We start from the raw sequence: 56,715 nt of genomic DNA on the forward strand, positions 1-56,715 counted from the left end.
AGGTTGAACGCCGCGCCGCGGGTCAGCTCCAGGCCGTCGCCGTTGTCCACCAGCTGGTTGCGCAGCACCTTGTTGTTCACCGTGGTGGTGGCGGTCGAATTGCCCTGGCCGTCGTCGCCGGTCAGCATGATGCCGGCGCCACCCTTGTTGGCGGTGATGCGGTTGTCCTGGATGACGTTGTGGCTGGCGCGGTTGACCAGGATGCCGATGCAGAAATTACGCACATCCAGGCCGGAAATCTCCACGCCCTGGGTATCGCGTATCACCAGCCCCGGGCCGGTGGTGGTGCGCACATTGGTGCCGAACTGTCCGGGCACGGCGCCAGGGCATGCGCGCGTGCCGTTGCCGACGATATAGGCCGAACCGTCGATGGCGATGTACTCGCCGTTGCGCTTCCAGGCCGCACCTTCGAGGCTTACCGGGCCGAGAATCGGCGGCAGGGCCGAAGCGGGCTTGATCACGTAGGGCGGCTGGCCGACCGGGCGGATCTCGATCCGGTAGGTGCCGGGCGCCTGGTTGTTGCGCTCGATGGCCCAGCGCAGGCTGCCGGGCTGCTCGTCGTCGGCATAGCGATCGACCACCAGGGTGGTCAGGGCGGCGGGCTGTACGTCAGGTGCTGCGTGCAGGGCATGGGCAGGTACGGCCAGCAGCAGGGCTGCCAGCAAGGGGGAGATACGCATGGGTAGTGATCGCTGTGTCTGTTGTTTTTATCGCGCCCGGGCTGCAGGGCGCTGGTGCCCGATTCTAGGCAAAGCCGACAGCCCCTGGCGCAGGCCAGGCACGATTGGGTGCGATATTCGCCCGCTGTTTATCCATTGTGGGAATCCACACCGCCCAAAAATATTTGAAACTCTCGCAGAAGCGGGCGGGTCCACTGACTGTCGACACTGACAGCTATCTGTTCCCCTTCAGGAGAAATGCCATGAGCAGCACTTCGGACAAAGCAAAAGGCTTGGCCAACGAAGCGGTAGGCAACATCAAGCAAGGCGTGGGCAAGGTGACCGATAACGATAAACTGCGCGCCGAGGGCAAGGCCCAGGAAGTCAAGGGCGAAACCCAGCAGGCAGTGGGCAAGGCCAAGGATGCGGTCAAGGATGCTGTGAAAAAGCCCTGACCGGCTGCGCGTGTAGCCGATAACGGCCATCTTCGGGTGGCCGTTCTGCTGTCTGTGGCAATCAATCGTAACCTCACAGACGTGGTCTACTAGACTACCGTCAGGTAAAACACCCCCCAACGCTTGGATTACTGCCTATGACAGTGGAGCGGCGAAAGGAGACGCTATGATTTTCCCCAACTTGCACGGCCTGCCGTTGCATCGTGTTCTGGTGCGCACGGTAAGCGAGTTTCTCGATGACGAGATGTCCACCTATGCGTCGGCCCTGGCCTACCAGATGCTGTTTTCGCTGTTCCCCTTCCTGCTGTTCCTGATCGCCCTGATCGGGTTTCTGCATTTGCCCGACTTCTTCACCTGGCTGCGCCTGCAGTCGGAACTGGTGTTGCCGCCCCAGGCGCTGGAGCAGGTCAACCCGGTGATCGACCAGTTGCAGCAATCCAAGGGCGGGCTGCTCTCGGTAGGTATCGTGATCGCCCTGTGGACCGCGTCGGCGGGCGTGCGCCTGATGATGAGCGCGATGAACGCCGCCTATGACGTGGTGGAAGGGCGCCCGGTGTGGAAGCGCATCCCGCTCTCGGTGCTGTATACCGTCGGAATCGCCGGCATGCTGCTGGCCGCCGCCGCCTTGATGGTGCTGGGCCCGCAGGTGATGGAATGGATCGCCTCGCAGGTAGGCATGCAGGAGTTCATCGTCACGCTGTGGACCATCCTGCGCTGGCCGGCCATCATCATCCTGATGATGGTGGCGGTGGCATTGATCTATTACGTGATGCCCGATGTGGAGCAGGAATTTCGCTTCATCACCCCCGGCTCGGTACTGGCGGTGGTGGTGTGGATCATCGCGTCGCTGGGGTTTGGCTACTACGTCAAGACGTTTGCCGACTACAACGCGATGTACGGCAGCATCGGTGCGATCATCGTGCTGTTGCTGTACTTCTATATTTCTGCCGCAGTATTGCTGCTGGGGGCGGAGATGAATGCGGTGATCGAGCACATGTCGGCCGAAGGCAAGGACCCTGGCGAGAAGGAAATGCCCGACGACGATGCGCCGGAACATGATAAAAAGCATGTTTCCGGGTTGGGGCGCGATCACTCCATCCCGTCCGATTCCGCGCCTGAACCCGTGAGCCGAGCCCCGCATGATTCGTGACATCCTGAAGATGGGCGACGAGCGCCTGTTGCGCGTTGCACCGCCCGTACCGGCCCGCCTGTTCGGCACTGCCGAGCTGGAGCAGCTGATTGCCGACATGTTCGACACCATGCAGCACGTGGGCGGCGTGGGGCTGGCGGCGCCGCAGATCGGGGTCGACCTGCAACTGGTGATCTTCGGCTTCGAGCGTAGCGAGCGCTACCCGGATGCCGAGCCCGTGCCGCAGACCATTCTGCTCAACCCGGTGATCACCCCGGTGGGCACCGAGGTCGAGGATGGCTGGGAGGGCTGCCTGTCGGTGCCCGGCCTGCGCGGCGTGGTCAGCCGCTACCGGCACATTCGCTACAGCGGGGTCGACCCGCAGGGCCAGCCCATCGAGCGCTCGGCAGAGGGTTTTCATGCGCGGGTGGTGCAGCACGAATGCGATCACCTGATCGGTCGCCTGTACCCCTCGCGCATTCATGACTTCAGCAAGTTCGGTTATACCGAGGTGCTGTTCCCGGGGCTGGACCCGGCCAGCGACGACTGATCCCGCGCCAACGCGATCAACGATTTGCTGCGCTGATAGCGCGCCAGGCGCTCATTGAGCTGCAGCGGCAGTGCGCCGGCAGGGCTGAACCCCAGTGGCTGGTAGAAGGCCAGCAGGTCCGGGTGGCAGAACAGCCACACCGTGCCCGGCTTGCCGGCGCAGGCATGCTCGATCAGTTGTCGTGCAATGTGCCGGCCGCGCCAGGCGGGTGCCACCAGCAAGCCGGTCAGCCAGAACCCGTCGGGTACCGCGCTCATGTTCACTGCGGCGACAAGCTCACCCGCACGCGCCACCCAGGCCTCGCCCTTGGCACTGGCACGCATGGCCGTACCTTCGGCGCGATAGAATTTGTTCAGCAAAGGGCGCTCGGCAGCGCTTAGCAGGCTGTAGCGTATTTCACTCACGGCGGTTTCCAGCAAGGGCTCTGGCACGGGCTTTTACACGGGCTTGGGTAGGCTGTCGAGGGCTTGCCGTGCGGTTATTGTTACCGAGGCGGTAACAGTGAATGTCCGGCTTCGGGCTTCAACCACCTTCGCAACCTTATAAACTTGACCCATCCCAGCAACTAGAAGCGTAACGGGATCGGTACTTCGTGTTATGTCCATTCGTTGATATGACAACTTCTCCGCGCCAACTTGGCTGATGAAGTCAAACACTTCGTTTGATTGCTTTGCAGGCCTAATACCATGAAAACCTTACTTGCACTTGTATTGGTGGGTGTCTCTTCGTTCGCCCTGGCGGACGAGGTCAAGACCGCTGCTGCGCAGCCGGTGGTCGAGCAATATGACTATTCGACCAACCTGGACATCGCCCGGGTGATCAGCCTCTCGACCCTGCCCAATGTCTGCGAAGTGGTGCCGGCCACCATGACCTATGAAGACCATCAGGGCCAGCGCCACACCATCGAATACCGCGCCATGGGCGACGGCTGCAGCCAGGGCTGATCATCACAGGTCACTGGGCTGTTGTTCTCGGGCCAGGAGCGCCTGCTTGCGCTCCACGCCCCAGCGGTAGCCGGACAGGTTGCCATCACTGCGTACCACCCGATGACAGGGCACTGCCACCGCCAGGCTGTTGGCGGCGCACGCCTGGGCCACCGCCCTGACTGCCCTGGGCGCGCCAATGCGCTGGGCGATCTCGGCGTAGCTGGCGGTGCTGCCTGCCGGGATGCTGCGCAACGCCTGCCACACCCGCTCCTGGAAGGCCGTGCCGCGCAGGTCCAGCGGCAGGTCCAGGCCCAGGGCGGGCGCTTCTATGAACCCCACCACCTTGGCCACCCACTGCTCGAATTCGGCGTCGGCGCCAATCAGTTCGGCTTTGGGAAACTTGTCCTGCAGGTCGTGCAGCAACGCCTCGGGGTCGTCGCCGAGCAGGATGGCGCACACCCCGCGCTCGCTTTGGGCCACCAACAGCGCGCCGAGTGAGCACTGGGCAATGGCAAAGCGGATCGAGGCATTGGCGCCGCCCGCGCGATAGGCGGCCGGGGTCATGCCCAGCCGGGCGTTGCTGTCTTCGTAGAAACGGCTGTTGGAGTTGTAGCCAGCCTTGTACAGGGCGTCGGTGATCGAGCCCGGCTGCTCAAGCTGCCGGCGTACCTTGTGCGCGCGTCTGGCATTGGCGTAGGCCTTGGGGGTGAGGCCGGTCGCGGCCTTGAACACCCGGTGGAAGTGATACGGGCTCATGCCGACATGGGCGGCCACTTGCTTGAGGCTGGGCTCGACCTCGGCCGTTTCGATCAGCTGGCAGGCCCGGGTGACCTGGGTGGCATGCTGCTCGGCCAGTTGGCGCGGGTCGGCGGCGTAGTGCCGGCTGGGGCGATAGCCGGCGGCCTCGGCCTGGGCGGCAGTGTCGAAGAACTCGACGTTCTCCGGGCGCGGCAACCGTGACGGGCTGGAGGCGCGGCAGTAGACCCCGGTGGTGCGAACCCCATAGACGAAAGCATCATCCGCGGCGGCGTCGCGGGCCAGCACGGCTTGCCAGCGTGGGTCGTTGACATCGATCGAAGGTGTGCGGGGCATGGCGTGTGGCTCTTGGCTGAGGGCGATGTGGTGAGGGTAGGTGGTGCCGTGCGGGGCGGCACTCCGGGTCTTGCGGTGGAATTCGCCCGGGTTTCATCCGGTGGCGGCTACGCGCCACAGGTACCAGGCGGCCACGGTACGATACGGGCTCCACGGGGCGCCCAGTTCCAGCATCTGCTTGCGCGTGGGCTGGGCGGGCAGGGCGAACAGGCGACGGTAGCCTTCGCGCACGCCAAAGTCATCGGCGGGCAGGGTATCCATGTGTTCAAGGGTGTAGATCAGCAGCATCTCCACGGTCCAGCGTCCAACCCCACGCAGTTGCGTCAGGCGCTCGATCAGGCTGGTTTCGTCGAGACGGCGGGCCAGCTCATGGTCGGGTACCAGGCCGTCGAGGCGAGCCTGGGCGATGCCCTGGATAGTGGCCAGCTTGCTCGCGGAAAACCCGCAGGCACGCAGTTGCTCGGGCGCGGTGGCCAGCAGTTGCTCGGGGCTGGGGAAGGCCTGCCCGGGGTACAGCGCCAGGAACCGCCGCAGGATCGCTTCGGCGGCCCTGGCGTGCAATTGCTGGTAGGCAATCGACCTGACCAGCGCCTGATACGGGTCGCGGGTGGGCAGCGGTTGGTGCAGGCATGGGCCGATGCGCTCGATATGCGCGGCCCAGATCGGGTCGAGGCTGGCCAGGTGGGCGCAGGCCTGGGTATAGAACAGCGGGTTCATGCCGGTTTCCGTGGGTAAGGGAGCAGGTTCAGTGTAGAAAAGGTGACTGGGGTTTCACTCCGGATGTTGCGATTGAATTGGAGGGCCTCTTCGCCGGCACCGGTACCGCGTTCTCTGCAGGAGCCGGCCTTGTCGGCGAAGGGGCGGCCCGCTCACCCTGAAACCACTTCCGCCACCCTTTCCAGCGCCTGCTTCAACTGCGCCCGGCTCTGCGCCGCCGACAGGCTGATGCGCACCGCTGCCCGGTCGCCCTGGCGCACCGCGAACACCTCGGCTGGCACCACTGCCACGCCGGCATCACGGCACGCTGCAGCGTGCACACCGTTGACCCAGACATGCGGCGAAGGCACATCCCCCACCAATGCCTTGCCCAGTATCCGCCTGGCCATCCGCCAGCGCTGACCCACTTCTTCACGCTGCCAGGCCACGCGTCGCGCCGCGGTGCCGTCATCGATCCAGCGGCAGGCGATCTCCAGGTCCAGCGGCGACACCGGCCAGTGTGTTGCCTGGGCATGCGGGTCGATGCGCGCCAGCAACTCGGCGCTGCCGACGATCCAGCCCAGGCGCAAACCGGCCGCGACGCTCTTCGACAGGCTGGTGACCAGCACGCCGCGCCCGCCCACCTGTGCCAGCAGCGCCGGGGTATCGGCCAGGGCACCGTAGACATCATCCTCGATCAGGGTCAGGGCATGGCGCTCGATCACTGCGGCAATGGCGGCCTGGCGCGCAGCGCCCATGCAGGCGCCGGTGGGGTTCTGCAGGGTCGGCGTCAGCACCACGACCCGCGCGCCGGTGGCACGTGCGACACGGTCCAGGTCGTCGGGCAGGATGCCCTGGCCGTCCAGCGCAACCTCGTGCAACGGCAGGCGCAACTGTCGACAGGCCGCCTTGATGCCGGGTGCGGTCAAGGCCTCGACCATCACGGCGTCTCCTGGCTGGCACAGCGAAAGCAGCACGTTGAACAACCCCAGCTGGGCACCGCCGCACAGCAGCACCTGGCGCTCGTCCAGTTGCAGGCCGCGCCGGCGCAGCCAGGCGGCGCCCTGAAGGCGCCCGCGCAGCAACTGTTCGGCACCCAGGTAATGCTCGAGCTGGCCGGCAGGGCCTTGTTCCAGCAGATGGCGCAAGGCATGCGCCAGGTCGGGGTTGCTGTCGTCGGCCACCGGCACATTGGTCGACAGGTCGATCTGCGTCGCTTGCTGGCCGGGTTGCTTGAGGCGGAACAGCGTGGCTTCCTTGCTGCCCGCCAGCACGTAGGTGCCGCGCCCTACCTCCCCGGACACCAGGTGCCGGGCCGCTGCCTCGCGGTACGCCTGCTGGGTGGTGCTGGGGTTAAGGCCCAGGTTCCAGGCCAGGCGCCGCTGCGGCGGCAGGCGCTCGCCCACTTTCAGCTCGCCGCTTTCGATCGCCCGCGCAATCGCCTCGACCAGTTCGAGGTAGCGGGGCAGGGAGGTGTCGCCTAGGGTGGGGGTCCACATTTATTGTTGGCCATGCAATATAAGGGTTCACCCATACAATGCGGCGCGACTAGGATCAGGTCAATTCCCCTGGCCATCGAGGTGCCTCATGTTCGACCTGTCCGCCCTGCGCGACGCTGCCCGCCTGGTACACACCCGCGTTCCTGCCACGCCCCAGTACGCCTGGCCGCGCCTGGCCGAACGCGTGGGCTGCCAGGTGTGGGTCAAGCACGAGAATCACGCGCCCACCGGTGCCTTCAAGGTTCGCGGCGGGCTGCTGTACGTGCAGGCGCTGCTGGCGCGCTCACCCACGGTGCGCGGGCTGGTCACCGCCACCCGTGGCAACCACGGGCAGAGCCTGGCGCTGGCGGCGCGCAGTGCCGGGTTGCCGATCATCATCGTGGTGCCCGAGGGCAACTCGCGGGAAAAGAATGCCGCCATGCGCGCGCTGGGTGCGCAACTGGTGGAGCATGGCGCCGATTTCGACCTGGCGCGGGCCGAGGCGGCGCGACTGGCGCAGGTGCACGGCTATGAAAGCGTGCCGCCGTTCCACCCGGACCTGATCCGCGGCGTGGCCACCTACGCGCTGGAGCTGTTCGAGGCCGTACCGGCGCTGGACTGCGTGTACGTGCCGATCGGCATGGGCTCGGGCATCTGCGGGCTGATTCGTACCCGTGACCTGCTGGGGCTGCACACCGAGATCGTCGGGGTGGTGTCCACCGAGGCCGATGCCTTTGCCTCGAGTTTCGAGCAGAACCGCATCGTCACCACCGAAACCGCCAACACCTTCGCCGACGGCATGGCATGCCGCATGCCCTTGCCCGAGGCGTTCGAGATCATCCGCCAGGGCGCGGCGCGGGTGGTGCGCGTCAGCGACCCTGAAATCGCCAACGCCATGCGCATCTTCCACGAAGACACACACAACACCGCCGAAGGTGCCGGTGCGGCGGGGCTGGCGGCGTTGTTGCAGGAGCGCGAGCGCCAGCAGGGGCGCAAGGTGGCAGTGGTGCTCAGTGGCGCCAATATCGACCGGGAGCGGTATGCGCAGGTGCTGGCGGGTCAATGAAAGATCCTGAATGACTCCTTTGGAAAAAATGCTATCTTATTTTGATAGCATTTTCCGATGAACAATCGATATCGAAAGACCCTCGATGCCATTTTTTGGATACCGACCCTTTCTTCTGTGGTCTTCTCCGATATTGAAGCGCTGGTTCTCCATCTTGGGGGGCGGGTCATCGAGCGTGAGGGCTCAAGGCTCAAGCTGGTGCTGGGCGATCAGCAGTGGCGCTGCCACCGCCCGCACCCAGGCAAAGAGGCCAAGCGATATCAGGTTGAAGAAGCCCGTGAATTTCTCTCGCGGGCAGGAGTTCAGGTATGAGCAGCATGACTTACAAGGGCTATTCGGCCCGTGTCGAATACGACGCACGCGACGATATCTTCGTCGGGCGGGTACTCGGGGTTCGAGACATCATCAGTTTTCACGCAAGCTCCGTGAGTGCGTTGCATGAAGCGTTTAGCCTGGCGCTTGAAGACTACCTGGCCGATTGTGCTGAACAGGGCATCGCTCCCGAGAAACCGGCTTCTGGCAAGGTGATGCTGCGTATCCGGCCAGAGGTGCACGCCGCTGCCAGCATCGCGGCGCAGGCTGCAGGCAAGAGTCTCAATCAATGGGCCGATGAGGTCTTCGAGCGGGCCGCGCGGGCCTGAGCACGGCAATTTCTTCCAATACACCACCCTCCCTCACTGAGTCTAATGGCGCCTGCCCTTCATCGTCGGTAGTCGAGCGTTCATGCCATTTTCCAACGGATTTCTTCTCAGCCTGTCGTTGTGCCTGGATATCGGCGTGGCCAATATCGCCATGATCACCCTGGCCATGCAGCGCGGCTTTCTGCAGGGCTTCTGGCTGGGGCTGGGCACCTGTGTGGGGGATCTGATCTATGCCGTGGCGGCATTGCTCGGCATGACCGTGCTGCTGCAGTTCACCAGCGTGCGCTGGGTGTTGTGGGTGGGCGGTTCGCTTTTGCTGGTGTGGTTTGCACTGAAGATGCTGCTGGCCGCCTGGCGCGGCAATGCGCATATGGACACCAGCCAGCAGGTGGTGCGCGAATCGCCCTGGCGCGAGTTTCTGCGCGGCATCTTTCTGGCCATGTCTTCGCCCAGCGCGATCCTGTGGTTTGCCGCGGTCGGCGGGGTGCTGATCTCGCGCTCCGGCGCAGGCGGCATGCTCGAGGCCGGGTTGTTTCTCAGCGGGTTCTTCATTGCCGGGCTGCTGTGGTGCGCGTCGCTGTGCACCTTGGCCAGCCACGGCGGGCGCCTGCTGGGCGACCGTCTGCTGACCTGGTCGTACCTGGCCTCGGCGGGCATCTTCTGCTATTTCGCGGTGTACGTGATCGTATCGGGCTACCGCGAATTCATCCTCGCCGCGCCGGTCGCCGGGGCGGGTCTATAATCAGTCGGTCACCGGCAAGCAGGTGTCGCGCTCAGCGGAGGGCCTGTCATGAAAGGTCTGGATGCGAAAAAATCGGTCAAGAAGAAACCCGCCAAAACCGCCAAGGAAAAACGCACGGCAAAACGTTCCAAGGACGGGACGGCAGGCTTTTTGCCGCATTGACCGGTCAGGGCTGCGCCAGCAGCTCTTTTGCTTTATGAAGGCTTGAACGCCTGCCAGTAATGATGGGGCGTGGCGCCCATTACCCGGCGAAAACTGTTGATGAAATGGCTCTGGTCGTAGAAGCCCAGAAGCTGGGCCACATCCAGCGGGTGCAGGCCGGCGCGCAGGCAACGGCGTGCCTCGATCAGGCGCAGTTGCATGTGGTACTGCAGCGGTGCCAGCCCTGTGGCCTTCTTGAAGCTGCGCACGAAGTGGTACTTGCTCAACCCGGCCACCTGCGCAAGCTCGTCCAGCTCAAGCTTGTGCCCCAGGTGCTGGCGCATGAACTGCAGTGCCTGGGCCAATGCGTGGCTGTATTCGCCGGGCCTGCCGGGCGACTGCTCCAGCCATTGCGCCAGCAGGGCCAACAAGGCTTCCTCCTGATGGCCGGAGTGTGCCGGCGCACGGGCGAAGGCCACGATAGCCTGGCACAGCGAAGGCTGGTCGAACACGCCTTGCTCGAACAGCGGGCTGTTCAGGTTGTTCTGGCTGACCAACCGGGCAATCGCCTCGGGTGCCAGGTGCAGGCTGATGTACTCCACGCCTGCCGGGTCGAAGGTGGAGGCCTGCACCGCCAGCGGGTTGTACAGGGTCACCTGACCCGGCGCCGCCTGCAGCTCACGTCCGTCCAGCCAGATCTGCTCGCAACCGCTCAGGTTAACGCCCAGCACATACTCGTCATGGGCATGACGCGGAAAGCTGGCGGCGCTGGCCCTGACCCAGTAGGCCTCGACCAGGCCGCCCGCCTGCAGGTGCTCGGTCACCAGCGCCATGGGCCGCTATCAGCCGATGGTGATCGGCGGCGGGCTCACCAGGTCGACGCTCTGCTGCTTGCGCGGGGCGAGGATCTCGGCTTCGCCGTCCACCACCAGTTCGTCGTGCTGGTTGAACACGCGGGTGGCAATGCGCACGCGGAACTTGGGCAGCTTCTCGAGGATTTCCAGGCGCACGGTCAGGGTGTCGCCGATCTTCACCGGCTTCTGGAAGCTCATCTGCTGGCCCAGGTAGATGGTGCCGGGGCCGGGCAGTTCGCAGGCCACTGCGGCACTGATCAGCGCGCCGCTGAACATGCCGTGGGCAATGCGTTCCTTGAACATGCTCCTGGCCGCGAATTCGGCATCCAGGTGCACCGGGTTGTGGTCACCGGACATCGCGGCGAACAGCTGGATGTCGCGTTCTTCGACCGTCTTGCTGAAGCTGGCGGTCTGGCCCACTTCGAGGGCTTCGTAAGGCGTGTTGGTGACCTGGGTCATGCAGGCTGTTTCCTTCAAGGTTCGGACAAGGTGCGTACTGTATCACTCGCTGCGGGCCGGGCGACCCTGGGTCAGCGCCTGCTCGAGCCAGGCGATGAGCGCCGCCGTCACCTCGTCACGGTTGGTTTCGTTGAGCAGTTCATGGCGTGCCTGCGGGTAGAGCTGCAATTGCACGCGCTGATTGCCGGCAAGGCGCAGGGCGCCGACCAGATCCTTCAGACGCTTGCCGGCGCTCACCGGATCACATTCGCCGCCCATCACCAGGATCGGCAGGTTGGGATCGATCTGTGCCAGGTGCCGCGGCTGGCTGATGTGTTCCAGGCCCATCAGCAGGTCGACCCACAGGCGGTTGGTGCAGCGAAACCCGCACAGCGGGTCGGCCACGTAGGCGTCGACCTCGGCGCTGTCGCGGCTGAGCCAGTCGAAGGCCGTGCGGTTGGGCTTGAACGCCTTGTTGAACGAACCGAACGACAGCCAGTCGATCAGGGCGCTGCGTCCCAGCGGGCCCTGGCGCCAGGCTTCGAGGCGGGCGATCACGCAGGCCGCGCGGTACAGCGCCGGTGGCTGGAAGTTGGAGCCGCTGAGCACCGCCCCCTGCAGGCTGGCGCTGTGGTGCAGCAGGTAGGCCTGGACGATGTAGCTGCCCATGCTGTGGCCGAACAGGAACAGCGGGGCGCCCGGGTGCTGCTGGCCGATGTGCTGGGCCAGGCTGGCCAGGTCGTTGACCACGCTGTCCCAGCCCTGGTGGCTTGCGAACAGCCCCAGGGTGCCGTGTTCGGCGGTGCGCCCGTGGCCGCGCTGGTCGTGGGCATACAGCGCGAAGCCGGCAGCGCTCAGGGCCTGCCCGAGGCGCTGGTAGCGCCCGGCATGCTCGGCCATGCCATGGGCCAGCAGCACCACGGCCCGGATCGGCGCGGCGGGCAGCCATTGATACACATGCAGGCTGCAATGGTTGCTGGCCGGCAGCCAGAACACGTCGTGGTTCATGGCGGTTCCCTTGCGCAAGTGGCTGATCCTGCAAGTGTATAGCCCATTTGTGTAATTGAACGGATGATGGCAACAAGATTCAGAATGTTAATGACAGGTCTTGGCATGTTTGCCCCCTGCGGCTTAACTGCTAACGTCGGCACACGATGCGATTTTCTGCATGCAGGCAGCCCACAGGCTCAGGAATGAGGACAAGAATAAATGCAAGCTGACTTCTGGAATGACAAGCGCCCCGCGGGCGTGCCCTCACATATCGACCTGACTGTCTACAAGTCGGTGCTGGAGGTGTTCGAGCGCTCCTGCAAGCGCTTCGCCGACCGCCCGGCGTTCACCAACCTGGGCGTCACCCTGACCTACGCCGATCTGGATCGCCAGTCCGCAGCCTTTGCCGGCTACCTGCAACAGCACACCGACCTGGTCCCGGGTGATCGCATCGCGGTGCAGATGCCCAACGTGCTGCAGTACCCGATTGCCGTGTTCGGCGCGATGCGCGCCGGGCTGATCGTGGTCAACACCAACCCGCTGTACACCGCGCGCGAGATGCGCCACCAGTTCAAGGACTCCGGCGCCCGTGCCCTGGTGTACCTGAACATGTTCGGCAAGCTGGTGCAGGAGGTGCTGCCCGATACCGGCATCGAGGTGCTGATCGAGGCGAAGATGGGCGACCTGCTGCCGCTGGCCAAGGGCTGGCTGGTGAACACCGTTGTGGCACGGGTCAAGAAGATGGTGCCGGCGTATCACCTGCCCCAGGCGGTGCCGTTCCGGCAGGTGATGCGCCAGGGCCGTGGCCATGCGCTCAAGCCGGTGCAGGTGACGCTCGATGACGTGGCGGTGCTGCAGTACACCGGCGGCACCACCGGCCTGCCCAAGGGCGCGATGCTCACCCACGGCAACCTGGTGGCCAACATGCTGCAGGTGCTGGCGTGCTTTTCGCAGCTGGGGCCGGACGGGCAGAGAATGATCAAGGAAGGCCAGGAGGTGATGATCGCGCCGCTGCCGCTGTATCACATCTATGCCTTCACCGCGAACTGCATGTGCATGATGGTCACCGGCAATCACAACGTGCTGATCACCAACCCGCGCGACATACCGGGCTTTGTCAAAGAGCTGAAAAAGTGGCGCTTCTCGGCATTGCTGGGCCTGAACACGCTGTTCGTGGCACTGATGGAAAATCCGGATTTCAAGCACCTGGATTTCTCCTCGCTGAAGGTCACCAACTCCGGCGGCACGGCGCTGGTCAAGGCCACTGCCGAGCGCTGGGAGAGCATCACGGGGTGTCGCATCGTCGAAGGCTATGGCCTGACCGAAACCTCGCCGGTGGCCAGCACCAACCCCTACGGCCAGCAGGCGCGCCTGGGTACGGTCGGCATACCGCTGCCCGATACCGCGTACAAGGTGATCGATGATGACGGCAACGAGCTGGCCCTGGGCGAGCGCGGCGAGCTGTGCATCAAGGGGCCGCAGGTGATGAAGGGCTACTGGCAGCGTCCGGACGCCACCGCCGAGGTGCTCGATGCGCAGGGCTGGCTCAAGACCGGCGATATTGCAGTGATCGACCCGGACGGCTTCACGCGCATCGTGGACCGCAAGAAGGACATGATCATCGTGTCGGGCTTCAACGTGTACCCCAACGAGATCGAGGACGTGGTGATGGCGCACCCCAAGGTGGCCAACTGCGCGGCCATCGGAGTGCCGGACGAGCGTTCCGGCGAGGCGGTGAAACTGTTCGTGGTGCCACGCGATGGCGGCGTGAGCGTCGAGGAGCTCAAGGCCTACTGCAAGGCCAACTTCACCGGCTACAAGGTGCCCAAGCAGATCGTGCTGCGCGATTCGCTGCCGATGACCCCGGTGGGCAAGATCCTGCGCCGGGAATTGCGCGATATCGCCTGAAAGCCATTCGCCGGCCAGGCTGGCTCCTACTTTGCCGTGTAGGAGCCGGCCTGGCCGGCGAAGCTTTTGCTGAATAGACCCTTTACTCTAAAAATGACTACTGGGTATTCGTTAGTCATTTATGTGACTTTGCGGCCCACTTTGGCTCTAGGCGCCCTCTGGCAAAGCTGCTACTCTCGGCGCGCTTCTGATGCTTCGGTTTGTAGCAATCCGTCATCACATATCAATAATAATCGCGTCGACTGCGGAGAAGATTTCGCTGTTGCTGGAGGAGTGGGCTTCCATGATCGAACACTTTTGGAAGGATAAGTACCCAGCCGGGGTTGCCTCGCAAATCAATCCTGATGAGTATCCGAACATTCAAGCGGTATTGAAGCAGTCCTGCCAGCGTTTCGCCGACAAGCCGGCGTTCAGCAACCTGGGCAAGACCCTCACCTATGGCGAGCTGTATGAGCTGTCGGGGGCGTTTGCCGCCTACCTGCAGCAGCATACCGACCTGCAGCCCGGTGACCGCATCGCGGTACAACTGCCAAACGTATTGCAATACCCCGTGGCCGTCTTCGGTGCGATGCGCGCCGGGCTCATCGTGGTCAACACCAACCCGCTGTACACCGCGCGGGAGCTGGAACACCAGTTCAACGATTCCGGTGCCAAGGCGTTGGTGTGTCTGGCCAACATGGCCCACCTGGCCGAAAAGGTCGTTCCCAAGACCCAGGTCAAGCACATCATTGTCACCGAAGTGGCCGACCTGCTGCCACCGCTCAAGCGTCTGCTGATCAATAGTGTGATCAAGTACGTGAAAAAGATGGTGCCGGCCTATCACCTGCCCAAGGCCGTCAAGTTCAACGATGCGCTGGCCAAGGGGCAGGGCAAGGCGGTCAACGAAGTCAGCCCCGACAGCGGCGATGTCGCCGTGCTGCAGTACACCGGTGGCACCACGGGTGTGGCCAAGGGTGCGATGCTGACCCACCGCAACCTGGTGGCCAACATGCTGCAATGCCGTGCGCTGATGGGCTCGAACCTGGGCGAGGGCTGCGAGGTCCTGATCACGCCGCTGCCGCTGTACCACATCTATGCCTTCACCTTCCATTGCATGGCGATGATGCTGATCGGCAGCCACAACATCCTGATCAGCAACCCGCGCGACCTGCCGGCGATGGTCAAGGAACTGTCCAAGTGGAAGTTCACCGGCTTCGTCGGCCTGAATACCCTGTTCGTGGCCCTGTGCAACAACGAGACCTTCCGCAAGATGGACTTCTCGGGGCTCAAGCTCACCCTGTCGGGCGGCATGGCCCTGCAGGTGGCGGTGGCCGAACGCTGGAAGAGCGTCACCGGTTGCTCCATCTGCGAAGGCTACGGCATGACCGAGACCAGCCCGGTGGCGGCGGTCAACCCGGCCGAGCACAACCAGATCGGTACCATCGGCATTCCGCTGCCGTCGACCCTGTGCAAGGTGATCGACGACAATGGCAAGGAGCTGGCGCTGGGCGAGATCGGCGAGCTGTGCATCAAGGGCCCGCAGGTGATGAAGGGCTACTGGCAGCGCGAAGAGGCGACCACCGAGATCCTGGATGCCGACGGCTGGCTCAAGACCGGTGATATCGCGGTGATCCAGACCGATGGCTACATGCGCATCGTCGACCGCAAGAAGGACATGATTCTGGTGTCTGGCTTCAACGTTTACCCGAACGAACTCGAAGACGTGCTGGCGACCCTGCCGGGCGTATTGCAGTGCGCCGCCATTGGCGTGCCGGACGAGAAATCGGGCGAACTGATCAAGATCTTCATCGTGGCGCGGCCGGGTGTGACCCTGACCAAGGACCAGGTGATGGAGCACATGCGCGCCAATGTCACGGCGTACAAGGTGCCGCGCCTGATCGAGTTCCGCGATGCCTTGCCGACCACCAACGTGGGCAAGATCCTGCGGCGCGAGTTGCGCGATGAAGAGTTGAAGAAGCTGGGCCTCAAGAAGATCGCCTGAGGTTTAACCTTCGGGCCTCATCGCGGGTCAAGCCCGCTCCCACAAGGACAGTAGTGATCCCTGTGGGAGCGGGCTTGACCCGCGATGTTTTCAACGCAGTTTCTCAAGCATCTGGTAGTACCACATCCCCGCCGCCAGCAATGGGTTGCCCAGCACATCGCCCATCGGCACCTTGATGTGGCTGCAGCCGGCAAAGGTATCGAATCGGCTCAATGTGCCGGTGATCGCTTCGGCCATGATCTCGCCCATGATGTGGCTGGTGGCAATGCCATGCCCCGAATACCCCTGGCAGTACCACACGTTGTCCGACAGCTTGCCCAACTGCGGAATGCGGTTGACCACGATGCCCATCGCGCAGCTCCACTGGAACTCGATCGGCACGCCCTTGAGCGCCGGAAAGGTCGCCTCGATGCACGGGCGCAGCTCCCCCGCGATATCCCGCGAATCACGTCCCGAATAATTGGCCCCGCCACCGAACAGCAGGCGCCCGTCTGCGGTCATGCGGTAATAGTCGAGCACGAAGCGGCAGTCGTACACCGCCAGGTCCTGCGGGTTTAGCTTGCGGGCCAGCTCGCCCAGTGGCGTGGTGGTCACGATGCCGCCCATGGCCGGGAAGATCTTGCCCTTGAGCTGGGGCTTTTCCAGCTTGTGGTACACGTCGCCGGCCAGCATCACCTGGCGTGCGTTGACCCGGCCCTTGGCGGTGACCACCGCAGGTTTGTCGCCATGCACGATCTCCAGCACTTCGGAGTTCTCGAAGATCAGCGCCCCCAGCTGGTGCGCTGCCCGCGCCTCGCCCAGGCACAGGTTGAGCGGGTGCAGGTGCAGGTTGCGCAGGTTCTTCAGCGCGCCCAGGTACAACGGGCTGTCCAGGTGCTGGCGCACCGCCTCGCGGTCGAGCATCTGCACCTGCTCGCCCATGCCGCGCCGCTGGGCTTCGTCGGCGAAGGCCTGCAGTTCGGTCATGTGCGCAGGCTTCATGGCCGCGTGCAGGTGGCCGTGCTTGAGGTCGCAGTCGATGGCGTAGCGTTCGACCCGTTGCTGGATGATGTCGTGGCCGCGAAAGCGCAGTTGCCAGATGAAATCGTCCACGTCATCGCCCAGGCGCTTGCGCATCTGTTTGCGCATGGCCTCGTCACCCGACAGGCTGCCGGTGACCTGGCCGCCGTTGCGCCCGCTGGCGCCCCAGCCGATACGGTTGGTTTCGACGATGGCCACCTTCAGGCCGCGCTCGGCCAGTTCCACCGCGCTGGCCACGCCGGTGAAGCCGCCACCGATGATCACCACGTCGACCTCGACCGTGCCCTGCAGGGTCGAGTACTGGGTGGTGTCGTTCAGGCTGGCGGTGTAGTAGGAGGCGCTGCGCTGGGCGGTGCCGTGGTTGAGGGCTGCATTCATGGGTGTGTTCCTTGAAGAATAGGGGGCTCAGGCCTGGGTCAGGTACCAGCGCCAGTCCTGCTCGCCGACCTCGGCCATGAACTGGCGGTACTCGGCGCGCTTGACCGCCAGGTACACCCCGAGGAAGGCCTCGCCGAACGCTTCGCGCGCCCAGCTGGAGCGCTCCAGCGCGGTCAGCGAGGTCAGCCAGTCGGTGGGCAGCAGCGTCTTGGCCTGGGCGTAGCCGTTGCCCTGCACCGGGGCGCCGGGGTCCAGTTGCTGGCGGATGCCATGGTGGATGCTGGCCAGAATGGCTGCGGCTGCCAGGTACGGGTTGGCATCGGCGCCGCAGATGCGGTGTTCGATATGTCGGGTATTGGCCGGCCCGCCGGGCACGCGCAGGCTCACGGTACGGTTGTCCACACCCCAGGTCGGCGCCAGCGGTGCATAGCTGTTGGCCTGGAAGCGGCGATAGGAGTTGGCGTTGGGGCAGAACAGCAGCAGCGAGTCGAGCAGCATGGCCAACATGCCGCCCACCGACTGGCGCAGCAGGGGCGTGCCGGCCTTGTCTTCGCTGGCGTACAGGTTGTGGCCGGCGGCGTCGGCCAGGCTCACGTGCATGTGCATGCCGGTGCCGGCCAGGTGCTCGAACGGCTTGGCCATGAAGCAGGCCTGCATGCCGTGCTTGTGTGCCACGCCCTTGACCAGGCGCTTGTAGCGCACCGCCTGGTCCATGGCCAGCAAGGCGTCGCCGTGCTCCAGGGTGATCTCCACCTGGCCGGGGGCGTATTCGGAAATCGCGGTACGCGCAGGAATGCCCTGGGCCTTGCAAGCGCTGTACAGGTCGGCCAGAAACGGTTCGATCTGCTCCAGCTCGCGCAGGCCGTATACCTGGGTAGCGCGGGGGCGACCGCCGTCGGTATCCAGTGCCGGTTGCGGGTGGCCCAGGTGATCGCGCTTCTGGTCGAGCAGGTAGAACTCCAGCTCGCAGGCCATTACCGGCTCATAGCCATCGGCCTTGAGCGCGTCGATCACCTTGGCCAGCAGTTGGCGTGGATCGGCGACGGTGGCCGGCAGGCCTTCGCTGGGGTGCATGCTCACCTGCAATGCCGCCGTGGGGATCTGCCGCCACGGCATGCGCACCAGGCTGCCGGCCAGCGGGTATGCGCGGCAGTCGATATCGCCCACGTCCCACACCAGCCCCGAGTTCTCCACATCGTCGCCATTGAGGGTCAGGCCGAGGATGGTGCTGGGTAGCGGCCGCCCGCTTTCATACACGGCCAGCAACTCCTCGCGGTGCAGCAGCTTGCCGCGGGGCACGCCGTTGGCGTCGAGGATGAACAACTCGATCATCTCGATATCGGGGTTGGCGGCCAGGAAATCCTCGGCCTCGGAAACAGGGGCAAACTGCATGGTGCACTCGCTTACGCCGTGATGGCGTACAGGATCGCGCGCCAGTGGGCACGTCGATCGGTCGACAGGGTTGGCCGCAACCGGGCCAGCGGTATCAGTGGGGTGCGAGGGCGGTATCTGGTGGGCGGGCATGGCGGCAATGCCACAAGGCCCAGAACGCGAGGATGCTATTGAACAGCGGATTTTCACCGGGGCGCGCCCGCACCTTCGGGAACGAAGGGCGCATCAGGGGGCGGGGCGTACACGCTGGCAAAGTCATGCACGGATACTCCCACGCGTGGGAAGGTTCATTAAATCGGCCTTTGTATACCTTCAGTTAATCAATGGCTAAACAATGGCCCTGCATGGCGAACCGTGCCGTGGCAGGGCAAATCTGCGACAATCCCCGACCAAACTACGCCGATCATGTGAAAGCAGGCTCACCTGCATTATTAAAAAGACGTCATGACTGACCAGAACGCCGCCATCGAGCAACTGCTGAAAAACCTTGACCACGCCATGATCGCCGAGCGCCATCGGCTGCGTCGGCAACTGCATGACCTGCGCAAGCGCCCCGACGAGGCCAAGCTGGCCCAGTGGGCCGCCCGGGTACAGGCCTCCTGCGATCAGGTCGCCGCGCGCAAGGCCAGCGTGCCGCGCATCCGCTACGACGACAGCCTGCCGATCGCGGCCAAGCGTGACGAAATCAAGAAGGTGCTGGCCGCCCACCAGGTGCTGATCATCGCGGGCGAAACCGGCTCGGGCAAGACCACCCAGTTGCCCAAGATCTGCCTGGAACTGGGCCGCGGCCAGCATGGCCAGATCGCCCACACCCAGCCGCGCCGGATTGCCGCGCGCAGCGTGGCCACCCGCGTGGCCGAAGAGCTGGGTACGCCGCTGGGCGCGCTGGTCGGCTACCAGGTGCGCTTCGAAGACCAGAGCGATGCCAACACCCTGGTCAAGCTGATGACCGACGGTATCCTGCTGGCCGAAACCCAGCACGACCGCTTTCTGGAACGCTATGACACGATCATCGTCGACGAAGCCCACGAACGCAGCCTGAACATCGACTTCCTGCTCGGCTACCTCAAGACCCTGCTGCCTCGGCGCCCCGACCTCAAGGTCATCATCACCTCCGCGACCATCGACCTGGAGCGCTTTTCCAAGCACTTCAACGATGCGCCGATCATCGAGGTGTCCGGGCGTACCTACCCGGTCGAGACCTGGTACCGGCCGCTGACCAGCGAGCAGGACGAGGAGGGCAACCGCGTCGAGGACGATCTGACTGTCGACCAGGCGATCCTGGCCACCCTCGACGAGATTGCCGCCCATGAGCGCAGCATCGGCAAGGGCCCGGGCGACGTGCTGGTGTTCCTGCCCGGCGAGCGCGAAATTCGCGATGCCGCCGAGATGCTGCGCAAGGCACAGCTACGCCACACCGAAATCCTGCCGCTGTATGCACGGCTGTCGCCGGCCGAGCAGCAGAAGATCTTCCAGTCCCATCCGGGGCGGCGCGTGGTGCTGGCCACCAACGTTGCGGAAACCTCGCTGACCGTACCGGGCATCCGCTACGTGATCGACAGCGGCACGGCGCGCATCAGCCGCTACAGTTACCGTGCCAAGGTGCAGCGCCTGCCCATCGAGGCGGTGTCCCAGGCCAGTGCCAACCAGCGCAAGGGTCGTTGCGGGCGGGTCGAACCGGGCATCTGCGTGCGCCTGTACAGCGAGGACGACTTCAATGGTCGGCCCGCCTTTACCGACCCCGAGATCCTGCGCACCAACCTGGCTGCGGTGATCCTGCAGATGCTGCACCTGCGCCTGGGCGAGATCGACGCCTTCCCGTTCATCGAGCCGCCGGATGGCAAGGCCATCAGCGACGGCTTCAACCTGCTGCAGGAACTCTCGGCAGTCAATCGCGAGAACCAGCTGACCCCGCTGGGCCGCCAGCTGGCGCGCCTGCCGGTGGACCCGCGTCTGGGCCGCATGCTGCTCGAAGGCGCCAAGCAGGGCAGCCTGCAGGAACTGCTGATCGTGGCCAGTGCACTGTCGGTGCAGGACCCCCGCGAGCGTCCACCCGAGCGCCAGCAGGCTGCCGACCAGGCCCATGCGCAGTGGAAGGACAGCGACTCGGATTTCGCCGCGCTGGTCAACCTGTGGCGCGGCTTCGAAGAACAGCGCCAGGCCCTGACGGCCAGCCCGCTGCGCAACTGGTGCCGCAAGAATTTCCTGAATTACCTGCGTCTGCGCGAATGGCGCGATGCACACCGGCAACTGAGCCTGATCTGCCGCGACCTGCAGTTGAGCATCAACAAGGAGCCGGCCGACTACCCGCGCCTGCACAAGGCGATTCTGTCCGGGCTGCTCAGCCAGATCGGCCAGAAGACCGAGGACGGCGACTACCTGGGCGCGCGCCAGCGGCGCTTCTGGGTACACCCGTCCTCGGGCCTGGGCAAGAAACGCCCGCAATGGCTGATGACCGCCGAACTGGTCGAGACCACCAAGCTGTATGCGCGCATGGTGGCCAAGATCGAGCCGGACTGGATCGAGCCGCTGGCCGGGCACCTGATCAAGAAGAACCACTTCGAACCGCACTGGGAGAAGAAGCGCGGCCAGGTGGTGGCCTTCGAGCAGGTCACGCTGTACGGCATGATCGTGGTCGGCCGGCGCCCGGTGCACTACGGGCCGATCGACCCGCAGGCCTCGCGCGAGCTGTTTATCCGTCAGGCCCTGGTGGGCGGTGAGATCCAGTCGCGGGCCAAGTGCCTGGCAGCCAACACGCGCCTGCTCGAGCAGCTCGACGAGCTGGAGGCCAAGGCCCGCCGGCGCGACATCCTGGCTGATGAAGAGACCCTGTACGCCTACTACGAGGCGCGCCTGCCGGCCGAGATCCACCAGACCGCGACCTTCGACAGCTGGTACCGCGTCACCAGCCAGAAAGACCCGCAGTTGCTGATCATGCGCGAAGAGGACGTGCTGGCCCGCGAGGCCAGTGAAGTCACCGCCACGCAGTACCCCGATACCCTGCGCATCGGCGACCTGAGCCTGGCGCTGAGCTATCACTTCGAGCCCAACCACCCCCGCGACGGCGTTACCGTGAGGGTGCCGGCGCCGCTGCTGCCCAGCCTGCCGGGCGAGCGCCTGGAATGGCTGGTGCCGGGGTTGCTGGAAGCCAAGTGCATTGCGCTGGTACGCAACCTGCCCAAGGCCTTGCGCAAGAACTTCGTGCCGGTGCCCGACTTCGTCAAGGCCGCCTTGCAGCGCATGACCTTCGCCGACGGCTCGCTGCCCCAGGCGCTGGGCCGCGAACTGCTGCGCATGACCGGTGCGCGGGTCAGCGACGAGGCCTGGGCCGAGGCGGCTGCGCAGGTGGAAGGCCATTTGCGCATGAACATCGAAGTGGTCGATGCCCAGGGCAAGTTCCTGGGTGAAGGCCGCGACCTGACCGAGCTGACGGCGCGCTTCGTTGCTGCCAGCCAGGCCGCGCTGGCCGTGCCGCAATCGGCCAAGGCCCAGCAGCCGGTGCAAGCCAAGGTGTTTGCCGAGGTGGCCCAGACCGCCCAGCAGAAGATCGCCGGGCTGTCTATGACGGTGTACCCGGCGCTGGTGGAAGAGGGCGGTACGGTCAAGGAAGGGCGCTTCTCGACCCAGGCCGAAGCCGAGTTCCAGCACCGCCGAGCCTTGCAGCGGCTGCTGCTGCAGCAACTGGCCGAGCCGGCGAAGTTCCTGCGCGGCAAGCTGCCGGGGCTGACCGAACTGGGCCTGCTGTACCGCGAGCTGGGGCGTGTCGATGCGCTGGTCGAGGACATTCTGCTGGCCAGCCTGGATACCTGCATCCTCGACGGCGAGAGCAGCCTGCCGCGCGACGGTGCCGGGCTTGCTTCGCTGGCCGAACGCAAGCGCGGCCACTGGGCCGATCACGCCGAGCGCCTGGCCCGCCTGACCCTCGAGATACTCAAGCTCTGGCACGGTCTGCAGAAGCGCTTCAAGGGCAAGATCGACCTGGCCCAGGCCGTGGCGCTCAACGACATCAAGCAGCAACTGGCCAACCTGGTGTACGCGGGGTTTGTGCGGGAAACCCCGGGCATCTGGCTCAAGGAACTGCCGCGCTACCTCAAGGCAGTGGAGCTGCGTCTGGAAAAACTCGGTTCGCAGGTGCAGAAGGACCGCGTGTGGAGCGGCGAACTGAGCGGTCTGTGGGCACAGTACAAGGCGCGTGCCGACAAGCATGCCCAGGAGGGCAAGCGCGACGAGCAACTGGTGCTGTACCGCTGGTGGATCGAGGAATACCGCGTGTCGCTGTTTGCCCAGCAGTTGGGTACCAAGGTACCGATTTCCGACAAGCGCCTGGCCAAGCAATGGAGTCTGGTGGAAGCCTAATCCCCGGAACTTGTGGCACACTTGGCGAACTTCGCTACCGTGTCAGGTACCTGCCACGGTAGCTACAGAATGCAGCACAGCGTACTGCCCCGCTTGCCGGGTGCATTGCCTGTATTAATTGGTACTTTCGTGCCATTTGACCGACAGAACAGGCCGTTGCCCGGCAGGCAGCGGCCCCGAACAGAGGAACGACCGTGCATAACGTCGTCATCAGCGGCACCGGCCTGTACACCCCGGCCAACAGCATTTCCAACGAAGAGCTGGTCGAGTCTTTCAACACCTATGTGCAGCAGTTCAACGCCGACAATGCCGCTGCCATCGAACGGGGCGAAGTGCAGGCACTGGCCGAGTCGAGCGCTGCGTTCATCGAGAAGGCCTCGGGCATCAAGAGCCGCTTCGTGATGGACAAGGCCGGCATCCTCGATCCGCAGCGCATGAAGCCGCGCCTGCCGGAGCGCAGCAACGACGAGCCGTCGATCCTCTGCCAGATGGGCGTGGCAGCCGCCGAACAGGCCCTGGCGCGTGCCGGGCGCACCGCAGCCGATGTCGACGCGGTCATCGTCGCCTGCTCCAACCTGCAGCGCCCTTACCCGGCCATCGCCATCGAAGTGCAGCAGGCTTTGGGCATCGCCGGTTTCGGTTTCGACATGAACGTGGCGTGTTCGTCGGCGACCTTCGGCATTCAGGTCGCCTGCAACAGCGTGCAACTGGGTCAGGCCCGTTCGGTGCTGGTGATCAGCCCCGAGATCTGCACCGGCCACCTGAACTTCCGTGACCGTGACAGCCACTTCATCTTCGGCGACGCCGCCACGGCGGTGCTGGTCGAACGTGCCGACCTCGCTACCTCGGCGCACCAGTTCGATATCGTCAGCACCAAGCTGCTGACCCAGTTCTCCAACAACATCCGCAACAACTTCGGCTTCCTCAACCGCGCGGCGGAAGAGGGTATCGGTGCGCCGGACAAGCTGTTCGTGCAGGAAGGCCGCAAGGTGTTCCGCGAGGTGTGCCCGATGGTGGCCGAGCTGATCGGCCAGCACCTGAGCGAAAACAACCTCAACGTCAGTGACGTCAAGCGCTTCTGGCTGCACCAGGCCAACCTGAGCATGAACCACCTGATCGTCAAGAAGCTGCTGGGCCGCGACGCGCTGGTCGAGGAGGCCCCGGTGATTCTCGATACCTACGCCAACACCAGTTCGGCCGGCTCGGTGATCGCGCTGCACAAGCACCAGGACGACCTGCCCAAGGGTGCCCTCGGGGTGCTCAGTTCGTTCGGTGCCGGCTACTCGATCGGCAGCGTGATCCTGCGCAAACGTTGATCGCCCACGCCAGTGACGGCTGACGAACAGCGCTTGCTCGACCGCTTGCTGGCGGGAGAGCAGCGCGCGTTCGCCGAACTGGTTCAGACCTGCCAGGGCGCCATGCGCGCGGTGGCCTATGCCATCGTCGGCGAACGTGGCGCCGACGAGGTGGTGCAGGATGCCTGGCTGGCGGCGGTACGCGGTCTGGCGGGCTTCCAGCGCCGCTCCAGCCTCAAGACCTGGTTGCTGACCATCACCGCCAATACGGCCAAGACCCGTTACCGGCAAAACCGCCGCGAGGTGCTGCTCGACGACCTGCCGGCCCCCCATGGCAGCATCGACGACGCGCGTTTCGCCAGCGACGGTCACTGGCTGCTGGCGCCTTCGGCTTGGCACGAAGACAGCCCCGAGGCCCTGCTCAGCCAGGAGCAGTTGCGCGAATGCCTGGAGCACACCCTGCTCAGCCTGTCGCAACTGCAGAGCAGTGTGCTGTTGTTGCGTGAGCGCCAGGGCCTCGAACTGGTGGAAATCTGTAATCTGCTCGACCTGTCGCTCTCCAATGTACGTGTGCTGCTGCACCGTGCACGCCTCAAGGTCTTCGCGACCCTGGAACATTTCGAGGACACCGGCCAATGCTGACCTGCAAGCAACTGGTCGCCTGCTCCAGTGATTACCTGGACGGGCAACTGACCCTGGGCGAGCGCCTGATGACGCGCCAGCACCTGCTGTTCTGTCGCAATTGTCGTCGCTTCATCAAGCAGTTGCGCCTGGCCCAGGCAACCCTCAAGGCGCTGCCGCCGGCGCCTGTGGAGGGGGCCGAGGCCCTTGCGGCGCGGCTGGCCGCTGAGCGCCGGGCAACGCGCTGAAACCCCGCAACCAGCCCTGCAACGGGGCAGATTGTCTTATTCACATTCGAAGTAAAAAGTTCCCCTGTCACTAAATATTTATCTAACAGCCACTGATCTGAAATAACCCCCCGCCAAGATTCGTCCCCAGCACAAGTGGCCTGAGCCGCGTGTTTTTTCAACGTAATCAAGACCATAAACGTTATGAACGTAGGGGAGTTCCTTCGATGATCCGTAAGCACTTCGCAGGTTTCGCAGCCAGCGCCTTGGCAATGGCCGTTACCGCCCAGGCTTTCGCGGGCACCGTGACTACTGACGGCGCCGATATCGTAGTCAAGACCAAGGGTGGCCTGGAGGTCGCTACCGCTGACAAGGAATTCAGCTTCAAGCTGGGTGGCCGGGTCCAGGCCGACTACAGTCGCTTCGACGGTTTCTACACCAAGAACGGCGATACCGCCGATGCGGGCTACTTCCGCCGTGCCTACCTGGAACTGGGCGGTGTGATGTACACCGACTGGGCCTACCAGATCGCCTACGACTTCTCGCATAACTCCGGTGGCGACAACCGTTCCGAAGACGGTTACTTCGACGAAGCGTCGCTGGCCTACAACGGCTTCAAGCCGGTATCGATCAAGGTCGGTCGCTTCGACCCCGAGTTCGGCCTGGAAAAAGCCACCAGCTCCAAGTGGGTGACTGCCCAGGAGCGAACCGCTGCCTACGACCTGGTGGACTGGACCAACTCGCACAACGGCGGCTTCGGTATCCAGGCATCGGGTAACGCCGGTGACTCGCTGTACGGTTCGGCCGGCCTGTTCGCCAAGGACGCCACCAACCAGGACAAGGACGGCGACAGCTCCAAGCAGTTCAACCTGCGCGGTGTGTTCGCACCGATGCACGAGGCCGGCAACGTACTGCACGTTGGCCTGAACTACGCCCAGCGCGACCTTTCCGACACCGCGTTCGACGGCCGTATCCGCAGCCGCCTGGGCATGCGTGGGGTGAGCACCGACGGTGGCCAGGACGCCGGCAACAACGGCAACCGCCTGGTGCTGGGCGGCAACGCCACCACCCCGGCCGGTGCCTACGACACCGACAAGGCCTGGGGCCTGGAAGCCGCCTACGCGCTGGGCCCGTTCTCGGTGCAGGGCGAGTACATCAAGCGTGATGTTCAGGCAGACGACTCGGCCTTCTCCGACATCAAGGCCAAGGGTTACTACGGCCAGGTGGCCTACACCATCACCGGTGAAGCGCGTGGCTACAAACTCGGCAAGTTCGACAGCATCAAGCCTTCCAACAAGCAGATTGGTGCGTGGGAAGTGTTCTACCGCTACGACCACCTGAGCGTCGACGACAACAACGGCGCATTTGCCGACATCGGTGACGTGGAAGCCAAGGTGCACAACCTGGGTGTGAACTGGTACGCCAACGAGTCGATCAAGCTCAGCGGCGTGTACGTCAAGGCCAAGACCGACAACGCGCAGAACGCTGCCGGCGACGACAGCGGCGACGGTTTCGTGATGCGCGCGCAGTACGTGTTCTAAGCGTTACCCCTGCAACACACTCCTTCATCCGTTAGATCTTCGCCCCGCACCTGCGGGGCTTTTTTTTGCTCGCACGAGGGGGCAGACTGCGCGCATGCCCATCTCAATTCTGCCGCACCTTGCCGATATCGACGCCGCCACCTGGGATGCCCTGGTGCCGGATGCCCAGCCGTTCCTGCGCCATGCCTTCCTGCGCAGCCTGGAAGACAGCGCCAGCGTCACCCCACGCACCGGCTGGGCACCGGCCCACCAGGTCCTGACGGACACTCAGGGCCAGGTGCGGGCGGCCATGCCGGCCTACGTGAAGACCCATTCGTTCGGCGAGTACGTGTTCGATCACGGCTGGGCCGACGCCTGCGACCGCGCCGGTATCGACTATTACCCCAAGCTGCTGTGCGCGGTGCCGTTTTCACCGGTCAGCGGCGCGCGCCTGCTGGGTGACGCGCAGGCGGCGGGTGAGCTGATCGACGGCGTCAGCGATGCTTTGCTCGAACAGGGGCTGTCGGGCCTGCACGTGAACTTCACCGACCCGGCCAGCGACGAAGTATTGCGTGGGCGTGGGGGCTGGATGGAGCGCCTGGGGTGTCAGTTTCACTGGCGCAACCAGGGTTATCGGGACTTCCAGGATTTTCTCGACAGCCTCAGTTCGCGCAAGCGCAAGCAGATGCGCAAGGAACGCGAGCAGGTGGCGGGGCAGGGTATCGAGTTTCAGTGGTACCACGGTCATGAGCTGAGTGAGGCACAGTGGGATTTCGTGTACGCATGCTATGCCAACACCTACGCCGTGCGCCGCCGTGCCCCGTACCTTACCCGGGCGTTTTTCAGCCTGCTGGCCGAACGCATGCCCGCGTCGATCCGCGTGGTGATGGCGCATCAGGGCGGGCGGGCGGTGGCGATGGCGTTCAGCCTGGTGGGCGGTGACAGCCTGTATGGGCGCTATTGGGGCTGCCTGGCGGAGTTCGATCGGTTGCATTTCGAGACGTGCTTCTATCAGGGCATGGACGTTGCCATTGCCGAAGGGTTGCAGCGTTTTGATGCCGGGGCGCAGGGCGAGCACAAGCTGATTCGCGGGTTCGAACCGGTGATCACGCGGTCCTGGCATTACTTGCTGCATCCGGGGTTGAAGGCGGCCGTGCAGGACTTTCTGGCGCAGGAGCGGGTGGGGGTGCTGGGGTATGCCGAGGAGGCGCGTACGGCGCTGCCCTTCAGGCAAGTCTGAACGCCAAGCCCGCTCCCGCAGGCGCAGTGAAATCCCTGTGGGAGCGGGCTTGACCCGCGATACCGTCGCCGCGGTGTTCAATCGACCCCGACAAACCCACCCGTCTGGTGATGCCACAACCGTGCGTACAGCCCCTGGTGCGCCAGCAGTTCGGCATGGGTGCCCATCTCGGCAATCCGCCCCTGCTCCAGCACCACCAGCCGGTCCATCCGCGCGATGGTCGACAGGCGGTGCGCAATGGCGATCACCGTCTTGCCCTGCATCAGGGTCTCCAGGCTCTCCTGGATGGCTGCCTCCACTTCCGAATCCAGCGCCGAAGTGGCTTCGTCCATGATCAGGATCGGCGCATTCTTGAGCAGCACCCGCGCAATCGCGATGCGCTGGCGCTGGCCGCCGGACAGTTTCACGCCACGCTCGCCCACATGCGCATCGAAACCGGTGCGCCCCTGGGCATCGGACAGCTGAGGGATGAACTCATCGGCCCGCGCCCGGCGCACCGCCTCCCACAACTCCTCTTCTGTCGCATCCGGCCGGCCATACAGCAGGTTGTCGCGAATCGAGCGGTGCAGCAGCGAGGTGTCCTGGGTGATCATGCCGATCTGTGCGCGCAGGCTGGCCTGGCTCACCTGGGCAATGTCCTGGCCGTCGATCAGGATACGGCCACTTTCCAGGTCGTACAGGCGCAGCAGCAGGTTGACCAGGGTGGACTTGCCGGCGCCCGAGGGGCCGATCAGGCCGATCTTCTCGCCGGGGCGAATGTCCAGGGTCAGGTTGCTGATGATCCGGCTGCCCTGACCGTAATGAAAGTCGACGTTGTCGAAGCGCACCGCGCCGCGATCGACCTTGAGCGCCGGAGCATCTGGCGGATCGGTGACGGTGACCGGCTGGGCGATGGTCTTGAGGCCATCCTGCACCATGCCGATGTTCTCGAAGATGCCGTTGACCACCCACATGATCCAGCCCGACATGTTGACGATGCGGATCACCAGGCCGGTGGCCAGGGCGATGGCGCCCACGGTGATCAGCGACTGGCTCCACAGCCACAGCGCCAGGCCGGTGGTGGTGACGATCAGCAGCCCGTTGAGGCTGGTGATGACCACATCCATGCTGGTGATCACCCGCGAGGCCAGCTGGGTCTTTTCGGTCTGCTCGCGAATCGCTTCGCGGGCGTACTGGCGCTCGAAGTCGGTGTGGGCGAACAGCTTGAGGGTGGCGATGTTGGTGTAGCCATCGACAATGCGGCCCATCAGCTTGGAGCGCGCATCCGATGACACCACCGAGCGCTCCTTGACCCTGGGCACGAAATAGCACAGTGCGCCGATGTAGGCGAAGATCCAGACGGTCAGGGGCAGCATCAGGCGCCAGTCGGCCTCGGCGAACAGCACCAGCGAGCTGATCGCGTAGATCAGCACGTGCCACAGGGCGTCCACCGCCTGCACGGCCGAATCGCGCAGCGAGTTGCCGGTCTGCATGATGCGCTGGGCGATGCGCCCGGCAAAATCGCTCTGGAAGAAATTGAGGCTCTGCTTGAGCACATGGGTGTGGTTCTGCCAGCGGATCATGCTGGTCATGCCCGGGCTGATGGTCTGGTGCACCAGCAGGTCGTGCAGGCCGAAGAACAGCGGGCGCAGCAGCAGCGTGACCACCACCATCCAGATCAGCTCGCTGGCGTGATCGCTGAAGAAATCGGGGTTTGGCGTGCCCTGGGCCAGGTCGATGATGCGGCTCAGGTAACTGAACAGCGCCACTTCGATGAGCGAAGCCACCAGCCCCACCACCAGCAGTGCGGCAAAGCTGGGCCACACCTGGCGCAGGTAGTAGAAATAGAACGGCAGGACCTTGCCCGGCGGCGATGCGGTCGGTGCTTCGCGAAAGATATCGATCAGCTTTTCGAAATAGCGATACAACCTCAAAACTCTAACTCCTGTCTGACTCGACCGGGCCGGTCGTGGTTCACGTCCCTGTGAACACGGGCTCAGTCAATGCGTTTGGCGGACTTGATCAGCACGGGATCGGCCGGTACATCGGCCATGCCGTTCTTGCGCGTGGTAGGCGAGTTGACGATCTGGTCGACCACGTCCATACCCTTGACCACCTTGGCGAACACGGCGTAGCCGGCATCGCGGCCCGGATCGAGGAAGGCGTTGTCGGCCACGTTGATGAAGAACTGGCTGGTGGCCGAGTTCGGGTTGGATGTGCGGGCCATCGACAGGGTGCCGCGGGTGTTGTGCAGGCCGTTGCTGGCCTCGTTGCGGATCGGGTCCTTGGTCGACTTCTGTTGCATCTGCGCGGTGAAGCCGCCGCCCTGGACCATGAAGCCCGGGATCACGCGGTGGAAGATGGTGTTGGTGTAGAAGCCGCTGTCGACATACTCGAGGAAGTTCTTGGTCGAGATGGGCGCCTTGACCGGGTCCAGTTCCACTTCGATCTGGCCGAAGCTGGTGTCGAGCAGTACGTGCGGGGCTTTTTCGGCAGCCATCAGGCTGGTGGCGAAGACGACCGAGCAGGCGCCAAGCAGAAGTTTTTTCAGCATGAACTCAATGATCCTTGAGAAGTGGTTGAAGCCGTTGCCAGAAACTGCAGCAGGGTCTGGTTGAACAGCCGGGGTTGATCCAGCGGTGTAGCGTGCCGTGAATCTTCGATGACCGCCAGTCGTGCTTGAGGAATAAGCGCGACGTAGCGCTGCTTGAGCTGTATCGGGGTGTAATCGTGGTCGGCGCTGATGACCAGCGTAGGACAGCGGATCTGGCCCAGGCGTTCCTGTACCCCCCAGCCGACGATGGCATCGAAGCTGGCCAGGTACGCACGCTTGTCGTTGCGCGCCCAGCGCTCGGCCATCTTGCGTCGCAACTCGGCCTGCTCCGGCTTGGGAAACAGGCGCGCGGCCAGGCCTTTGCCGATGGTCTTCAGGCTCAGCAGGCGGGCCAGGCTCCAGCGCTTGAACCATTGCCAGTAATCGTCGCGGCTGCGCAGCTTGACCTCGGGTGCGCTGTTGACGATGCACAGGCTGCGCAACCCGTGGGGATGGTCGACGGCAAACTGGAAGCCGATCATGCCGCCCATCGACAGGCCAGCCAGGTGCACCGGGCCGGTGTTCAGGTGCTCCAGCAGGGCCAGCAGGTCGGCGCTGAAGCCGGCGATGCTGTAGCGCTCGCGAGGCTTGTCGGAGCGCCCGTGGCCGCGCACATCGAGCAGGATCACGCGGTACTGACGGGCCAGCTCCGGTACCTGGTATTCCCAGTCCTGGCAGCTCGAGCCCAGGCCGTGCAGCAGTACCAGGGGCTCGCCCTGGCCATATTCCTCGTAATGCAGGGTGCAACCTTCATGTTCGAAATAGGCCATGGGCGTTACCTGTCAGGCTTGGGCGGGGGCGGCGAAGGGCACGTCCAGCGGCGCAGTGTCGAAGTTGCGCAGCAACTCGATGAGGATCTGCGTGGCCGGGCCCAGGGGTTTGTCCTTGTTCGAGTAAAGGTAGAACAGCGGGTGACGGCTGCCACCCTGGTCCAGCGGCAGTGGCTTGAGCACGCCTTCGCGCAGTTCGCGCTCGATCAGGTGGCGTGGCAGCCAGGCAAAGCCCAGGCCGCTGCTGACGAAGGTGGCGGCGGTGGCCAGGCTGCCGACCGTCCAGCGCTGTTCGGCGCCCAGCCAGCCCACATCCCGCGGTTGTGCCCGGCCAGAGTCGCGGATCACCACCTGCAACTGGCTCTCCAGGTCCTGGAAACTGAGCTCGCGGCCCAGGCGGTGCAGGCTGTGCTCGGGGTGTGCAACGGCCACGAACTCCACCGCGCTCAATTCGGTGCCCAGGTAGCCGGGGATGCTGAAGCCGCTGATGGCAAGGTCCGCCACCCCTTCATGCAGCACTTCCTCGACCCCTGACAGCACCTCCTCGCGCAGGCGCACCCGGCAGCCGCGACTTTGCGGCATGAACGCACTCAGGGCACGTACCAGTCGGGCATTGGGGTAGGCGGCATCGACCACCAGGCGCACCTCGGCTTCCCAACCCTGCTCCATGTGATGGGCGAGGTCTTCGAGTTGGCTGGCCTGCTTGACCAACTGGCGCGAGCGGCGCAGCAGCACGCTGCCGGCATCGGTGAGCACCGCCTTGCGCCCGTCGATGCGCAGCAACGGCACGCCGAGCTGGTCCTGCATGCGGGCCACGGTATAGCTCACCGACGATTGGGAGCGGTGCAGGGCTTCGGCGGCCTGGGCAAAGCCGCCGTGGTCGACCACCGCCTGCAGAGTCCGCCACTGATCCAGGGTAACGCGCGGCGCTTTCATCTTCGGCTCCTGTTGTCCTAAGCTGGCGCACTTTCATGGAGAGCGCCGTTATGAAGAAAATCTGTGTTGCACTGCTGGCCCTGCTGCCGCTGACGGCCCTGGCCTACCCCATCGACGTGACCAAGAACACCGACGGGGTGAAGCTTGACTACACCACCTACGACACCGACCGTGACATCGGCTCGATCAGCCTGAACAACTACGGCGATGTGGCAGCGACGTGCAAGGTCACCTTCCGCAACGGCCCGGAGGCCCCGAGGGTACGGCGCATACAGGTACCGGCGAAAAAGAGCGTCGACGTGACGGCCAAATTCAACCGCGAAATCCTCAAGCTGCGCATTGCGCTGGACTGCAAACCGCAATAAAACAGGTTAACTGATAGATTTAACCCAGTTTTTACGCTTTTTTATCGATAGGTCAATCTCTAATCTTGCCTCCATCGACTTAGCGAACTTGCCGATGGAGGCAACCCATGTCCCGCGTACTGATCATCGAAAGCAGCGCCCGCCTGCAGGACTCCGTGTCTCGTCAGCTGACCCGTGATTTCACCAGCCAGTGGCAGGCGGCCAACCCGGCCGACCAGATCAGCGTGCGCGACCTGGCATTGAACCCGGTACCCCACCTGGACAGCCATCTGCTGGGTGGCTGGATGAAGCCCGAAGCCCAGCGCAGCGCCGAAGAAGTGCAGGCACTGGCACGTTCCAACGAACTGACCGACGAAGTGCTGGCCGCCGATGTACTGGTGCTGGCGGCGCCGATGTACAACTTCACCATCCCCAGTACGCTGAAGGCCTGGCTCGACCATGTGCTGCGTGCCGGCATCACCTTCAAATACACCCCCACCGGCCCGCAGGGCTTGCTGACCGGCAAGCGCGCCTATGTGCTGACGGCCCGCGGCGGTATCCACGCCGGGGCCGGTAGCGACCATCAGGAGCCCTACCTGCGCCAGGTGATGGCCTTCATCGGCATACACGAGGTGACGTTCATTCACGCCGAGGGCCTGAACATGGGCGGCGACTTCCACGAAAAAGGCCTGAACCAGGCCAAGGCGCTGCTGGCTGCGGTAGCTTGAGCCGTACCGATTTTCCCCCCGCCTGACACCTTTGCTCCTTTGGGTGTACCTGCCCGGTCAGACACTGGTTTGACCGGGCTTTTTTGTGGGTGGTTATAAAACCTGTCATTGCCAGGTTGATTGTTTATAGAGAACTGACAGTTTTGTCAGGTGCGCGCTTGAATGCCTAGCTGTTTATATACAGGTGACGGACAGACTTTCCGCCGTGAAAGTTTGTAACTTGCCTCGCGGATATAAGGATGCGTACCTATGCCTGCTAAAATTGAGTCCAAGCTATATGCCTGGGATGCCCCGACGATCGACTGTTCGATTGATCATCCCGAATACCCCCAAGACCCGTCGAGAAGGTATTTCCTGATAAGGGGGATCTACAACTGCGGCAGCAATACGGATTTTTTGTCAGTCAGGACGCTCATATCAGCCGGTATGTACGCCGGTGACAGGGTCAGGGTAAGAATTGTCGAACCTTCCGGTATCATCTTCGATTTGCCCGTGCAAGTCATCAAAAACCCGCCGCAAGCGCTGTACTCTTCTTGTCCAAAAGCGCTGATGTACAGCAGTTCCGGTCAAACGGCACAGGTAAATTTCGCGCTGAGCAGGAATGGCGGAGCATGGGTGGTTTCGCAGAGTCGTTACTATACGGTGCAAGTCCAAAGTTTCGATCCATTGGACCGGCCAAAACTTGACCGCGGTTCTCGCGTGGCCACGGTTACCTATGACAAATGGCACCGTTCACACAAGGTTCGTCTAAGAGGTTTCACCGCGACAGGGCATGAGGACCTGGGGTGGAAATCCATGGAGGGTGGTAAAGCCCAGTTTGAAATTCCACTGAGCTGGTTTCAGCAGAACAGAGGCAAGCCAGTGTGGCTCAATTATGCGCTTGAAGCGGTTACGGGCTCGGACTACCAATTTTCCAGGCTGCTTTATATCCCGAGCCTGGAGGTGCCCCCGGCATCTGAGGAGGCGCCTGAGGGCCCTGCGAAAGTGCCGGTGAAAAAACCTGCGAAGGCGTCAGAAGCACCTGCGAAAGTGCCTGGCAAACCTGCGAAACGCCCGCCAAGCAAGGCGTGACCCGCAAGCAAGGGTTCAAAGCCGGCGCGAGCGCAGGGAGGCACCATGTTGAACACGTTCACACTGTTGCTGTTGATCAGCCTGATGACAGCCTGCGCCAACCGGGCGCCGGTGCAGCCTGCCAATGACGAGGTTGCGCAGGCAAGCTCGGTGCCGCCAACGGTCCAGGCCGCTGCGTTGCAGTCCCGTGCAGGTACGGCGGCTGTTTCCGGAGCCACGGTTGCACGCCACCTGCAGGAACGTTACCGCGACACCCGGCAGAACTGTAACGCCTCCAGCGCGCCGGCCTTTCTGTGCAGCGGCATCCTCATGCGCGCTACGCAGAACAGCCCGGCGTTTCATTCGTGGAACCCGAACCCCACCGCCTCGGGCGTGTCGTTCTCCTACCTGCGCGCCGACTCTGCGTTCAGTCGGTTGGCCTATGGGTACACTAACGGCTTCATCTTCGTGCCTATCTTGTACGCCAACAATCAATACAAGCCCCGTGTGTTGTGCTCGTTTCCTGTGGACGCCGATTCCAACAGGCGAGAGTCGCAGGGGTGCGGGCAGAATGTCGGTTACCCCACGGTGAGTCGCGAGTGCAGGGCGCAGGGCATCGGTACAGCCGAACAATGGCTGGCGCATTACAACGCCAACCGGATCAATGCACGCCAGTGCGGCTTCAATGTTCGCGATGAACTCAACAAAGAAGGCGCCATCGCGTTCTATCAGAGCCTGCGTGCCAGAAACCTGCCCGGCGCCAACCTTGGCGGCATCCAGAACGAAGTGCGCATGGCCCTGTGGCCGCAGAACATCGGTCGCCAATTGCCGATGGAAGCCTTCTTCTATATTGGCGGGAGCGCGAGCGGAAGGGCGGGGGCGCAGGCGGATCAGCGGGACTTCTTCAGCCAGACGGGCATCCTGGTGCCGATCATCGCGGTGACCTTGCCCTCTGGCGCCACCCCCGCACGCTTCCAGTTCATCACGGCCGATCAGACCCGTTGAGCCTGCTGGCACCTTGAGTGCAGGCCTTTCAAAAGCGGTTGCCGGCCCGGTGGTCAACCGCTAAGGTCGCCGCCTGCATATCAGGGGGCATACATGGGCTACTTATTGATCGTCGCGCTGATCCAGGCGTTTTCCTTCAGCCTGATCGGCGAATACCTGGCCGGGCATGTCGACAGCTACTTCGCGGTACTGGCGCGGGTACTGCTGGCCGGCCTGGTGTTTTTGCCGTTGACCCGCTGGCGCAAGGTCGAGCCGCGCTTCATGCGGGCCATGCTGCTGATCGGCGCGTTGCAGTTCGGCATCACCTATGTGTGCCTGTATTTGAGCTTTCGTGTGCTGAGCGTGCCCGAAGTGCTGCTGTTCACCATTCTTACACCCTTGCACGTGACCCTGATCGAGGATGCCCTGAACCGGCGCTTCAACCCGTGGGCACTGGTGGCCGCACTGGTGGCGGTGGGGGGCGCAGCGGTGATTCGCTTTGACCGCATCAGCCCGGACTTCTTCATGGGCTTTGTGCTGCTGCAACTGGCCAACTTCACCTATGCCGCCGGTCAGGTGCTGTACAAGCACCTGGTTGCCCGTTACCCCAGTGACCTGCCGCACTACCGACGCTTCGGCTACTTCTACCTGGGCGCCCTGCTGGTGGTGCTGCCGGCCTTCCTGCTGTTCGGCAACGCGCAACATTTGCCCAGCACCGACGTGCAGTGGCTGGTGCTGCTGTTTCTGGGATTGTGCCCGACGGCGCTGGGGCTGTACTGGTGGAACAAGGGCGCCTGCCTGGTTTCAGGCGGCACCCTGGCGGTGATGAACAACCTGCATGTGCCGGTCGGGCTGTTGCTCAACCTGCTGATCTGGAACCAGCACGAGCCGCTGGGCCGGCTGTTCATCGGTGGTGCGGTGATACTGGCCTCGCTATGGCTCAGCCGACTCGGTGCTCAACGCCCGTTGCTCGCGAACGGCACCGGCCGGTAGCAGCCCGGCGCGCAGGTCGCTGCCGCTGGGTTGCTGGTACAGGCCCAGACCGAACTCGGGCATCACGGCCAGCAGGTAGTCGAAGATATCGCCCTGGATACGTTCATAATCGGCCCAGGCGGTGGTGCGGGTGAAGCAGTAGATTTCCAGGGGCACGCCCTGGGCGGTGGTCTGCATCTGACGCACCATGCAGGTCATGTTCGGCTGGATGTCCGGGTGGCTTTTCAGGTACGCCAGGGCATAGGCGCGGAAGGTGCCGATGTTGGTCATGCGCCGGCGGTTGGCCGACAGCGCTGCCACAGGGCCCTGGGCTTCGTTCCAGGCCTGCAGTTCGCTGCGCTTGCGGGTCATGTAGTCGGTGAGCAGGCGCACCTTGCCCAGGCGTTGCTCTTCTTCATCGGTCAGAAAGCGCACGCCGCCAGCATCGATGAACAGGCTGCGCTTGATGCGCCGACCGCCGGCCTGCTGCATGCCACGCCAGTTCTTGAACGATTCGGACATCAAGCGCCAGGTGGGGATCGAGACAATGGTCTTGTCGAAGTTCTGCACCTTGACCGTGTGCAGGGTGATGTCCACCACGTCGCCGTCGGCGCCCACCTGGGGCATCTCGATCCAGTCGCCGACGCGCAGCATGTCGTTGCTGGTCAGTTGCACGCTGGCCACGAACGACAGCAGGGTGTCCTTGTACACCAACAGGATCACCGCCGACATCGCACCCAGGCCCGACAGCAGCAGTAACGGCGAGCGGTCGATCAGGGTGGCGACGATGATGATCGCGCCGAACACGAACAGCACCATCTTGGCCAGTTGCACATAGCCCTTGATCGAACGGGTACGCGCATGTTCGGTGCGGGCATAGATATCGAGCAGGGCATCGAGCAGTGCACTGATGGCCAGCACCAGGAACAGAATGGTGAACGCCAGCGCCACGTTGCCCAGAAAATGCTGGCTGGTGGCGCTGAGCTCCGGCACCAGCTTGAGGCCGAACTGCACCACCAGCGAGGGCACCATCTGCGCCAGGCGCTGGAATACCTTGTTGTGCAGAAGGTCGTTGAGCCAGTGCAGGGCCGGCTGGCGGCTCAGCAGCCGGACGGCGTGCAGGATCATGAAGCGTGCCACACGCCCCAGTACCAGGGCGGCCAGCAGCAGTACCGCCAGACCCAGGCCGGCGTGCAGCAGCGGGTGCTGATCGAGGGTGCCCCACAGATCCAGGGCGTTTTGCCAGAACAATTGAATATCCATGCCTTAGTAAAGGTGTCCGCAAAAAGAGTGGAAGTGCAATTAGAACGCGGAAAGTCGTGACAATGCCAAAAGAAATTCGGCGTGAGCGCCGGAAAACGTTACCCTATATGGCTGAATTTCTGCACTTGCCCGAGGTACACCCGTGTTTTCCCAATTCGCCCTGCACGAACGCCTGCTCAAAGCCGTGGCCGCACTGAACTTTGTCGAGCCCACGCCTGTGCAGGCGGCGGCCATCCCCCTGGCGCTGCAAGGGCGTGACCTGCGGGTGACGGCGAAAACCGGTAGCGGCAAGACCGCCGCCTTCATGCTGCCAGTGCTCAACCGCCTGGTGGACCTGAAGCAGAGCCGTGTCGAGATCCGTGCCCTGGTGCTGCTGCCGACCCGCGAGCTGGCCCAGCAGACCCTCAAGGAAATCGAGCGTTTCGCCCAGTTCACCTACATCAAGGCCGGCATGATCACCGGTGGTGAAGACTTCAAGGAACAGGCCGCCATGCTGCGCAAGGTGCCGGACATCCTGGTCGGCACCCCGGGGCGCATGCTCGAACACCTCAATGCCGGCAACCTGCACCTTGAACATGTGCAGGCGGTGGTGCTGGACGAAGCCGACCGCATGCTCGACATGGGCTTTTCCGAAGACGTCGAGCGTCTGTGCAACGAGTGCGCGAACCGCGAGCAGACCCTGCTGTTCTCGGCTACCACTGGCGGTGCCGGCCTGCGCGACATGATCGGCAAGGTACTCAAAGACCCCGAGCACCTGATGCTCAATACCGTCAGCCAGCTCAACGACGGCACCCGCCAGCAGATCATCACCGCCGACCACAACCAGCACAAAGAACAGATCGTGCAGTGGCTGCTGGCCAACGAGACCTACCAGAAGGCAATCATCTTCACCAATACCCGGGTGATGGCCGACCGTATCTACGGTCACCTGGTGGCCAAGGACATCAAGGCATTCGTGCTGCACGGCGACAAGGACCAGAAGGACCGCAAGCTGGCCATCGAGCGCCTCAAGCAGGGCGGCGCCAAGGTGCTGGTGGCGACCGACGTCGCGGCCCGTGGCCTGGACGTGGACGGCCTGGACCTGGTGATCAACTTCGACATGCCGCGCAGCGGCGACGAATATGTACACCGTATCGGTCGTACCGGGCGCGCCGGCAACGAAGGTCTGGCAGTGTCGCTGATCTGCCATGGTGACTGGAACCTGATGTCGAGCATCGAGCGCTACCTCAAGCAGAGCTTCGAGCGCCGCACCATCAAGGAAGTCAAAGGCACCTATACCGGGCCGAAGAAGGTCAAGGCGTCGGGCAAGGCCGCCGGGGTCAAGAAGAAAAAGACCGACAAGAAGACCGACAAGAAGGTGGTGGCCAAACGCAAGCCGACCGCCAAGCCCAAGCCCAATGCTCCCTCCCTGGTGAGCCAGGACGGCATGGCACCGCTGAAGAAGCGCAAGCCGGCACCGGCTGCCGAGTAAGGTTGCAGGGCCTATTCGCCGGCAAGGCCGGCTCCTACAGGAGCTGTCTTGCCAGCGAACGCGTCATCCTCGATTCAGACTTTCTTCTCTGCCGCCTTCAGTTCCTGCATGCGCTTGTCGATCAGCTGGCATTTGTCCGGCAGGTCCTTGCTCTCGGTTCCCAGCTTCATCCCCTGCAGTTCTTCATTGATCTCCTTGGCCTTCTGCGGGTTCTGCTCCGTCAGTTTGCTGACCTCCTTGGCCAGCTCCTCGCGTTTCTGCGTGGCCTCTTCCAGCGTGCAGGCCCAGGTGGGCACGGCAAATAGAAGGGCAGCGGCAGCGGTGATGCTCATCAGCGTTTTCATGGTCGGACCTCGTGTTCCATTACGGGCGAAGGTGTTCGGTGGAGGGCTGTGCCGGCCGGAAAGTTCAGTCGAACCGCTGCCGCGCGCGCCTGTCACACCCTTACATCCCCTTGCTGGAGGTTGGACCGATGAGCACTACCTATGACTGGGACCTGATGGAGCGCCTGCTGCACGAAGTGCAGAACGGCGCCGGCCACAGCTTTACCCCGCGCCCGTATGCCGAGCAGCATGCTGCCGGCCTGGCTGCCAAAGGCGATGCAGTGCCGGAGCTTGATCATCTGAAGACCCAGGCCTGTGAATACGAGAAGCTGCTGTTCGAGCGCGGCTTTATCGAGACGCGCCCTGAAGAGGAAGGGGGCAATGGCGAGAACTTCGTCCTTACCCAACGAGGCTCGCGCCTGCTCAGCCTTATCGACAGCGCAATCCCGGGCAATGATCATCCGCGCCAGGTGTTGAACGAGCAGGCTGATGCACTGGATGAGGCGACCTTCGACGAAGTGGCGTCAAAGGCACAAATCGCCTGATCGGGCTGGTAATCGCTGGCAGCAGGCCCTGATAATCGGCGCTGGATCCACTATTGCCGAGAGCCTGCCATGCCGTGCCGCGATAATGGGGGTCGCCCTTGAGCGCCCTTCGTAAGAATACCGACACCTTCGCTCTGCAGGTCATGCTGGGCCTGTGCCTGATCTGGGGCATCCAGCAGGTCATGATCAAGTGGGCCGCGCCGGACATCGCACCGGTGATGCAGGCCGCCGCGCGCTCGGGCATCTCGGCACTGATGGTCGCGTTGCTGATGTGCTGGCGGGGTGGCTGGGAACAGCTGGGCACTACCTGGAAGGGCGGTTTGCTGGCCGGTTCGCTGTTCGGCCTGGAGTTTCTGCTGATAGCCGAAGGGCTGCAACTGACGTCCGCGGCGCACATGTCGGTGTTCCTCTACACCGCGCCGGTGTTCACTGCGCTGGGGCTGCACTTCATGCTGCCCAGCGAGCGCCTTCGCCCGCTGCAGTGGCTCGGCATCCTGCTGGCGTTCGCCGGTATTGCCGTGGCCTTTGCCGGCGGACTGTCGCTGGACAACCTCGATGGGCGCATGCTGCTGGGCGATGCGATGGGCGTTATGGCCGGCATGGCCTGGGGCGCGACCACCGTCGTGGTGCGGGCTTCGCGCCTGTCGGAGGCACCGGCTACCCTGACCCTGTTCTACCAACTGATGGTCGGCTTCGTCGGCCTGCTGCTGATCGCGGTACTGACCGGGCAGGTCGGCCATGTGACGCTGACCGCCACATCGATCAGCAGCGTGCTGTTCCAGGCGGTGGTGGTGTCGTTCTTCAGCTACCTGACCTGGTTCTGGCTGCTGCGTCGCTACCTGGCGTCCAACCTGGCGGTGTTCTCGTTCATCACCCCGTTGTTCGGGGTGACGTTCGGCGTGTTGCTGCTGGGCGAGCCGTTGAGCCTGAACTTCATCCTGGGCGCCGTCTGCGTGTTGCTGGGCATTACCCTGGTCAGTGCCGAGCAGTGGGTACGCAGGCGTCTGCGGCGCCTGCTCGGCCAGTAGCCGGGCGCAACAGCAGGGCCCCGGCGATGATCAGGCCGCTGGCGGCCACTACCAGCGCCGGTTGCAGGCTGGCGCTGAACTGATTGCTCAACGCCGCCAGCAGCGGGCCGCTGAGTTGGCCGAGGGCGAAGCAGGTGGTCAGCAGGCCGGCATTGCGGTGGGTGGCGTGGGGGGCCAGTTCGCGCGAGCGCTGCATCACCAACTGCATGCAGGCCAGAAACGGCGTGCCGCACAGCAGTACACCCAGCGCCAGGCCGGCGCCGCTGCCCAGCAGGCAGGCCAGTACCCCGGCGGCCTGCAGCCACAACGTTGCCATCAGCCAGCGCGCCGTGCTGCCGTGGTGCGGGCGGCGCAGGCTGACCAGCACCACACCCATGGCGGCAGCCAGGCCGAAGGCCGGCCAGAACAGGTCGGCCAGCCACTGGCCGTGAAAACGTGCGCTGGCCATCTGCGACATGAAAGTGGCCGGAATGATGTATCCCACCCCGTACAGTGCATAGATCAGCCCCAGCCGTCCGATGCCGGGTGTCGCACCCTGCGCGGTGGCCTTGTGCGCGGGCACTGGTTGCGGGTGTGGCAGCGCGGGCTGGATCACCAGCAGCATCAGCAGCGCCACGGCGGCGTAGATCAGCCACAGCGGTGCCGAACCCAGGCCCTGCAGATTGGCGCCCAGTGCCAGCATCCCCGTGAGCAGGATACCCATGCCAGGGCCGGCGAACACCAGTGCGCCAAGACGCGGTTGCCGGCTTTGAGCGGCCAGGTGCTGAGTCATGCCGGTGAGCGTCACCACCACCCACGCGCTGGCGATGCCGGTGCCCAGGCGCAGCGCCATATGCGGCCAGAACCCGTGGGCCCAGAACGAGGCCAGGGTCAGCAGCACACACAGCCACAACCCGGCCAGCAGGCGCCTGCGCACCTGGGTGGGGCGGTGCGCGAACATCGCGTCGAGGGCGCCGAGCAGGTAGCCCAGGTAATTGGCGGCGGCTACCAGCCCGGCGGCGGTCAGGCTGATCTGGCCTTCGCTGATCAGGTGCGGCAGTTGCGGGGTGAGGGCGAATCGGCCGATGCCCATGGCCATCATCAGGGCAACGAAGCTGGCCAGCAGGCGCATTGTCGAGGACATGGTCGGGTTCCTGTGCGATGAGCGTTGACCGTCAGGCTACTGCGGGTTGACTTTCATAAAAATTGAATAATGATGAGGAACTTGTTCTGTTTTGGAGAATTGCCGTGGAGCTGAGTCAACTGCGCATCTTTCAGGCGGTCGCCGAAGAGGGGTCGATCACCCGCGCGGCCGAGCGCCTGCACCGCGTGCCCTCCAACCTGTCCACGCGCCTGCGCCAGCTGGAAGAGCAACTGGGTGTGGAGCTGTTTCGGCGCGAGCGCCAGCGCCTGCAGCTGTCGCCGGCTGGCAAGGTGCTGCTGGACTACAGCGCACGCATGCTGGCGTTGCATGACGAAGCCTTTGCGGCGGTTCAGGGGGGCGAGCCGGCGGGGAATTTCGTGCTGGGCAGCATGTACAGTTCAGCGGCCATTCATCTGCCTGAGTTGCTGGCGCGCTATCACCGAGCTTACCCGGCGGTGAACCTGCAGGTGCAGACCGCCCCCAGCGGCGAATTGCTCGAAGGGCTGCTCAGCGGGCGTCTCGACGCGGCGCTGGTGGATGGACCGCTGGCCCTGGCCGGGCTCGATGGGGTGCCCTTGTGCGAGGAGACCCTGGTGCTGCTCACCGAGGCCGACCACCCGCCGGTGCACAGTGCCCGGGATGTGGCTGGGCGTGCGGTGTTCACGTTTCGCCAGGGATGCTCGTACCGCATGCGGCTGGAGGCCTGGTACGCCCATGATCGTGCGGCGATGGGGCGGGTGATGGAAATCGAATCGTATCCCAGCATGCTGGCCTGTGTGATCGCCGGGGCGGGTGTGGCGTTGATGGCGACCTCGATGCTTGAAAGCCTGCCGGGCCGGGAACGGGTCACGGTGCACCCGTTGCAGTCGCCGTTCGACCAGACCACCACCTGGCTGATGTGGCGCAAGGGCATGTGCGGGGCCAACCTGAGTGCCTGGATAGCGGTGCAGGAAGCGGTGAAGGGGCAGGTGAGCGATGATGCCGAGGTGGCCCTGCGTGCCTGACTGAAATCAATAGAGAAGTTTTTACCCGGGCGTGATGCTGCACATGGGGCTATGATGAGTTTGTAGCGCCGCCGCCGTACTTCGCGCGCAGATGACCCGTGAGGGGGAGTTATGAGAAACGATCTGTTCAACTGGCTCCACGACCTGGCTGTGGCATTGGGGCTTGTCCCGCCACCCATGCAGCCTGTACCGATCCCTACCGATGAGGAGCAACGCAAACGCCAACCTCGGCGCTAGCGTGCTGCTGAAACCGACGCATTGCGCAATGCGTCGGTATTCTTTTGCGATTTTTCAGCCGTCCCCATTCCCACAAAATCCCTGAAAGGCTTTGGCTTTGGCTTTGGCTTTGGCTTTGGCTTTGGCTTTGGCTTTGGCTTTGGCTTTGGCTTTGGCTTTGGCTTTGGCTTTGGCTTTGGCTTTGGCTTTGGCTTTGGCTTTGGCTTTTGATCTTCCCGTCCCCCAGGAGGCCGAATGGAACCTGCGCGTAGTGGGGTGGAGGGCCATGGATGGCCCGTAAAGCGCCGACGGGCAGGGATGCCCGTTCGGCGTGGCCCCACGGAGCGTGGGTGGAATGAGGGGACCCGTAGCGAAGCGTAGGGCCGGATGATGGACGGGAGCGGTTTTGCTTACTTTTTCCAAGAAAAAAGTAAGCCGCTGTAAGAGCGGAAGGGGCCCTTGCTGGCTGCATCCATGCTGGATAAGCCTGCGCTTGCCGATTTTACAGGGCCTGTTGCTGATCCAGAATTTCGGACGTTGCGTTTCAGGCATGTGGCGCGTTGCTGCCTTCGCGGGGCAAGGCCCGCTCCTACAGGTCGTCCATGACCCTCCACCCCGCTACCCAGGCGGGGCGTCCTATGCCAGATTCACCGCGCCCACCGGCCGACGCGACATCAAACTCACCACCACAAAACTCACCAACCCGATAGCCAGGCTGTAGTAGATCGGCGTATTGGCATCCATCCCATCCTTGAACATGAACACCAGCGCCGTCACGAACCCCAGCCCCATGCTGGTGATTGCCCCGGCCGTGGTTGCACGCTTCCAGTAGATTGCCCCGATCAACGGCACCAGCATGCCGCCCACCAGCAGGTTGTACGCCAGGGTCAATGCACTGATCACATCCACTACCACCAGCGCGATCCCCAGCACCGCAATACCCGTAAGCAAGGTAAACAACCGGTTGATGCCAAGGCTCGACTGCTTGCCGCCACGCAGCTTGGGCAGCAGGTCTTCGGTCAGCACCGTGGAGGCAGCCAGCAAGCCGGCACTGGCGGTGGACATCATTGCCGCCAGGGCCGCGGCAATCACCAGCCCACGGATGCCGTCGGGCAACGCTGACTTCACGATCGCCGCAAACGCATTGTTGGCATTGCCCAGGTCAGGCAGCAGCACATGCGCACACATGCCGATCAGGGCACACACCAGGCCGTAGATCACGCAGTACACACCGGCCGTGGTACCGGCCCGCTGGGCGACTTTTTCGTCACGGGCAGTGAACACGCGCTGCCAGATGTCCTGGCCGATCAGGATGCCGAAGAAGTAGATCAGGAAGTAGGTGATGATGGTGTCCCAACCAATGGTGGTCAGGTTGAAGCTGGCAGCCGGCAGCTTGGCCACCAGTTCGTCCCAGCCGCCCACCCGGTACAGGCAGATCGGCAGCAGGATGAACATCAGGCCCACGGTCTTGATCACGAACTGCACAATGTCGGTCAGGGTCAGCGACCACATGCCGCCAATGGTCGAGTAGACCACTACCACGCCACCACCGAGCAGGATGGCGCCCCAGAACGGCAGGTCGAACAGCACCTGCAGCACGGTGCCGATGGCCAGGGTAGAGGTCACGGCGATCATCAGGGCGTAGGCCAGCATGATCACGGCGCTGGCCTGGCGGGCCATGGGGTTGTAGCGCTTTTCCAGCACCTGGGTCACGGTGAAGATGCGCAGGCGCAGCAGCGGCTTGGCCAGGAACAGGTTCAGGGCAATGATGCCCAGGCCCAGCGCGGCGCACAGCCAGAAGCCGGAAATGCCGTGCACATAGCCCAGCTTCACGGTGCCGACGGTAGAGGCGCCGCCCAGCACGGTGGCGGCCATGGTGCCCATGTACAGGCTTGGGCCCAGGTTGCGCCCGGCCACCAGGTAGTCTTCGTGGGTCTTCGCGCGGCGCATGCCGAACCAGCCCAGTACCAGCATGCCGGCGGCGTATATCAGTACAACGAATATGTCCAAGGCCATGGGGTGTCTCCGATTATCTTTATTATGGTGAGATCGATCGCCGGTGGCGTGCGCCAGGCGTCATTCATCCGCAAGCGGGCCGCGTGTACGGCCCGCCGAAAGGCTCCATCCGGGGGTGAAACTCCAGGCCGATGGCCGTTAGCGATGCGCTACGCCAGGCAGAACACACAACATTTCGTACAACAGGTTGGCGCCGAGCAATGAGGTGTTGCCGGTGGTGTCGTAGGGCGGCGAGACCTCCACCAGATCGCAACCGATCAGGTCCAGCCCCTGGCAGCCACGGATGATCTCCATCGCCTGGATGGTGGTCAGGCCACCGATTTCCGGGGTGCCGGTGCCCGGTGCCCAGGCCGGATCGATGCCGTCGATGTCGAAGCTCAGGTAAACCGGACCACCACCGACCTTTTCACGCACTTCGGCCATCAGCGGCTCCAGCGACTTGTGCCAGCACTCCTCGGCCTGCACCACGCGAAAGCCCTGCTTGCGGCTCCAGTTGAAGTCTTCGGCGGTGTAGCCCTGGGCGCGCAGGCCGATCTGCACCACGCGGTCGCAGTCCAGCAGGCCTTCTTCGACGGCGCGACGGAAGGTGGTGCCGTGGGCGATCTTCTCGCCGAACATGTGATCGTTGACATCGGCATGGGCATCGATGTGCACCAGCCCGACCTTGCCGTGCTTCTTGTGGATCGCGCGCAGGATCGGCAGGGTGATGGTGTGGTCACCGCCCAGGGTCATGGGGATCACGTCGTGCTCGAGGATCTCGTCGTAGGCCTCTTCGATGATGCGCACCGCGTCGAGCAGATTGAAGGTGTTGATTGCCACGTCGCCGATGTCGGCGACCGACAGCGAGTCGAACGGGGCGGCGCCGGTGGCCATGTTGTACGGGCGGATCATCACGGATTCGGCACGGATCTGGCGCGGGCCGAAGCGGGTGCCGGAACGCAGCGAGGTGCCGATGTCCAGCGGGATGCCGATGAAGGCAGCGTCCAGGCCGGCGGCGCTGGGCAGGTGGGGAAGACGCAGCATGGTGGCGATGCCGCCGAAACGCGGCATTTCGTTGCCGCCCAGTGGTTGGTGAAGAATCTTGTCCACGGTCGGGCCTCACGGTTTGGATTGTTCTAGTTGTTGGAACCTGTCCGGCCGCCCTGCGAACAGGTGCAGCAATGCGCGAGGACAGGTGCATTGGCGCAGAGTCTGCAAAAGGTAGTGCGCCAAGAGAATCGCTACAGGCAAATACTTACTTCAGGTTTTCATGAACTAATGGCGATCAACGGGTAGACTGGCGCGTATTCGTTGCCCTGTTGGAGCCCTTGCCATGGCCTCGGCCCTGCCTGATCTGAAATTGCTGCGCATCTTCGTCAGCGTGGTACGCCACCAGGGCTTCGCCAATGCCCAGCGCGAGTTGAACCTGTCCACGTCCGCCATCAGTACCTACATGAGCCAGCTTGAGTCGGCGCTGGGTATCGTGCTGTGCCACCGTGGGCGCGGCGGCTTCAGCCTCACCAGCAAGGGCGAGCTGTTCCATCAGGAGACCCTGCGCCTGCTGGCCGAAATGGACGGTTTCGAGCAGTACGCGGCGGCGCTCAAGGGCGAGCTGCGCGGCACCCTGAACCTGGGGGTGATCGACTCCACGGTCGGCGATCGCGCATTGCCGCTGGCCGACGCCATCGGTGCCTATAGCCTCGAACACCCGGCCGTGCACCTGCACCTGTCGGTGTCCAGCCCCTACGAACTGCAACTGGGGGTGCAGGACAACCGCCTGGACCTGGCCATCGGCGCTTTCTCCACACGCATGAGCGGGCTGGTGTATCAGCCGTTGTACCGCGAGCAGCATTGGCTGTACTGCAGCAACCGGCATTCGCTGTTCACCGAGCGGCGCATTCCCGAACAGGTGATCACCCAGCAGCGCATGGTCGGTCGCGGCTACTGGAGCCAGGCCGAACTGGCCCGCCACGGCTTCAAGCACAGCGCCGCCACGGTCGAGAGCATGGAGGCACAGCTGATCCTGGTACTGTCGGGGGCCTACATCGGCTACCTGCCTGAACACTATGCCCAGGCCTGGGTGGACAAGGGCGACCTGCGGGTGCTGTCGCCGGCGACCTTCGGCTATCAGGCGCCGTTCTCGCTGATCATTCGCCGGGGCCGCAGCCGCGAACCCTTGATCCAGACCTTTCGCGACCGCCTCAAGGCGCAGCTCACGCCAGCCTGATCGGATGCGCATGAAAATCTTTTGCGCAAATAGAAGAAAAATCCTTCAGACAAGCCCTACAAGCCCGTAAATGCTCTGCTAAACCTGTTCTTGCTTGTTGAAAATTCCCAACATCTTCCAAGCAGGGATCGCCGAGATGCGTACGAATCTGCCCGTCACTGAGCATGAAAGAACCTTCCCGAGCGATCAGCGCCTGATATCCACCACCGACCTCAACAGCCGCATCACCTACTGCAACGACGCCTTCGTCAGCATCAGCGGTTTTACCTACGACGAACTGGTGGGCCAGCCCCATAACCTTGTACGCCACCCGGACATGCCGCCCGCGGTGTTCGGGCACATGTGGGACACCCTCAAGCAAGGCAAGCCCTGGATGGGGGTGGTCAAGAACCGCGCGAAGAACGGCGATTTCTACTGGGTCAGTGCCTACGTGACGGCCATCTACGAGGATGGCCGTATCAGTGGCTACGAGTCGGTGCGCTCGGTGCCCACCCCGGACCAGATCCGTCGAGCCACGGCGTTGTATGCACGCTTGCGCCAGGGCCGGGGCGCCATGTCCTGGGCCGCGCGTGCAGCGGTGCAACTGGAGCTGGGCTGGCCGCTGGTAGGGGCGGCGCTGCTGTCGGCCGCCGGCTACCTGTGGCTGCCCCAGTACGCGGCGCTGGGCGTGTTGATGGCCAGCCTGCTCAGTGCCTGGTACCTGATCGAGGCCCATCACGACCGGATGATCCGGCGTACCCTGGCCGAGCACCCCAGGGCCTTCACCAGCCCGCTGGTAGCGCTGACCTACAGTGACAACCGGGGCCTGCAGGGGCAGTTGGACCTGGCGATCATCAGCGAGGAAGCGCGCCTGCAGACCGCGCTCACGCGGCTGGTGGACGCCGGCGTCGGGGTCAAGGCACGGGCCACGCAATCGAGCGACCTGTCCGGGGCCCAGGCGCAGATGCTCGACCGGCAGCGCTGCGAGACCGACCAGTCGGCGGCCGCCATTGCGCAGATGGCGGCAACCATCCAGCAGGTCACCCACAACGTGCAGGACACCGCCACGGCGGCGTCCGATGCCGACCAGTTGGCCCGCCAGGGCAGCGACCTGGCACAACGAAGCCTGCAGGCAATGGGCAGCATGGCCGATGCGGTGACCGAGATCGGCCAGGCGGTGAACGAACTGGCCGGGCAAACCCAGTCCATCGGCAGCGTGGTGGATGTGATCACCTCGATCGCCGAGCAGACCAACCTGCTGGCGCTCAATGCCGCCATCGAGGCGGCGCGGGCCGGCGAGCAGGGCCGCGGTTTTGCCGTGGTGGCCGACGAGGTGCGGTCGCTGGCGCAGCGCACGCGGGTCTCGACCGAGGAAATCCACCAGATCATCGCCAGCCTGCGTGCCGGGGCCGAGCGGGCGGTGAGCAGTGCCAGCCGCGGCGAGCAGATCTCGCGTGACAGCGTGCACAGTGTCGAGGCCGTGCAGACCGCGCTGGTGGGCATCAGCCAGGCGGTCAGCCGCATCACCGGCATGAGCCAGCAGATGGCCACGGCGTCGGAACAGCAGAGTCATGTGGCCGAAGACATCAACCAGCAGATCACGCGCATCGCCCAGCTGTGCGACCACAGCGCCGGGCAGGCCAAGCAGGGCGCCGAGATCAGCCAGGACCTGCAGCGCATGGCCGACTACCTGTACAGCCTGGCCGAACGCTTCAATCGCTGAATCCGCGCGTTTGACCCAGGGCGGTGCGGTATTTCGCGGGCCTGCTGTGGCACACTTCGCGCCCCAGGAGAACCCGATGTCCAGAATTCACTGCGAGCGCTGCTTGCGCCCACAAACCCATTGCCTTTGCACGTTGATCCCCCGCCTGGACAGCCGCACCCGTGTACTGCTGCTGCAGCATCCCAGCGAAGTGAACCATGCCTTGAACACCGCCAGGCTGGCGGCGCTTGGCCTGCGCAATGCCGAGTTGCGGGTGGGCGAGGTGTTCGAGGATCTCGAGCAGTGGCTGACGCAGCCGGGGTATCGCACCGGCCTGTTGTTTCCGGGTGAGGGCGCGCAGGCGCTGCAGGCTTATGCTGGCGATGAGCGACCGTGGTTGCTGGTGGTGCCCGACGGCACCTGGCGCAAGGCGCGCAAGTTGCTGCATGTGAACCCTTTGCTGGCAACGTTGCCACGGGTCACGCTGGGGGCGTTGCAGCCGTCGCGCTACCGGTTGCGCAAGGCACCCGGGGAGGGCGCCTTGTCGACCATCGAGGCAGTGACGCAGGCGTTGAACGTGCTGGAGGCGCCGGCGCTGTTCGATGCGCTGCTGCGGCCGTTCGATGCCCTGATCGAGGGGCAGATTGCGGCGATGGGGCAACAGACCTACGAGCGCAACCACCTGCGTTGATGGGCGCTAGCGCTCGCGCAACGCCTCGGTGCGTGCCTTGAGCACCGGCTTGAGCAGGTAATCCAGCACGCTCTTGTGCCCGGTGATGATGTCCACCGTGGCGGTCATGCCCGGGATGATCAGCAACGGTTTGTTGTCCCCGCCCAGGTGGTTCTTGTCGGTGCGCACCTGGATCAGGTAGAACGCGTTGCCCTTGTCGTCCGTCACCGTGTCGGCGCCGATCAGTTCCAGCTTGGCCTTCAGGCCACCATAGATCGTGTAGTCGTACGCACTGAACTTGACCATCGCGGTCTGCCCGGGGTGCAGAAAGGCCACATCCTGTGGGCGCACCTTGGCCTCGATCAGCAGGTTGTCTTCCAGCGGCACGATCTCCAGCAGGTCGCTGCCCGGCTGCACCACACCGCCAATGGTGTTGACCTTGAGCAGCTTGATGATGCCGTGCACCGGCGACACCACGGTGGTGCGGGTGACACGGTCGTCGATGGCGATGCTGGTGGCGGTGATCTTCGAAAGCTCGGTGCGCTTGTCGTTGAGTTCCTTGGCCGCCTCCGAGCGAAAGCCTGCCTCGGATTCCTCGATCTTGCTGCGGATCTCCGCCGCCGCCGCTTCGGCCCGCGGAATCGCCAGGCTGGTGGCGTTCAGCGAGCCGCGAGCCTCCACCGCGCTGCGCTTGAGGCGCAGGATCTCCACCGGCGAAATCGCGCCGGTGCCCACCAGCGGCGTGGACATGTTCAGCTCTTGCTGCAGCAATGCCAGGCCCGAGCGGTACTGCTCCAGTTTGGAGCGAAACTCGGCCAGCTCCTGGGTTTTCTGCCGCAGTTGCTCGTTGAGCGTCTGTTTCTCGCTGGTGAGGCGGCGCTGGCGCGACTGGTACAGCGACAGTTCGTCCTCGGCCACCTGCGGGGCCTTGCTGCGTACCACCTCCGAAAGCTGGAAGGGGCGACCCTCGGCCTCGGCGGACAGGCGCTCGACCTGCGCGGTCAGGGCATAGCGGTCGGCTTCGCTTTCGCCCTTGTTCGACAGAAAGCGCGTGTCGTCCAGGCGCAGCAGGGTGTCGCCCTTGTTTACCATCTGCCCCTCGCGCACGAAGATCTCGGTGACGATGCCGCCCTCCAGGTTCTGGATCACCTGCACCTTGCTCGACGGGATGGCCTTGCCTTCGCCCATGGTGACTTCATCGAGCACCGCGAATTTGGCCCACACCAGTGCCACCAGCAGCAAGCCTGCCGCCAGCCACACGGTGATGCGCGACAGGCGGGGCGAGTCCTGCAGCGTCGCGCCGGCCAGGTCCGGCATGTACTCGCGTTCGGCAGTCTTGCCGAAGCTGCGGATGTAATCGCCCAGGCCGGACAATGCAGACATGCTGATTCCCCTCAGAGTGCAGAGCCGACACGGCCCTTGCGCAGTGCATCGATGACCGCGTCCTTGGGCCCGTCGGCCACCACCTTGCCGTTGTCCAGCACCACCAGGCGGTCGACCAGGCTGAGCATCGAGGTGCGGTGGGTGACCAGCAGCAGGGTCTTGCCCTGCACCCAGCCGTGCAGGCGCTGGCGCAGCTGGTCTTCGCTGCTGTTGTCCATATGGCTGGTGGGCTCGTCGAGGATCAGGATCGGCGGTTCCAGCAGCATCGCGCGGGCCAGCAGCACGGTCTGGCGCTGGCCGCCGGAGAGCAGCATGCCGCGCTCGCCCACCGGCCGTTCGAAGCCTTGCGGGTGCTGGCGGGCCAGTTCGCTCACGCCGGTCATCTCGGCCACTTCGAGCATGCGCGCATCGCTGACGTAGCGTGCGCCCAGGGTCAGGTTGTCGCGCAGGCTGCCGGCCAGCAGCGGCAGGTCATGGGCCACGTAGCCGAGCTGCTGGCGCAGGTCGGCGATGTCGAGCTGGCGCAGGTCGAGGTTGTCGAGCAGGATCTGCCCCTCTTCGGGTTCGTAGAAGCCCATCAGCAGGCGTGCCAGGGTGCTCTTGCCCGAGCCGCTGCGACCGATGATGCCGATGCGTTCGCCCGGCTTGACCGTGAAGCTCACGTTGTCCAGCGCTGCGGCGTTCTGCCCGTTGTAGCGGAAGGTCACCTGGCTGACCTGCAGCGCGCCGTGCAACTGGGTGCGCTCCAGGGTCTGCTGGCCGGCAGGTCGTTCCTGGGGCAGGGCCATCAGCGCGTCGGTGCTGTGCATGGTCAGCTGGGCCTGCTGGTAGCGGGTGATCAGCCCGGCGATCTGGCCCAGTGGTGCGAGCACGCGGCTGCCGAGCATGTAGCTGGCCACCAGGGCACCCACGCTGAGGTTGCCGGCAATGATGCTGTACACCCCGGCGACGATGGTGGCCATGCCGCACAGCTGCTGGATGAACAGGGTGCCGTTGGTGGCCAGTGCCGAAAGGTTGCGCGCCTGTACGTCGAGGCGGGTGAGGGCGCCGTGGGTGCTTTCCCACTGGTGCTGGCGCTCGCTTTCGGCCCCGCAGGCCTTGAGGGTTTCCAGGCCGCCCAGGGTCTCGATCAGCAGCGCCTGGCGCAGCGCGCCCAGGCTCAGGCTTTTTTCCACGGTATCGCGCAGGCGTGCCTGGATGAACAGCGCAAAGGCGATGGTGATCGGAAAGGCCACCAGCGGAATCACCACCAGCCAGCCGCCCAGCAGGCCGATCACCAGTAGCATCAGCACCACGAAGGGCAGGTCGATGACGCTGGTCAGGGTCACCGCCGTGAGGAATTCGCGCAGGCCCTGGAAGTCGTGGATGCTCTGGGCGAAGCCGCCGATGGTGGCCGGGCGGGCCTTCATCGACATGCCGGTGATGCGCTCGAACAGGGTGGCCGAGAGGATCAGGTCGGTCTTCTTGCCGGCCTGGTCCAGCAGGTGCGCACGCACCACGCGCAGCACCAGCTCGAACAGGGTGCCGAGCATCAGGCCGATGACCAGCACCCACAGGGTGGAGGTGGCCTGGTTGGGCACCACCCGGTCGTAGGTCTGCATCACGAACAGCGGCACCATCAGGCCCAGCAGGTTGATCAGCAGGCTGGCCAGCAAGGCGTCGCTGTAGAGCCAGCGCGACTGCTTGAGGGTGTCACGGAACCAGGCGTTGACCCTGGGCAGCAGCGGTGTGCGCAGGTCTTCGACCTCGTGGCGCGGGCGTGCGAACAGGGCCTGGCCGCTGTAGACGTCGGCCAGCTCCTGGCGGCTGACCCACTGCTCGCCGCCTTCGGCTTCACTGGGCAGTATCAGGGCCTGGTCGTTCTCGCCCCAGCGCCGCAGCACGGCGCTGCGGCCATCGGCAAGCAACAGCAGCACCGGCAGGTTGAGCGCCGAGATCGCGCCCAGCTCGCGGCGCAGTACCCGTGCCTGCAGGCCGGCCCGGGCCGCTGCGCGCGGCAGTAGGTCGAGGCTCATGCGCTGTTCGGCCAGCGGCAGGCCGGCACACAGGCTGCTGCGACTGACCGCAGCGCCGTGCAGCTTGCACAGTATCAGCAGCCCGTCGAGCAACGGGTCATCGAAGCTCTGGCGCGGGTCGGCGGTGCCGGCCGGCTGCATGCTGGTCATGGGCGGCTCCTCGGGCGGTCGAACGTGTTCAACGCAGGTCCGGCAGGGTGGCGTCGCTTCTGACTTCGCTGCGTGCAATGGCCTCCGGTGGCAGCGAGATCTTCTGTTTGCTCAGCAACTCGCCCATGTTGGCCAGCACCCGGTACATCGAGAACTCCTCGGTGTAGCGCACTTCGGTGTAGCGACGGTTGGCGTTGTACAGCTCGTTCTCGCTGTCGAGCAGGTCGAGCAGGGTGCGTTGGCCCAGGCCGAACTGATCCTGGTAGGCGGCGCGCACACGGGTGGTGGTGTCGGCGTATTCGCGTGCGGTCGGGGTTTGCAGGCGCGCGTTGGTCATGGCGTTCCACGACAGCGCGAGGTTTTCGTTGAGGGTGCGCAAGGCGTTGTTGCGGATGTCCATGGCCTGGTTGATCTTGTGCGCATCCGACTGCAGGCGGGCCTTGTCGCTGCCGCCCTTGAACAGGTTGTAGCTCATCACCACGCCGGCTCGCCAATCGCTGTTGGCATGCCCGGGTTCACCGGCGATGTTGTTGTTGGCGCCGGTGGCGAGCTCTGCATCCAGGCGCGGGTAGAACGGCGACTTGGCCACTTCGTACTGTTGCTCGGCGGCCTGGATGTCGGCCTGGGCCGACTTGAGGTAGGGGTTGTTCTGCAGCATGGCCTGGCGCGCCTGGGTCAGGTCGCCGGGCATCTCGCCCTTGATCGACACCGGGGTTTCCAGCTCGTCGGGGGCACGCCCGACCACGCTGATGAAGTTGGCTTCGGCATCGGCCAGGTCGACCTGGGCGGTGTACAGGTTGTTGTCGGCCAGCGCCCGGCGTGCGGTGGACTGGTCGAGGTCGGCATTGCTGCCCACGCCGCGCTCGCTGCGCAAGCCGATCTGGTCGTTGACGCGCAGGTGTGCCTGCAGGTTGTTCTTGGCCAGGGTCACCAGCTCGCGGCGCTTGAGCACTTCCAGGTACACCTCGATGGCGCGCAGGGCGATGGTCTCGGAGGTGGCCTGCACGTAGTAGGCGCGTGAATTGACCACGGCCTCGGTGCGGCCCACTTCATTGGCGGTATTGAAGCCGTCGAACAGCATCTGGCGTAGGCGCAGTTCGGACTGGGTGTAGTTCAGGGTTTCCTTGTTGTGATTGCGGCTGCCGTCGGCGTTGAAGCCGCGGGTGTTGGTGTTGTCTGAACGTTCGCGTCCGTAGCCGGCCACCAGGTCGACGGTGGGAAAGTAGCCCCCTCTGGCCACCTTCACATCCTCGTCGGCGGACAGCCGGCTATTGATCCCGGCCTTGTTCTCCGGGTGGTAGTCCACGGCGCTCTGCACGGCTTGTGACAAGGACATGGCCTGCGCGTTGGCACAGATCATGGCGAACAGAATCGCGCTACTGATGGGGGTCAAAACGCGCATGGATGACATCTCCCTGATTTCTTGTGGTCTCTCAATCGCCAAAAAAATGACGAAAAATGGAGGTCAAACCGTTTCAGGCTTGTAACAACAGAGCTAAGAACATTTAACGGCCAACCTAAGAAGTATTTCTCATAACCAATATGCGAAAAAAAACTTATGCGCTGTGCTCAAAGCAAGACATTGTTCTCTTCAGATAGCTCGAAAACAGGCGCAGATGTTGGCCTGTCAGGGCGTCCGATAAAGTTCCTCGTTTTTTGCAGCATTGGGTATGGAGTGAGCGGAGGGGAGGTCAACGCGGCGAAATATGGCGACAAAATTTTGGCTCATGGCCGATTGCCAGATCGCAGCGTGACTTAACCGGAGCATGGGCAGGCCGAATGCATTGATTTCGTTGAGATCGGTGCGTGCGGTCGCAAGGTTGTTCTCCGAGTCGGCCGGGCATTGCCCGCGCCAGGTTTCGCGATACCCCGGCACGTGTTTGCGAAAACCTTCGGCAATGGAGGCATGCTCATGGCTAATTTAATCGGTGTGGTCAGCAAGGTTGTCGGCCAGGTATTCGCGGTAGCGGCCGATAGCGGTCGACGTGCCCTGGTGGAAGGCGACCGCCTTTATGCCGGGGAACAACTGGAAACCGGCGCGGCCGGGGCAGTGGCGGTGCACCTGGAAAACGGTGCCGAGCTGACCCTGGGCCGTGACAGCAGCCTGCAGCTGTCTCCCGACCTGCTGGCCAACCATGCCTCGCACGTGAACGCGCCCGAGACGGTGACGCCCAGCCAGGCACAACTGACCGATGTGGAGAAACTGCAGCAGGCCATTGCGGCGGGCGCCGACCCCAGCCAGGAGGGCGAAGCTCCGGCGGCGGGCCCCGGCAACGGCGGTTCGCCAAGCGCATTGGGCGGCGGCCATTCGTTCGTGCAGCTCACCGAGGTGGGAGGGCACCTGGACCCGGTGATCGGCTTTCCGACGGCGGGTTTCAACAGCATCCCCGAGATTCCCGAACCCTGGATTGGCGCGCGGGGTGATGACCAGGGCCCTGGCGGTTTCGTGCCGCCGGTGATCCCGCCGGTTGAGCCGCCCATCGACCACCCGGTGACACTGGACGGGCTGGAGGTGAATGGCGGTGAACTGACCGTGTACGAGAAGAACCTGGCCGATGGCTCAAGCCCCGATAATGGGGCGCTGACCCAGAGCGGCAGCTTTACCGTGCATGCCCCCGATGGCCTGCACACGCTTACCGTCGGGGGCATCAACGTGGTGATCGGCGGGGTGGTCAGTGGTTTTCCGCAATCGATCACCACGGGGCTGGGCAATACCCTCACCATCACCGGCTACAACCCCGCCACAGGCGTGGTGAGCTACAGCTACACCTTGCTCGACAACGAAGCTCATCCCGCTGGCCAGGGCATCAACAACATCGGTGAGAGCTTCAGCGTGGTGGCCATCGACAGCGATGGCAGCAAGGCCACCGGCAGCCTGGACGTGAACATTGTCGATGACGTGCCGCAGGCCAGGCCCGACAGCGCCTCGGTAGTCGAAGGCGGTACCGTCACCGGCAACGTGCTGCACAATGACAGCCTGGGCGCCGATCGCCCGCCGGTCGAGCACACGGTGGTCGGTGTGCGGGCCGGCTCCGATACCTCGATATCGGCCATCGGCTCGCTGGGCGTGAACATTGCGGGTACCTACGGCACGCTGGTGCTCAACGCCAATGGCGAGGCGGTGTACAAGGCCGACCCAAACGCCGTGCCGCCAGCGGGCGCGACCGATGTGTTCACCTACACCATCCGCGATGCGGACGGCGATGAAAGCACCACGACCATCACCATCAATGTCACCGACAGCAAGCTCGTCGCCTGCCCGGACAGCGTCACGGTGTATGAAAAGGCCCTGGACCTGGTCCAGGACCCGCAAGACCTTGCGCCGGGCACGGTGGTGGGCAGCAACCCGGGCTCGGCGGGCGAGACCGCGACCGGAACGCTGGCCGGCTCGGTCGGTGGTGGCTCCGGCGCGCTGACCTTCACGCTGGTGGGCAGCAGCACCGGCGCCTACGGGCAGATCCAGATCAACG

52 protein-coding genes and 2 pseudogenes (2 of these 54 cut by a window edge) are annotated in these 56,715 nt (G+C 64.1%); 32 read left to right on the plus strand and 22 right to left on the minus strand.

The window, feature by feature from the left end; all coding sequences use genetic code 11:
• A protein-coding gene (locus LOY33_RS06930) for a nitrous oxide reductase family maturation protein NosD (RefSeq protein ID WP_258662355.1) crosses the window boundary here: on the minus strand, positions 1–680 show its 5' end (the start). It extends 805 nt beyond the left edge of the window; the window shows 680 of its 1,485 coding nt (coding positions 1–680); the start codon lies at positions 678–680; its stop codon lies beyond the left edge, outside the window.
• Positions 681–922: 242 nt separating this feature from the next.
• Here LOY33_RS06930 and LOY33_RS06935 point away from each other — a divergent pair, with 242 nt between their 5' ends.
• From LOY33_RS06935 to def, 3 genes are all read left to right on the plus strand, one after another.
• Positions 923–1,114 carry a CsbD family protein gene (locus tag LOY33_RS06935; protein WP_043864177.1) on the plus strand — a complete coding sequence of 64 codons (192 nt, stop codon included), beginning with the start codon at positions 923–925 and terminating at the stop codon, positions 1,112–1,114.
• Positions 1,115–1,280: 166 nt separating this feature from the next.
• Positions 1,281–2,264, plus strand: a complete 984-nt coding sequence (locus LOY33_RS06940; RefSeq protein WP_043864176.1) for a YihY/virulence factor BrkB family protein — start codon at positions 1,281–1,283, stop codon at positions 2,262–2,264.
• The gene (def, locus tag LOY33_RS06945; RefSeq protein WP_043864175.1) at positions 2,254–2,793 is read left to right on the plus strand and encodes a peptide deformylase; all 540 of its coding nucleotides are present in this window, start codon (positions 2,254–2,256) and stop codon (positions 2,791–2,793) included. The genes LOY33_RS06940 and def overlap by 11 nt, the downstream gene beginning before the upstream one ends.
• On the opposite strand, the gene LOY33_RS06950 is transcribed toward def, so the two are convergent.
• Positions 2,745–3,197, minus strand: a complete 453-nt coding sequence (locus tag LOY33_RS06950) for a GNAT family N-acetyltransferase (protein ID WP_104572189.1) — start codon at positions 3,195–3,197, stop codon at positions 2,745–2,747. The genes def and LOY33_RS06950 overlap by 49 nt on opposite strands.
• Positions 3,198–3,479: 282 nt before the next feature.
• On the opposite strand from LOY33_RS06950, the gene LOY33_RS06955 reads away from it, so the two are divergent.
• A complete protein-coding gene (locus tag LOY33_RS06955; protein ID WP_043864173.1) occupies positions 3,480–3,737 on the plus strand; it encodes a DUF2790 domain-containing protein in 258 nt (85 codons plus the stop codon).
• Positions 3,738–3,740: 3 nt separating this feature from the next.
• On the opposite strand, the gene ada is transcribed toward LOY33_RS06955, so the two are convergent.
• The 3 genes from ada to LOY33_RS06970 form a co-directional block, all read right to left on the minus strand.
• On the minus strand, positions 3,741–4,811 hold the full coding sequence (ada, locus tag LOY33_RS06960; protein ID WP_213607183.1) for a bifunctional DNA-binding transcriptional regulator/O6-methylguanine-DNA methyltransferase Ada: 1,071 nt from the start codon (positions 4,809–4,811) through the stop codon (positions 3,741–3,743).
• A 93-nt stretch (positions 4,812–4,904) separates the two neighbouring features.
• Positions 4,905–5,528: a DNA-3-methyladenine glycosylase gene (locus LOY33_RS06965; protein ID WP_258662356.1), complete on the minus strand. Its 624-nt coding sequence runs from the start codon at positions 5,526–5,528 to the stop codon at positions 4,905–4,907.
• A gap of 152 nt (positions 5,529–5,680) precedes the next feature.
• Complete coding sequence (locus LOY33_RS06970; RefSeq protein ID WP_100634633.1) at positions 5,681–7,006, minus strand: PLP-dependent aminotransferase family protein; 1,326 nt, start codon at positions 7,004–7,006, stop codon at positions 5,681–5,683.
• A gap of 88 nt (positions 7,007–7,094) precedes the next feature.
• Between LOY33_RS06970 and LOY33_RS06975 the strand changes: the two genes are divergently transcribed.
• From LOY33_RS06975 to LOY33_RS06990, 4 genes are all read left to right on the plus strand, one after another.
• Entirely contained in the window at positions 7,095–8,051 is a 957-nt protein-coding gene (locus tag LOY33_RS06975; protein ID WP_258662357.1) for a threonine dehydratase, read from the plus strand.
• A gap of 57 nt (positions 8,052–8,108) precedes the next feature.
• Complete coding sequence (locus LOY33_RS06980; RefSeq protein ID WP_258662358.1) at positions 8,109–8,363, plus strand: type II toxin-antitoxin system HicA family toxin; 255 nt, start codon at positions 8,109–8,111, stop codon at positions 8,361–8,363.
• Positions 8,360–8,692: a type II toxin-antitoxin system HicB family antitoxin gene (locus LOY33_RS06985; protein ID WP_043864168.1), complete on the plus strand. Its 333-nt coding sequence runs from the start codon at positions 8,360–8,362 to the stop codon at positions 8,690–8,692. Before LOY33_RS06980 ends, LOY33_RS06985 begins: the two co-directional genes overlap by 4 nt.
• A gap of 82 nt (positions 8,693–8,774) precedes the next feature.
• Complete coding sequence (locus tag LOY33_RS06990) at positions 8,775–9,434, plus strand: LysE family translocator (RefSeq protein ID WP_078481629.1); 660 nt, start codon at positions 8,775–8,777, stop codon at positions 9,432–9,434.
• Between the two features lie 194 nt (positions 9,435–9,628).
• Here LOY33_RS06990 and LOY33_RS06995 read toward each other — a convergent pair whose 3' ends face one another.
• Genes LOY33_RS06995 through LOY33_RS07005 form a run of 3 tightly spaced genes read right to left on the minus strand, consistent with a single transcriptional unit; the run spans position 9,629 to position 11,875 of the window.
• Positions 9,629–10,408 carry an AraC family transcriptional regulator gene (locus LOY33_RS06995; protein WP_078481628.1) on the minus strand — a complete coding sequence of 260 codons (780 nt, stop codon included), beginning with the start codon at positions 10,406–10,408 and terminating at the stop codon, positions 9,629–9,631.
• Positions 10,409–10,417: 9 nt separating this feature from the next.
• On the minus strand, positions 10,418–10,888 hold the full coding sequence (locus tag LOY33_RS07000) for a MaoC family dehydratase (protein ID WP_043864165.1): 471 nt from the start codon (positions 10,886–10,888) through the stop codon (positions 10,418–10,420).
• A 42-nt stretch (positions 10,889–10,930) separates the two neighbouring features.
• A complete protein-coding gene (locus LOY33_RS07005; protein WP_054914948.1) occupies positions 10,931–11,875 on the minus strand; it encodes an alpha/beta hydrolase in 945 nt (314 codons plus the stop codon).
• Positions 11,876–12,076: 201 nt separating this feature from the next.
• On the opposite strand from LOY33_RS07005, the gene fadD2 reads away from it, so the two are divergent.
• Positions 12,077–13,765 carry a long-chain-fatty-acid--CoA ligase FadD2 gene (fadD2, locus tag LOY33_RS07010; RefSeq protein WP_058541533.1) on the plus strand — a complete coding sequence of 563 codons (1,689 nt, stop codon included), beginning with the start codon at positions 12,077–12,079 and terminating at the stop codon, positions 13,763–13,765.
• A gap of 283 nt (positions 13,766–14,048) precedes the next feature.
• Positions 14,049–15,746, plus strand: a complete 1,698-nt coding sequence (fadD1, locus tag LOY33_RS07015; RefSeq protein ID WP_043864162.1) for a long-chain-fatty-acid--CoA ligase FadD1 — start codon at positions 14,049–14,051, stop codon at positions 15,744–15,746.
• A 90-nt stretch (positions 15,747–15,836) separates the two neighbouring features.
• On the opposite strand, the gene LOY33_RS07020 is transcribed toward fadD1, so the two are convergent.
• Positions 15,837–17,144 carry an FAD-binding oxidoreductase gene (locus tag LOY33_RS07020; protein WP_258662359.1) on the minus strand — a complete coding sequence of 436 codons (1,308 nt, stop codon included), beginning with the start codon at positions 17,142–17,144 and terminating at the stop codon, positions 15,837–15,839.
• Positions 17,145–17,171: 27 nt separating this feature from the next.
• Positions 17,172–18,536, minus strand: coding sequence for a glutamine synthetase family protein (locus LOY33_RS07025; RefSeq protein WP_088514505.1), 1,365 nt, complete (start codon positions 18,534–18,536; stop codon positions 17,172–17,174).
• A 444-nt stretch (positions 18,537–18,980) separates the two neighbouring features.
• Between LOY33_RS07025 and hrpA the strand changes: the two genes are divergently transcribed.
• The 6 genes from hrpA (at position 18,981) to LOY33_RS07055 (ending at position 27,795) form a co-directional block, all read left to right on the plus strand.
• Entirely contained in the window at positions 18,981–22,892 is a 3,912-nt protein-coding gene (gene hrpA, locus LOY33_RS07030; protein ID WP_258662360.1) for an ATP-dependent RNA helicase HrpA, read from the plus strand.
• Positions 22,893–23,086: 194 nt separating this feature from the next.
• Complete coding sequence (locus LOY33_RS07035) at positions 23,087–24,208, plus strand: beta-ketoacyl-ACP synthase III (protein WP_043864158.1); 1,122 nt, start codon at positions 23,087–23,089, stop codon at positions 24,206–24,208.
• 12 nt (positions 24,209–24,220) lie between these two features.
• Positions 24,221–24,829: an RNA polymerase sigma factor gene (locus LOY33_RS07040; RefSeq protein ID WP_043864157.1), complete on the plus strand. Its 609-nt coding sequence runs from the start codon at positions 24,221–24,223 to the stop codon at positions 24,827–24,829.
• Positions 24,823–25,056: an anti-sigma factor gene (locus LOY33_RS07045; RefSeq protein WP_054914943.1), complete on the plus strand. Its 234-nt coding sequence runs from the start codon at positions 24,823–24,825 to the stop codon at positions 25,054–25,056. The genes LOY33_RS07040 and LOY33_RS07045 overlap by 7 nt, the downstream gene beginning before the upstream one ends.
• Positions 25,057–25,262: 206 nt before the next feature.
• Entirely contained in the window at positions 25,263–26,576 is a 1,314-nt protein-coding gene (locus LOY33_RS07050; protein ID WP_043864155.1) for an OprO/OprP family phosphate-selective porin, read from the plus strand.
• 94 nt (positions 26,577–26,670) lie between these two features.
• Positions 26,671–27,795: a GNAT family N-acetyltransferase gene (locus LOY33_RS07055; protein WP_258662361.1), complete on the plus strand. Its 1,125-nt coding sequence runs from the start codon at positions 26,671–26,673 to the stop codon at positions 27,793–27,795.
• 77 nt (positions 27,796–27,872) lie between these two features.
• Here LOY33_RS07055 and LOY33_RS07060 read toward each other — a convergent pair whose 3' ends face one another.
• The 4 genes from LOY33_RS07060 to LOY33_RS07075 all read right to left on the minus strand — a co-directional run bounded on the left by LOY33_RS07060 (position 27,873) and on the right by LOY33_RS07075 (position 32,073).
• Entirely contained in the window at positions 27,873–29,702 is a 1,830-nt protein-coding gene (locus tag LOY33_RS07060; protein ID WP_196932161.1) for an ABC transporter ATP-binding protein, read from the minus strand.
• A 68-nt stretch (positions 29,703–29,770) separates the two neighbouring features.
• The gene (locus tag LOY33_RS07065) at positions 29,771–30,328 is read right to left on the minus strand and encodes a peptidylprolyl isomerase (protein ID WP_196932143.1); all 558 of its coding nucleotides are present in this window, start codon (positions 30,326–30,328) and stop codon (positions 29,771–29,773) included.
• On the minus strand, positions 30,322–31,137 hold the full coding sequence (locus LOY33_RS07070) for an alpha/beta fold hydrolase (protein WP_258662362.1): 816 nt from the start codon (positions 31,135–31,137) through the stop codon (positions 30,322–30,324). The genes LOY33_RS07065 and LOY33_RS07070 overlap by 7 nt, the downstream gene beginning before the upstream one ends.
• A 12-nt stretch (positions 31,138–31,149) precedes the next feature.
• The gene (locus tag LOY33_RS07075; protein ID WP_043864150.1) at positions 31,150–32,073 is read right to left on the minus strand and encodes a LysR family transcriptional regulator; all 924 of its coding nucleotides are present in this window, start codon (positions 32,071–32,073) and stop codon (positions 31,150–31,152) included.
• A gap of 50 nt (positions 32,074–32,123) precedes the next feature.
• Between LOY33_RS07075 and LOY33_RS07080 the strand changes: the two genes are divergently transcribed.
• The 5 genes from LOY33_RS07080 (at position 32,124) to LOY33_RS07100 (ending at position 36,172) form a co-directional block, all read left to right on the plus strand.
• Positions 32,124–32,438: a hypothetical protein gene (locus tag LOY33_RS07080; RefSeq protein ID WP_043864149.1), complete on the plus strand. Its 315-nt coding sequence runs from the start codon at positions 32,124–32,126 to the stop codon at positions 32,436–32,438.
• A gap of 107 nt (positions 32,439–32,545) precedes the next feature.
• A complete protein-coding gene (locus tag LOY33_RS07085) occupies positions 32,546–33,145 on the plus strand; it encodes an FMN-dependent NADH-azoreductase (RefSeq protein ID WP_043864148.1) in 600 nt (199 codons plus the stop codon).
• A gap of 249 nt (positions 33,146–33,394) precedes the next feature.
• The gene (locus tag LOY33_RS07090; RefSeq protein WP_258662363.1) at positions 33,395–34,216 is read left to right on the plus strand and encodes a hypothetical protein; all 822 of its coding nucleotides are present in this window, start codon (positions 33,395–33,397) and stop codon (positions 34,214–34,216) included.
• A gap of 45 nt (positions 34,217–34,261) precedes the next feature.
• Positions 34,262–35,200 (plus strand): hypothetical protein, encoded by a 939-nt coding sequence (locus LOY33_RS07095; protein ID WP_054914938.1) that lies wholly within the window; start codon positions 34,262–34,264, stop codon positions 35,198–35,200.
• Between the two features lie 93 nt (positions 35,201–35,293).
• Complete coding sequence (locus LOY33_RS07100; protein ID WP_043864146.1) at positions 35,294–36,172, plus strand: carboxylate/amino acid/amine transporter; 879 nt, start codon at positions 35,294–35,296, stop codon at positions 36,170–36,172.
• Here the strand turns inward: LOY33_RS07100 and LOY33_RS07105 are convergent.
• Positions 36,113–37,414 (minus strand): mechanosensitive ion channel family protein, encoded by a 1,302-nt coding sequence (locus LOY33_RS07105; protein WP_043864145.1) that lies wholly within the window; start codon positions 37,412–37,414, stop codon positions 36,113–36,115. The two genes, LOY33_RS07100 and LOY33_RS07105, sit on opposite strands and share 60 nt — an antisense overlap.
• A 142-nt stretch (positions 37,415–37,556) precedes the next feature.
• On the opposite strand from LOY33_RS07105, the gene LOY33_RS07110 reads away from it, so the two are divergent.
• Positions 37,557–38,885: a DEAD/DEAH box helicase gene (locus tag LOY33_RS07110; protein ID WP_043864144.1), complete on the plus strand. Its 1,329-nt coding sequence runs from the start codon at positions 37,557–37,559 to the stop codon at positions 38,883–38,885.
• Between the two features lie 74 nt (positions 38,886–38,959).
• Here LOY33_RS07110 and LOY33_RS07115 read toward each other — a convergent pair whose 3' ends face one another.
• Positions 38,960–39,229, minus strand: a complete 270-nt coding sequence (locus LOY33_RS07115; protein WP_043864143.1) for a hypothetical protein — start codon at positions 39,227–39,229, stop codon at positions 38,960–38,962.
• Between the two features lie 128 nt (positions 39,230–39,357).
• Between LOY33_RS07115 and LOY33_RS07120 the strand changes: the two genes are divergently transcribed.
• On the plus strand, positions 39,358–39,753 hold the full coding sequence (locus LOY33_RS07120; RefSeq protein ID WP_258662364.1) for a transcriptional regulator: 396 nt from the start codon (positions 39,358–39,360) through the stop codon (positions 39,751–39,753).
• Positions 39,754–39,896: 143 nt separating this feature from the next.
• Positions 39,897–40,781: a DMT family transporter gene (locus tag LOY33_RS07125; protein ID WP_370409175.1), complete on the plus strand. Its 885-nt coding sequence runs from the start codon at positions 39,897–39,899 to the stop codon at positions 40,779–40,781.
• On the opposite strand, the gene LOY33_RS07130 is transcribed toward LOY33_RS07125, so the two are convergent.
• A complete protein-coding gene (locus tag LOY33_RS07130; protein WP_258662365.1) occupies positions 40,729–41,904 on the minus strand; it encodes an MFS transporter in 1,176 nt (391 codons plus the stop codon). The two genes, LOY33_RS07125 and LOY33_RS07130, sit on opposite strands and share 53 nt — an antisense overlap.
• Before the next feature lie 104 nt (positions 41,905–42,008).
• On the opposite strand from LOY33_RS07130, the gene ptrR reads away from it, so the two are divergent.
• From ptrR to LOY33_RS07140, 3 genes are all read left to right on the plus strand, one after another.
• Positions 42,009–42,908: a putrescine utilization regulator PtrR gene (gene ptrR / locus LOY33_RS07135; protein ID WP_088514513.1), complete on the plus strand. Its 900-nt coding sequence runs from the start codon at positions 42,009–42,011 to the stop codon at positions 42,906–42,908.
• Between the two features lie 111 nt (positions 42,909–43,019).
• Positions 43,020–43,145 carry a PA1414 family protein gene (locus tag LOY33_RS25910; RefSeq protein WP_286900691.1) on the plus strand — a complete coding sequence of 42 codons (126 nt, stop codon included), beginning with the start codon at positions 43,020–43,022 and terminating at the stop codon, positions 43,143–43,145.
• 21 nt (positions 43,146–43,166) lie between these two features.
• Positions 43,167–43,355 (plus strand): hypothetical protein, encoded by a 189-nt coding sequence (locus LOY33_RS07140; protein WP_258662366.1) that lies wholly within the window; start codon positions 43,167–43,169, stop codon positions 43,353–43,355.
• Between the two features lie 405 nt (positions 43,356–43,760).
• Here the strand turns inward: LOY33_RS07140 and LOY33_RS07145 are convergent, their stop codons facing one another.
• A complete protein-coding gene (locus LOY33_RS07145; RefSeq protein ID WP_043864137.1) occupies positions 43,761–45,140 on the minus strand; it encodes a sodium:solute symporter in 1,380 nt (459 codons plus the stop codon).
• Positions 45,141–45,278: 138 nt separating this feature from the next.
• Positions 45,279–46,229 (minus strand): agmatinase, encoded by a 951-nt coding sequence (gene speB, locus LOY33_RS07150; RefSeq protein ID WP_043864136.1) that lies wholly within the window; start codon positions 46,227–46,229, stop codon positions 45,279–45,281.
• A gap of 223 nt (positions 46,230–46,452) precedes the next feature.
• Between speB and LOY33_RS07155 the strand changes: the two genes are divergently transcribed.
• From LOY33_RS07155 to LOY33_RS07165, 4 genes and pseudogenes are all read left to right on the plus strand, one after another.
• Positions 46,453–47,346 (plus strand): LysR family transcriptional regulator, encoded by an 894-nt coding sequence (locus tag LOY33_RS07155; RefSeq protein WP_043864135.1) that lies wholly within the window; start codon positions 46,453–46,455, stop codon positions 47,344–47,346.
• A 136-nt stretch (positions 47,347–47,482) separates the two neighbouring features.
• Positions 47,483–47,764: pseudogene (locus LOY33_RS25995) on the plus strand (PAS domain-containing protein); the annotation flags it as partial.
• 786 nt (positions 47,765–48,550) lie between these two features.
• A pseudogene (locus LOY33_RS26000) lies at positions 48,551–49,048 on the plus strand (methyl-accepting chemotaxis protein); the annotation flags it as partial.
• Positions 49,049–49,124: 76 nt separating this feature from the next.
• Positions 49,125–49,718 carry a tRNA-uridine aminocarboxypropyltransferase gene (locus LOY33_RS07165; RefSeq protein WP_258662367.1) on the plus strand — a complete coding sequence of 198 codons (594 nt, stop codon included), beginning with the start codon at positions 49,125–49,127 and terminating at the stop codon, positions 49,716–49,718.
• A 6-nt stretch (positions 49,719–49,724) separates the two neighbouring features.
• Here LOY33_RS07165 and LOY33_RS07170 read toward each other — a convergent pair whose 3' ends face one another.
• From LOY33_RS07170 to LOY33_RS07180, 3 genes are read right to left on the minus strand one after another with little or no spacing between them, the layout of a single operon-like run.
• A complete protein-coding gene (locus LOY33_RS07170) occupies positions 49,725–51,080 on the minus strand; it encodes an HlyD family type I secretion periplasmic adaptor subunit (RefSeq protein ID WP_043864132.1) in 1,356 nt (451 codons plus the stop codon).
• A gap of 11 nt (positions 51,081–51,091) precedes the next feature.
• Positions 51,092–53,245 carry a type I secretion system permease/ATPase gene (locus LOY33_RS07175; protein ID WP_043864131.1) on the minus strand — a complete coding sequence of 718 codons (2,154 nt, stop codon included), beginning with the start codon at positions 53,243–53,245 and terminating at the stop codon, positions 51,092–51,094.
• A 28-nt stretch (positions 53,246–53,273) separates the two neighbouring features.
• On the minus strand, positions 53,274–54,647 hold the full coding sequence (locus LOY33_RS07180; RefSeq protein WP_043864130.1) for a TolC family outer membrane protein: 1,374 nt from the start codon (positions 54,645–54,647) through the stop codon (positions 53,274–53,276).
• Positions 54,648–55,157: 510 nt separating this feature from the next.
• On the opposite strand from LOY33_RS07180, the gene LOY33_RS07185 reads away from it, so the two are divergent.
• Positions 55,158–56,715 carry the beginning of a retention module-containing protein gene (locus LOY33_RS07185; protein ID WP_258662368.1) on the plus strand. 5,564 nt of this gene lie beyond the right edge of the window, so the window shows 1,558 of its 7,122 coding nt (coding positions 1–1,558); the start codon lies at positions 55,158–55,160; its stop codon lies beyond the right edge, outside the window.

Origin of the sequence: Pseudomonas sp. B21-036, assembly GCF_024748925.1 — a bacterium.
Lineage (GTDB): Bacteria > Pseudomonadota > Gammaproteobacteria > Pseudomonadales > Pseudomonadaceae > Aquipseudomonas > Aquipseudomonas palmensis.

Coding starts and splice junctions, on each gene's coding strand:
- LOY33_RS06985 (WP_043864168.1), top strand. CDS start 8,360: ATGAGCAGCATGACTTACAAGGGCTATTCGGCCCGTGTCGAATACGAC.
- LOY33_RS07105 (WP_043864145.1), bottom strand. CDS start 37,414: ATGGATATTCAATTGTTCTGGCAAAACGCCCTGGATCTGTGGGGCACC.
- LOY33_RS25910 (WP_286900691.1), top strand. CDS start 43,020: ATGAGAAACGATCTGTTCAACTGGCTCCACGACCTGGCTGTGGCATTG.
- LOY33_RS07050 (WP_043864155.1), top strand. CDS start 25,263: ATGATCCGTAAGCACTTCGCAGGTTTCGCAGCCAGCGCCTTGGCAATG.
- LOY33_RS07170 (WP_043864132.1), bottom strand. CDS start 51,080: ATGTCTGCATTGTCCGGCCTGGGCGATTACATCCGCAGCTTCGGCAAG.
- LOY33_RS06995 (WP_078481628.1), bottom strand. CDS start 10,408: ATGGCGCTGGTGACCGAGCACCTGCAGGCGGGCGGCCTGGTCGAGGCC.
- LOY33_RS06975 (WP_258662357.1), top strand. CDS start 7,095: ATGTTCGACCTGTCCGCCCTGCGCGACGCTGCCCGCCTGGTACACACC.
- LOY33_RS07085 (WP_043864148.1), top strand. CDS start 32,546: ATGTCCCGCGTACTGATCATCGAAAGCAGCGCCCGCCTGCAGGACTCC.
- LOY33_RS07120 (WP_258662364.1), top strand. CDS start 39,358: ATGAGCACTACCTATGACTGGGACCTGATGGAGCGCCTGCTGCACGAA.
- LOY33_RS07175 (WP_043864131.1), bottom strand. CDS start 53,245: ATGACCAGCATGCAGCCGGCCGGCACCGCCGACCCGCGCCAGAGCTTC.
- LOY33_RS07020 (WP_258662359.1), bottom strand. CDS start 17,144: ATGAATGCAGCCCTCAACCACGGCACCGCCCAGCGCAGCGCCTCCTAC.
- LOY33_RS06970 (WP_100634633.1), bottom strand. CDS start 7,006: ATGTGGACCCCCACCCTAGGCGACACCTCCCTGCCCCGCTACCTCGAA.
- LOY33_RS07155 (WP_043864135.1), top strand. CDS start 46,453: ATGGCCTCGGCCCTGCCTGATCTGAAATTGCTGCGCATCTTCGTCAGC.
- LOY33_RS07080 (WP_043864149.1), top strand. CDS start 32,124: ATGAAGAAAATCTGTGTTGCACTGCTGGCCCTGCTGCCGCTGACGGCC.
- LOY33_RS06940 (WP_043864176.1), top strand. CDS start 1,281: ATGATTTTCCCCAACTTGCACGGCCTGCCGTTGCATCGTGTTCTGGTG.
- LOY33_RS07130 (WP_258662365.1), bottom strand. CDS start 41,904: ATGTCCTCGACAATGCGCCTGCTGGCCAGCTTCGTTGCCCTGATGATG.
- def (WP_043864175.1), top strand. CDS start 2,254: ATGATTCGTGACATCCTGAAGATGGGCGACGAGCGCCTGTTGCGCGTT.
- LOY33_RS07045 (WP_054914943.1), top strand. CDS start 24,823: ATGCTGACCTGCAAGCAACTGGTCGCCTGCTCCAGTGATTACCTGGAC.
- LOY33_RS07005 (WP_054914948.1), bottom strand. CDS start 11,875: ATGAACCACGACGTGTTCTGGCTGCCGGCCAGCAACCATTGCAGCCTG.
- LOY33_RS07125 (WP_370409175.1), top strand. CDS start 39,897: ATGCTGGGCCTGTGCCTGATCTGGGGCATCCAGCAGGTCATGATCAAG.
- LOY33_RS07145 (WP_043864137.1), bottom strand. CDS start 45,140: ATGGCCTTGGACATATTCGTTGTACTGATATACGCCGCCGGCATGCTG.
- LOY33_RS07075 (WP_043864150.1), bottom strand. CDS start 32,073: ATGAAAGCGCCGCGCGTTACCCTGGATCAGTGGCGGACTCTGCAGGCG.
- LOY33_RS07065 (WP_196932143.1), bottom strand. CDS start 30,328: ATGCTGAAAAAACTTCTGCTTGGCGCCTGCTCGGTCGTCTTCGCCACC.
- LOY33_RS07055 (WP_258662361.1), top strand. CDS start 26,671: ATGCCCATCTCAATTCTGCCGCACCTTGCCGATATCGACGCCGCCACC.
- LOY33_RS07180 (WP_043864130.1), bottom strand. CDS start 54,647: ATGCGCGTTTTGACCCCCATCAGTAGCGCGATTCTGTTCGCCATGATC.
- LOY33_RS07070 (WP_258662362.1), bottom strand. CDS start 31,137: ATGGCCTATTTCGAACATGAAGGTTGCACCCTGCATTACGAGGAATAT.
- ada (WP_213607183.1), bottom strand. CDS start 4,811: ATGCCCCGCACACCTTCGATCGATGTCAACGACCCACGCTGGCAAGCC.
- LOY33_RS06990 (WP_078481629.1), top strand. CDS start 8,775: ATGCCATTTTCCAACGGATTTCTTCTCAGCCTGTCGTTGTGCCTGGAT.
- LOY33_RS07000 (WP_043864165.1), bottom strand. CDS start 10,888: ATGACCCAGGTCACCAACACGCCTTACGAAGCCCTCGAAGTGGGCCAG.
- LOY33_RS07090 (WP_258662363.1), top strand. CDS start 33,395: ATGCCTGCTAAAATTGAGTCCAAGCTATATGCCTGGGATGCCCCGACG.
- hrpA (WP_258662360.1), top strand. CDS start 18,981: ATGACTGACCAGAACGCCGCCATCGAGCAACTGCTGAAAAACCTTGAC.
- LOY33_RS06980 (WP_258662358.1), top strand. CDS start 8,109: ATGAACAATCGATATCGAAAGACCCTCGATGCCATTTTTTGGATACCG.
- LOY33_RS06955 (WP_043864173.1), top strand. CDS start 3,480: ATGAAAACCTTACTTGCACTTGTATTGGTGGGTGTCTCTTCGTTCGCC.
- LOY33_RS07115 (WP_043864143.1), bottom strand. CDS start 39,229: ATGAAAACGCTGATGAGCATCACCGCTGCCGCTGCCCTTCTATTTGCC.
- LOY33_RS07165 (WP_258662367.1), top strand. CDS start 49,125: ATGTCCAGAATTCACTGCGAGCGCTGCTTGCGCCCACAAACCCATTGC.
- LOY33_RS06965 (WP_258662356.1), bottom strand. CDS start 5,528: ATGAACCCGCTGTTCTATACCCAGGCCTGCGCCCACCTGGCCAGCCTC.
- LOY33_RS07025 (WP_088514505.1), bottom strand. CDS start 18,536: ATGCAGTTTGCCCCTGTTTCCGAGGCCGAGGATTTCCTGGCCGCCAAC.
- fadD1 (WP_043864162.1), top strand. CDS start 14,049: ATGATCGAACACTTTTGGAAGGATAAGTACCCAGCCGGGGTTGCCTCG.
- LOY33_RS07100 (WP_043864146.1), top strand. CDS start 35,294: ATGGGCTACTTATTGATCGTCGCGCTGATCCAGGCGTTTTCCTTCAGC.
- LOY33_RS07095 (WP_054914938.1), top strand. CDS start 34,262: ATGTTGAACACGTTCACACTGTTGCTGTTGATCAGCCTGATGACAGCC.
- LOY33_RS06935 (WP_043864177.1), top strand. CDS start 923: ATGAGCAGCACTTCGGACAAAGCAAAAGGCTTGGCCAACGAAGCGGTA.
- fadD2 (WP_058541533.1), top strand. CDS start 12,077: ATGCAAGCTGACTTCTGGAATGACAAGCGCCCCGCGGGCGTGCCCTCA.